Annotated in this window: 45 protein-coding genes; 19 read left to right on the forward strand and 26 right to left on the reverse strand. The window is 71.0% G+C overall.

Features of this window, described 5'->3' with window-relative positions; translation table 11 throughout:
• Window positions 1-247 precede the first annotated feature (247 nt).
• Both ACFO0C_RS33640 and ACFO0C_RS33645 read left to right on the forward strand, forming a co-directional pair.
• Window positions 248-1,222: a hypothetical protein gene (locus tag ACFO0C_RS33640; protein WP_378070791.1), complete on the forward strand. Its 975-nt coding sequence runs from the start codon at window positions 248-250 to the stop codon at window positions 1,220-1,222.
• Entirely contained in the window at window positions 1,219-3,513 is a 2,295-nt protein-coding gene (locus tag ACFO0C_RS33645; RefSeq protein ID WP_378070792.1) for a M48 family metalloprotease, read from the forward strand. Before ACFO0C_RS33640 ends, ACFO0C_RS33645 begins: the two co-directional genes overlap by 4 nt.
• 82 nt (window positions 3,514-3,595) lie before the next feature.
• On the opposite strand, the gene ACFO0C_RS33650 is transcribed toward ACFO0C_RS33645, so the two are convergent.
• The 10 genes from ACFO0C_RS33650 to kduI all read right to left on the reverse strand — a co-directional run bounded on the left by ACFO0C_RS33650 (window position 3,596) and on the right by kduI (window position 17,415).
• On the reverse strand, window positions 3,596-7,837 hold the full coding sequence (locus tag ACFO0C_RS33650; protein ID WP_378070793.1) for a LamG-like jellyroll fold domain-containing protein: 4,242 nt from the start codon (window positions 7,835-7,837) through the stop codon (window positions 3,596-3,598).
• Window positions 7,838-8,036: 199 nt separating this feature from the next.
• A complete protein-coding gene (locus ACFO0C_RS33655) occupies window positions 8,037-9,134 on the reverse strand; it encodes a sugar kinase (protein WP_378070794.1) in 1,098 nt (365 codons plus the stop codon).
• A complete protein-coding gene (gene eda, locus ACFO0C_RS33660; RefSeq protein ID WP_378070795.1) occupies window positions 9,131-9,748 on the reverse strand; it encodes a bifunctional 4-hydroxy-2-oxoglutarate aldolase/2-dehydro-3-deoxy-phosphogluconate aldolase in 618 nt (205 codons plus the stop codon). The genes ACFO0C_RS33655 and eda overlap by 4 nt, the downstream gene beginning before the upstream one ends.
• A complete protein-coding gene (locus ACFO0C_RS33665) occupies window positions 9,745-11,241 on the reverse strand; it encodes an aldehyde dehydrogenase family protein (protein ID WP_378070796.1) in 1,497 nt (498 codons plus the stop codon). The genes eda and ACFO0C_RS33665 overlap by 4 nt, the downstream gene beginning before the upstream one ends.
• Window positions 11,242-11,265: 24 nt before the next feature.
• Complete coding sequence (locus ACFO0C_RS33670; RefSeq protein WP_378070797.1) at window positions 11,266-12,240, reverse strand: ABC transporter permease; 975 nt, start codon at window positions 12,238-12,240, stop codon at window positions 11,266-11,268.
• Window positions 12,237-13,754, reverse strand: coding sequence for a sugar ABC transporter ATP-binding protein (locus ACFO0C_RS33675; protein WP_378070798.1), 1,518 nt, complete (start codon window positions 13,752-13,754; stop codon window positions 12,237-12,239). The genes ACFO0C_RS33670 and ACFO0C_RS33675 overlap by 4 nt, the downstream gene beginning before the upstream one ends.
• The gene (locus ACFO0C_RS33680) at window positions 13,751-14,752 is read right to left on the reverse strand and encodes an ABC transporter permease (RefSeq protein ID WP_378070799.1); all 1,002 of its coding nucleotides are present in this window, start codon (window positions 14,750-14,752) and stop codon (window positions 13,751-13,753) included. Before ACFO0C_RS33680 ends, ACFO0C_RS33675 begins: the two co-directional genes overlap by 4 nt.
• Window positions 14,749-15,831 (reverse strand): sugar ABC transporter substrate-binding protein, encoded by a 1,083-nt coding sequence (locus tag ACFO0C_RS33685; RefSeq protein WP_378070800.1) that lies wholly within the window; start codon window positions 15,829-15,831, stop codon window positions 14,749-14,751. Before ACFO0C_RS33685 ends, ACFO0C_RS33680 begins: the two co-directional genes overlap by 4 nt.
• Window positions 15,832-15,880: 49 nt before the next feature.
• Complete coding sequence (gene kduD, locus ACFO0C_RS33690) at window positions 15,881-16,639, reverse strand: 2-dehydro-3-deoxy-D-gluconate 5-dehydrogenase KduD (RefSeq protein WP_378070801.1); 759 nt, start codon at window positions 16,637-16,639, stop codon at window positions 15,881-15,883.
• Complete coding sequence (gene kduI, locus ACFO0C_RS33695) at window positions 16,636-17,415, reverse strand: 5-dehydro-4-deoxy-D-glucuronate isomerase (protein ID WP_378070802.1); 780 nt, start codon at window positions 17,413-17,415, stop codon at window positions 16,636-16,638. The genes kduD and kduI overlap by 4 nt, the downstream gene beginning before the upstream one ends.
• Window positions 17,416-17,584: 169 nt before the next feature.
• Between kduI and ACFO0C_RS33700 the strand changes: the two genes are divergently transcribed.
• Window positions 17,585-18,409 (forward strand): IclR family transcriptional regulator, encoded by an 825-nt coding sequence (locus ACFO0C_RS33700; RefSeq protein WP_378070803.1) that lies wholly within the window; start codon window positions 17,585-17,587, stop codon window positions 18,407-18,409.
• Window positions 18,410-18,557: 148 nt separating this feature from the next.
• Here ACFO0C_RS33700 and ACFO0C_RS33705 read toward each other — a convergent pair whose 3' ends face one another.
• Entirely contained in the window at window positions 18,558-18,782 is a 225-nt protein-coding gene (locus ACFO0C_RS33705) for a tautomerase family protein (protein ID WP_378070804.1), read from the reverse strand.
• A 143-nt stretch (window positions 18,783-18,925) separates the two neighbouring features.
• Between ACFO0C_RS33705 and ACFO0C_RS33710 the strand changes: the two genes are divergently transcribed.
• Both ACFO0C_RS33710 and ACFO0C_RS33715 read left to right on the forward strand, forming a co-directional pair.
• Complete coding sequence (locus tag ACFO0C_RS33710) at window positions 18,926-19,642, forward strand: YcnI family copper-binding membrane protein (RefSeq protein WP_378070805.1); 717 nt, start codon at window positions 18,926-18,928, stop codon at window positions 19,640-19,642.
• Complete coding sequence (locus ACFO0C_RS33715; protein ID WP_378070806.1) at window positions 19,639-21,408, forward strand: copper resistance CopC/CopD family protein; 1,770 nt, start codon at window positions 19,639-19,641, stop codon at window positions 21,406-21,408. The genes ACFO0C_RS33710 and ACFO0C_RS33715 overlap by 4 nt, the downstream gene beginning before the upstream one ends.
• A 605-nt stretch (window positions 21,409-22,013) precedes the next feature.
• On the opposite strand, the gene ACFO0C_RS33720 is transcribed toward ACFO0C_RS33715, so the two are convergent.
• Window positions 22,014-22,862, reverse strand: coding sequence for a hypothetical protein (locus ACFO0C_RS33720; RefSeq protein ID WP_378070807.1), 849 nt, complete (start codon window positions 22,860-22,862; stop codon window positions 22,014-22,016).
• Window position 22,863: 1 nt separating this feature from the next.
• Window positions 22,864-23,508 (reverse strand): hypothetical protein, encoded by a 645-nt coding sequence (locus ACFO0C_RS33725; protein ID WP_378070808.1) that lies wholly within the window; start codon window positions 23,506-23,508, stop codon window positions 22,864-22,866.
• Between the two features lie 70 nt (window positions 23,509-23,578).
• Here ACFO0C_RS33725 and ACFO0C_RS33730 point away from each other — a divergent pair, with 70 nt between their 5' ends.
• Together ACFO0C_RS33730 and ACFO0C_RS33735 are read left to right on the forward strand one after the other, a co-directional pair.
• Complete coding sequence (locus ACFO0C_RS33730; protein ID WP_378070877.1) at window positions 23,579-23,914, forward strand: ArsR/SmtB family transcription factor; 336 nt, start codon at window positions 23,579-23,581, stop codon at window positions 23,912-23,914.
• Complete coding sequence (locus ACFO0C_RS33735; RefSeq protein WP_378070809.1) at window positions 23,914-24,621, forward strand: cation transporter; 708 nt, start codon at window positions 23,914-23,916, stop codon at window positions 24,619-24,621. Before ACFO0C_RS33730 ends, ACFO0C_RS33735 begins: the two co-directional genes overlap by 1 nt.
• A gap of 56 nt (window positions 24,622-24,677) precedes the next feature.
• Here the strand turns inward: ACFO0C_RS33735 and ACFO0C_RS33740 are convergent, their stop codons facing one another.
• Window positions 24,678-25,376: an anti-sigma factor gene (locus ACFO0C_RS33740; protein ID WP_378070810.1), complete on the reverse strand. Its 699-nt coding sequence runs from the start codon at window positions 25,374-25,376 to the stop codon at window positions 24,678-24,680.
• Entirely contained in the window at window positions 25,330-25,908 is a 579-nt protein-coding gene (locus ACFO0C_RS33745; protein ID WP_378070811.1) for an RNA polymerase sigma factor, read from the reverse strand. Before ACFO0C_RS33745 ends, ACFO0C_RS33740 begins: the two co-directional genes overlap by 47 nt.
• A 152-nt stretch (window positions 25,909-26,060) precedes the next feature.
• Between ACFO0C_RS33745 and ACFO0C_RS33750 the strand changes: the two genes are divergently transcribed.
• Genes ACFO0C_RS33750 through ACFO0C_RS33760 form a run of 3 tightly spaced genes read left to right on the forward strand, consistent with a single transcriptional unit; the run spans window position 26,061 to window position 27,685 of the window.
• The gene (locus ACFO0C_RS33750; protein WP_378070812.1) at window positions 26,061-26,885 is read left to right on the forward strand and encodes a DUF4397 domain-containing protein; all 825 of its coding nucleotides are present in this window, start codon (window positions 26,061-26,063) and stop codon (window positions 26,883-26,885) included.
• Window positions 26,882-27,499 (forward strand): class F sortase, encoded by a 618-nt coding sequence (locus tag ACFO0C_RS33755; RefSeq protein WP_378070813.1) that lies wholly within the window; start codon window positions 26,882-26,884, stop codon window positions 27,497-27,499. Before ACFO0C_RS33750 ends, ACFO0C_RS33755 begins: the two co-directional genes overlap by 4 nt.
• Before the next feature lie 9 nt (window positions 27,500-27,508).
• A complete protein-coding gene (locus tag ACFO0C_RS33760; RefSeq protein WP_378070814.1) occupies window positions 27,509-27,685 on the forward strand; it encodes a hypothetical protein in 177 nt (58 codons plus the stop codon).
• Window positions 27,686-27,694: 9 nt separating this feature from the next.
• On the opposite strand, the gene ACFO0C_RS33765 is transcribed toward ACFO0C_RS33760, so the two are convergent.
• The 8 genes from ACFO0C_RS33765 to kdpF form a co-directional block, all read right to left on the reverse strand.
• Window positions 27,695-28,609 carry a methyl-accepting chemotaxis protein gene (locus ACFO0C_RS33765; RefSeq protein WP_378070815.1) on the reverse strand — a complete coding sequence of 305 codons (915 nt, stop codon included), beginning with the start codon at window positions 28,607-28,609 and terminating at the stop codon, window positions 27,695-27,697.
• On the reverse strand, window positions 28,606-29,148 hold the full coding sequence (locus ACFO0C_RS33770; protein ID WP_378070816.1) for a PAS domain-containing protein: 543 nt from the start codon (window positions 29,146-29,148) through the stop codon (window positions 28,606-28,608). Before ACFO0C_RS33770 ends, ACFO0C_RS33765 begins: the two co-directional genes overlap by 4 nt.
• 83 nt (window positions 29,149-29,231) lie before the next feature.
• Entirely contained in the window at window positions 29,232-29,909 is a 678-nt protein-coding gene (locus tag ACFO0C_RS33775) for a response regulator (protein ID WP_378070817.1), read from the reverse strand.
• A complete protein-coding gene (locus tag ACFO0C_RS33780) occupies window positions 29,906-32,389 on the reverse strand; it encodes a DUF4118 domain-containing protein (protein ID WP_378070818.1) in 2,484 nt (827 codons plus the stop codon). The genes ACFO0C_RS33775 and ACFO0C_RS33780 overlap by 4 nt, the downstream gene beginning before the upstream one ends.
• 71 nt (window positions 32,390-32,460) lie before the next feature.
• Window positions 32,461-33,291 (reverse strand): potassium-transporting ATPase subunit C, encoded by an 831-nt coding sequence (locus tag ACFO0C_RS33785; RefSeq protein ID WP_378070819.1) that lies wholly within the window; start codon window positions 33,289-33,291, stop codon window positions 32,461-32,463.
• Window positions 33,292-33,296: 5 nt separating this feature from the next.
• On the reverse strand, window positions 33,297-35,381 hold the full coding sequence (gene kdpB / locus ACFO0C_RS33790; protein WP_378070820.1) for a potassium-transporting ATPase subunit KdpB: 2,085 nt from the start codon (window positions 35,379-35,381) through the stop codon (window positions 33,297-33,299).
• Window positions 35,378-37,024 carry a potassium-transporting ATPase subunit KdpA gene (kdpA, locus tag ACFO0C_RS33795; protein ID WP_378070821.1) on the reverse strand — a complete coding sequence of 549 codons (1,647 nt, stop codon included), beginning with the start codon at window positions 37,022-37,024 and terminating at the stop codon, window positions 35,378-35,380. Before kdpA ends, kdpB begins: the two co-directional genes overlap by 4 nt.
• Window positions 37,024-37,113: a K(+)-transporting ATPase subunit F gene (gene kdpF, locus ACFO0C_RS33800; RefSeq protein WP_378070822.1), complete on the reverse strand. Its 90-nt coding sequence runs from the start codon at window positions 37,111-37,113 to the stop codon at window positions 37,024-37,026. The genes kdpA and kdpF overlap by 1 nt, the downstream gene beginning before the upstream one ends.
• Window positions 37,114-37,386: 273 nt before the next feature.
• Between kdpF and ACFO0C_RS33805 the strand changes: the two genes are divergently transcribed.
• Window positions 37,387-39,381 carry an amino acid transporter gene (locus ACFO0C_RS33805; protein WP_378070823.1) on the forward strand — a complete coding sequence of 665 codons (1,995 nt, stop codon included), beginning with the start codon at window positions 37,387-37,389 and terminating at the stop codon, window positions 39,379-39,381.
• 218 nt (window positions 39,382-39,599) lie between these two features.
• Window positions 39,600-40,301: a response regulator gene (locus ACFO0C_RS33810; RefSeq protein WP_378070824.1), complete on the forward strand. Its 702-nt coding sequence runs from the start codon at window positions 39,600-39,602 to the stop codon at window positions 40,299-40,301.
• Here the strand turns inward: ACFO0C_RS33810 and ACFO0C_RS33815 are convergent.
• A complete protein-coding gene (locus ACFO0C_RS33815) occupies window positions 40,279-41,478 on the reverse strand; it encodes a monooxygenase (RefSeq protein WP_378070825.1) in 1,200 nt (399 codons plus the stop codon). The genes ACFO0C_RS33810 and ACFO0C_RS33815 overlap by 23 nt on opposite strands.
• Before the next feature lie 249 nt (window positions 41,479-41,727).
• Here ACFO0C_RS33815 and ACFO0C_RS33820 point away from each other — a divergent pair, with 249 nt between their 5' ends.
• The gene (locus tag ACFO0C_RS33820) at window positions 41,728-43,800 is read left to right on the forward strand and encodes an MMPL family transporter (protein ID WP_378070826.1); all 2,073 of its coding nucleotides are present in this window, start codon (window positions 41,728-41,730) and stop codon (window positions 43,798-43,800) included.
• Window positions 43,801-43,964: 164 nt separating this feature from the next.
• Here ACFO0C_RS33820 and ACFO0C_RS33825 read toward each other — a convergent pair whose 3' ends face one another.
• On the reverse strand, window positions 43,965-45,398 hold the full coding sequence (locus tag ACFO0C_RS33825) for a HAMP domain-containing sensor histidine kinase (protein ID WP_378070827.1): 1,434 nt from the start codon (window positions 45,396-45,398) through the stop codon (window positions 43,965-43,967).
• A complete protein-coding gene (locus ACFO0C_RS33830) occupies window positions 45,395-46,126 on the reverse strand; it encodes a response regulator transcription factor (protein WP_449191455.1) in 732 nt (243 codons plus the stop codon). Before ACFO0C_RS33830 ends, ACFO0C_RS33825 begins: the two co-directional genes overlap by 4 nt.
• A gap of 323 nt (window positions 46,127-46,449) precedes the next feature.
• Here ACFO0C_RS33830 and ACFO0C_RS33835 point away from each other — a divergent pair, with 323 nt between their 5' ends.
• The 6 genes from ACFO0C_RS33835 to ACFO0C_RS33860 all read left to right on the forward strand — a co-directional run.
• Window positions 46,450-47,412, forward strand: a complete 963-nt coding sequence (locus ACFO0C_RS33835; protein ID WP_378070829.1) for an NAD(P)/FAD-dependent oxidoreductase — start codon at window positions 46,450-46,452, stop codon at window positions 47,410-47,412.
• Window positions 47,413-47,528: 116 nt separating this feature from the next.
• On the forward strand, window positions 47,529-48,149 hold the full coding sequence (sigK, locus tag ACFO0C_RS33840; RefSeq protein ID WP_378070830.1) for an ECF RNA polymerase sigma factor SigK: 621 nt from the start codon (window positions 47,529-47,531) through the stop codon (window positions 48,147-48,149).
• Window positions 48,146-48,871, forward strand: coding sequence for an anti-sigma factor (locus ACFO0C_RS33845; RefSeq protein WP_378070831.1), 726 nt, complete (start codon window positions 48,146-48,148; stop codon window positions 48,869-48,871). The genes sigK and ACFO0C_RS33845 overlap by 4 nt, the downstream gene beginning before the upstream one ends.
• A 70-nt stretch (window positions 48,872-48,941) precedes the next feature.
• Window positions 48,942-49,619 carry a fasciclin domain-containing protein gene (locus ACFO0C_RS33850; RefSeq protein WP_378070832.1) on the forward strand — a complete coding sequence of 226 codons (678 nt, stop codon included), beginning with the start codon at window positions 48,942-48,944 and terminating at the stop codon, window positions 49,617-49,619.
• Window positions 49,619-51,121 carry a molybdopterin-dependent oxidoreductase gene (locus tag ACFO0C_RS33855; RefSeq protein WP_378070833.1) on the forward strand — a complete coding sequence of 501 codons (1,503 nt, stop codon included), beginning with the start codon at window positions 49,619-49,621 and terminating at the stop codon, window positions 51,119-51,121. The genes ACFO0C_RS33850 and ACFO0C_RS33855 overlap by 1 nt, the downstream gene beginning before the upstream one ends.
• A 77-nt stretch (window positions 51,122-51,198) precedes the next feature.
• A partial coding sequence (locus ACFO0C_RS33860) for a serine/threonine-protein kinase (protein ID WP_378070834.1) occupies window positions 51,199-52,066 on the forward strand: 868 nt, incomplete at its 3' end.

Raw genomic sequence — 52,066 nt, forward strand, 5'->3', positions numbered from 1 at the left:
CCTCCACCACCCAGTTCCTGCTCAAGAACACCCACGCCAAAGGCAACGCCGACCTGACGTTCACCGGCTTCACCGCCGGCATGATCCCCCTGCACGGCGACTGGGACGACGTGTAGGAGCTTCCGGCCCGCACCGCCGGGGCCAGGGCGCCTGACCGTTCGGCGGGGGGACGGCCCCGCCGCACGGCCGAACACATTGGACGGTTTTCCCATGACGGCTGACGATGCCGTTCGGGAGGATGCCGCACATGTTGGTGACCCGGCTCGTCCTCGCCGCCGCGCTCCTGTTGTCCGCCGCCGCCTGTGGAGGGTCGCCACCGGATCCGCTCGAAGGCAAGTGGCGCTCGCAGCAGGGCTCGATCGCCGAGTTCGTGCGCACCGGCGACGGCACCTACACCGGCGAGATCCTGGAGAGCCGGGAGCTGAACTGCCTGCCGGCGGAGATCGAGCTCGCGGCCGTTCCCGGCGGCGGCTACTCGGGCACCGAGAACTTCTACCTCTCCAGCGGAGGCGTGTGCGGGGCGAAGATCGGCCGGGGAACGATCGTCCTCACCCCGGCCGGTGGCGAGGACACGTTCACGATCGCCTACACCCCACCGGGCGGGCCGGCGGCGATGGGTTGCGTCAACTGCGAGACCGACACGATCACCCGCATCGCCGAGGATGACGGATTCCCCTGGCTGTGGGTCCTCCTGGCCGTCGCGGTGGCGCTGGTACTGCTGCTGGTGCTGCTGCGCCGGCGGCCCGCCGCCGATCGGGCCCTGCTGCGGGAGGTCTCGCAACAGGCCGTCGCCGAGGTCGACCCCGCCCAGTCGCCCTACTTCCCACTGATCGCCGACGCCTACCTGGCCGACCCTCGTCTCGCGCTGCGCGGCCCGCGCCGGCCCGACCAGGTCGGTTCCGGGATCGGCGGTGACGATCCACTGATCATCGCGGCGGCGATCTACGTGGCCAGCGTGGTCCTCGAACACCTGATCGGCGGGGTGACCGACGGGGTGGCCGCCCGGATCCGCGGACTCTTCCGCCGGCGCCGGCGGCCCGCCGTCGAGCCGCTCACGCCCGAGCAGGCCGCGCACCTGCGACAGGTCGCCGCGGCCAAGGGGCGCGAGGCCGGGCTGCCCGACACGACGGCCGGACTGCTCGCCGACGCTGTGGTGGGCGCGTTCGCCGTACCCCGCTCGGATCCTCCGGCAGTCGAGCCGCCGCCGGACAACGAACCGTGACCACCGCGCCGGCCGCCCACCGGGTCCGGTCGGTCCTCGGCGGGGCGACCGCGCTGCCGTCGGAGACATCGGTGCGGTTCGCTGTGCTGGTGATGATGGTTCTGGCCACCACCAGCATCATCGGCTCCCGGCTGTGGCTGGACGGGCTCGCCGCGGACAGCCCCTACCAGGGCTGCGCCGCCGGGCTCGCCCGGCTCGGCGCGGCACCGACGGCGAACGGCCGGCCGTCCCTCATCTTCGGCTCGTACGCGATGTGCCTGCGTCCCGAAGCCGCCGTCGCCGTTCGGTACGCCCTCGGCGCCTGCGTGGTGCTCGTGGTCGCCGCGGCCGCCGTCTACCTGCTGATGCCGCACTGGCGGATCCGGACGCGGCGGCTGCGGCGGGTGAGCACGCACGCCCCGGCCGACCTCGTCGCACATCTGGACGGCCTGGTGCAGGCGGCCGGGCTGACCCGCACGCCGGTCTTCTGGGGCGGACCGGGACGGGGCGCGGACGGTGTCGCGTTCGGCACCCGTCGCCGCTGTCATGTGCAGATCGACGCGGGGCTGCTGGTCCGTTACACCGATCCGGGGCGGCGGGCCGAGTTCGACGCCGTGATGCTGCACGAGCTGGCCCACGTCCGCAACGGGGACGTCGGGCACACGTATCTGACGATCGCGGTCTGGCGGGCGTTCGTCGTGACGATCCTGGTGCCGTATCTGCTGCTCAGGATCGGCGATGCCGCCGCGGTGGTGCCCGTGCTCGCGCTGGCCGCCGTCATGTACATCGCCTACTACGGCATCCTGCGGATCCGTGAGCTGAACGCCGACGCGACGGCCGCCACCGTCGTGGAGCCCGCAGTGCTGCGCCGGGTCGTCGCGGGCAGCCGGCCCCGGATCCTGCCCACCCACCCGTCGGTGCGCCGGCGCCTCGACGCGCTGGACGACCCGGGCCGGCTTCCGCAGGCCGGCCCGCTGGTGCTCGCCGGGGCCGGGCTTTCGGTCGCGCTGCTCCAGGCCAATGCGGACGGGCTCGGGGTCCTGCTGCTGCTCGCCGCCACCAGTGATCTGCGCACGATGCTGCTGCTCTATCCGTGGACGTCGCTGCTGACGCACCTGACCACCGCGCTGCTGATCTCGTTCCTGGCCGCGGTCGTCTCCTGGCGTGCGGTGCTGCGTGACCGGCTGCTCCCGGGCGGGTCGCGGTGGGCCGGGCCGGCGGCGCTCGCCGCGGGGCTGACCGTGGGCGTCCTGGCCGGGGAGCCGCTGTCGTTCTTCCAGAGCGGGGCACGTGTCAGTGGCCTCTTCGACGACGCCGGGGCGACCGGGCCGGCCCGTCTCGCGGCGATCGGCGGGCTGGTGGTGCTGCTGTGGCTGGTGTTCGCCTGGCACCGTGGCATGGCCGAGACATGGCTGCCGGTGCTCCGTGGCGGTCTGCGGCCCGCGTTGTGCACGGCCGCGGTCGCCGGTGGCCTGGCGTGGTATCCGGGGTTCACGTCGTGGGCCGGGTTCCACGACAGCGCGACCGCCGTCCTGGCCGTCGACTGGCGCGACTACTTCCCCGCATGGCAGGGGTCGTGGCATCCGCCGGGTGAGGCGCTGCTGTCCACCGGATACCTGCCGCTGTTCTTCCCGGCCACCATCCCGGGTGTCGCGTTGCTGCTGGCCGTGCCGTCCGTCGTGTTCGTCCGGGCGGCGCTGCGACAGCCGGGCACCCGGTCCCGGGCCGGCCGCTCCGCCGCCGGAGGCGTGGTCGCCGCCGTCGTGTGTCTCGCGGTCCTGATCGTCCTGGCCGACCTCGTTCACACCCGGGGCGGTCCGGCCGTGAAGGAGAACATCAACGGGGCCGGTGGATTTCTGCTGCTGGCCACCGGTGGGCTGACCGCGGTCTTCGCGGCCGTCGCCGGAACCGCCGGAGCTCTCGTCGCCGGTGCGGGACGGCTGCGCGTGCCCTGCGCGCTGCTGGCCGCGACCGTGGCGACGGCGGTGATGGTCGTGCTGTCGCCGGTCCCTTTCACACTCGCCGTGTGCGGTGTCGACAACGCCGGCCTGTGCCTGCCCGGCGTCTCGATGGCGGCCGGGCTGACCACACTGCTCGGCTCGGTGCCGGGCCTGGCCCTGACCGGCGTGGCCGCGGCGCTGGTCACAGCAGTCCTGACCGGCCGGTCGGCGGCTCTGCCCCACCCACCGGCCGGGACTGTGACCCACCGGCCGAGCCGGGCCGTCGTCGCCGGATGGACGGCTGCGGTGGTGCTGCTGGGCGTGCCGGTCGCCCTCGGCAGCTGGTATGGCTACCACCTCTTCACCGGCTGACGAGCAATCGTTCGGGGCGGCGCCGTCAGAGGTGCGGGCCCCGGGACGGTGGTCCCGGGGCCCGCTGACTTCGACTCGTCCGTTATCGGCGGCCCGCGTGCAGCTGGGACACCTGCTCGGCGCTCAGCTCGGTGCCGTACAGGCGGAGGTCGTCGATCAGGCCGTCGAACCGGGGGTCGCCCCAGCTCGTACCGCCGAGGAGGTTTGCGGTGGTGGTGCCGCCGACACCGACGTCACCGATGTTGATCGGGAAGTCGGTGCGGACGGCCTGCTGGACTCCGTTGAAGTAGATCTTGCCGGTGGAGCCGTTCATCGTGAAGACCACGTGTGTCCACGCGTTGAGCGGCAGGTCCCGGCCCGCACCGAGCAGCAGACGTTCCTGCGCCGCCACCCCGGGTGCCTTGAAGGTGGCGCCGAAACCGGTGGTTCCGCCGTTCGTCGCGGACTGGAGCAGGAAGAACGTGTCCGTGCTGCTGCCGATCTGCAACAGCGGGACCCAGTTCGGCAGGGCGTCCGGGCGGGCCCAGAACGACACCGTGAACTGCTCGTCCAGGCCGGCCTCGATGTTGTCGGGCAACCGGACCTGGTTGCCCGTGGACGCGGCTCCGCCGGGCAGCGACACCGCGCTGCCGGACCGGCCCGCGGCCCACGACGTGGTGCCTTGCAGGGTGGCCGCGCCGATGGACGCCTTCGCGCCCGAGTTCGCCGCGGAGGTGCCGGTGTTCTCGTCGAACAGGTAGCGGACCGGGACGCCCTCGTTGTACAGGGCGGCCACATCGGCGCCGCTCAACGTTGAGGTGTACAGGCGTACGTCGTCCATCAGGCCGTCGAACGCCGCGTCGGGGTAACCGTTGCGGCCCAGCCAGTTGTCGGCCGTCGGGCCGATCTGGGCCATCCCGATCGTCAGGTCGGAGCGGGTCGCGATCGCCTCGCCGTTGAGGTAGAGCGTCCCGGCCGGACCCTGCCGGGTGAAGGCCACGTGGTTCCACTGGCCGGCGGTCACGTCCCGGGCCGGGGTGGCGTAGACCCGCTCCTCCGGGCCGGTCTTGGCCTTGAAGGTGGCGGCGAGCCCGGTGCTGCCGCTCGCCTGGGTCTGCATTTGGATCTGGAAGTAGCTTCCGGCGGAGCCGAGCCCGTCACCGATGTTGAGCAGGGCGGTCCAGTTGGCCTTGGTGTCGGGCCGTACCCAGAAGCCGGTGGAGAAGTTCGCCGCGTTCTGGAGCAGGTTGTCGGGCAGGTCGACGGCGTTGGCGGTGCTGCCGCCGGGCAGGTTGACCGCCTTGCCGACGACACCGCCGGCGTTCCAGCCGGTGGTGCCGGTCAGGGTGGCGGCGCCCGGACCACCGGCGGTTCCGGTGTTGGCGGCCGACGTGCCGGAGCCCTCCTCGAACTCGTACCGGGTCAGGGAGGTGGGTGGCGGTGGTGGTGCGTCGTCACCCACGACGACCAGGTCGTCGATCATCAGCCCGCCGGCGGTGCCTCGCAGGGTCAGCGTCGCGGTGCTCGACGCGGCCGTGAAGGTGCCGGAGTACGTGGCGTAGTTCGCCGTCGACGGCTGGCCGGTGGTCGCGGTGAGGGTCGCGCTCAGGTTAGCGACCGTCAGAGTTCCCGTCGCGGCGGCGGTCCCGCTCACCCGGCTGTCCCGTGCGTAGCGCAGCGAGACCCGGTAGGTGGTGCCGGGGGTGAGGGAACTGAGCGTGCGCTGGATGTTGCCCGCGGCGCCCAGGCTGAGCTGGTAGCCGGTGAGCCCCAGACCGCCCTGGCCGGAGACGGTGCCGCGGACCAGCTGGACCTGGCTGGTGACCGTCCACGGCGACATCCGGGAGTTGCCGGCGGCGACGTCGACGGTGGCCGGCGGGTTGGCGGTGCGCCACTCCGACGGCAGGCGCGGGTATTCGAACTGGTCGACGACCCGTGGGTTGAGCTGGGTCATCTTGACCGCCGGGTCGATCTTGACGATCTTCGCGACCGACGGGGTGCCGGACGTGTCCCAGACGAACAGCATGTAGGAACCGGGCGGCGCGTACGTGCCGTTGGCCGGCGCGTTGATGTTCACCGTGCCACCGGACTGGGTGAACGTCAGGTCCTGGAAGTTCTGGTCGTTGTTGAAGCCGTGCGTCACCGAGCCGTTGCGCACCAGGGTGACCCGGGAGACGGTACCGGTCGCGGTGATCGCGAAGCCGCCGTTGTAGCCGATCTTCGCGGGTGCGGTGTTGATGACCGGGCGCGGGGCGAGCTGGTCGCCGTTGAACAGGTAGGACGGTGAGTAGTACTCGACGTCGGTGTAGCTGCGCGGGCCGGGGGTGCCGCCACCGCCCATCATCACGCGGCCGTCGGGCAGGAGCAGCGCCGCGGAGTGGTAGAGCCGGGCGTGCTCGTACGGGACGGCGACCTCGCTCCAGTTGCCGGTGTCCGGATCCCAGATCTCGGCGTTGGTCACGTATCCGCCGTTGCCGTTGTTCTCCCGGCCGCCGCCGGTGACGAGCACGTCGCCGTCGGGCAGGACGGTCGAGGTGGCCCAGTGGCGCTGGTACTTCATCGGCTTGGTGGCGGTGATGACCGGGCTGGCCGTGCCGCCGGTGATGTCGACGGTGAAGCCGGCGCGGGCGCCGTCGGGGCCGCCGCCGTTGGCCCACCAGCCGCCGCCGACCTGCAGGATCTTGCCGGGGCGGTACATGGTGGCGGTGGAGGTGGCGCCGACCGGGTTGCCGTTGCCGCCCTGGTTGGCGATGGCGCTGGGCAGTGTGCCGCGCAGGGTGATCTGCCCGGTGCCGTTGTTGCCGGCCGGGTTGAGCTCGTACATCTGGGTGCCGGTGATGTTGAACAGGTTGCCGCTGCCGGGGGCGACGAACGCCCGCGGGTACCACCAGCGGTTCTCGTCGGCGCCGGGGTGGTCGGTACCGCCGTCGCCGTACGCGGCCGGGCTGCGGGCCCCGTCGAGGGTCTTCCAGCCGGAGCCGGACTGCGGGGTGTAGATCTCCGGGGTGAGCACGCCGGGTCCGCCCGGTCCGCCGCGGAGGCTGCCGCCCTGCACGACGATGTCGCCGTTGGGCATCGTGGTGCCGGTCGGGTACCAGCGGGGGTAGTTCATCGGCGCCTTGTTCTGCAGCCCGTTGTTGGTGGTGTAGCCGGTGACGCCGATGGCCGCGTCGTTGGGGCTGTTACCGCCGAGGCCGTCGTCGCCGCCGATGGTCATGGTGGAGTGGTCGTGCGGGTTCTGCACCTGCATGGCGCAGAACAGATCGGTGTAGGTGGTGTTCGGGAGGATGCCGGCCCGCAGGTTGGCGAGGGTGCGGGGGCTGGCCGGGTCCCAGATGTCGACCTCCATCTGGCCGCCCTGGGTGACCGAGGAGTTGCCGGTCCAGTCGTAGGGGGTGGTGTCGTCACCCCAGCCGCCGACGCTGCCGAACGACTGCACCTTGCCGTCGGAGGTCAGTGACATGTTGATCGGCACGAGCGGCCACGGCGTGACACCGCTCCAGGCGCCGGCCTGGTCCTTGACCGGCGGGGAGCAGTCGGCGGCGAGCAGCCCGGCCGCGTACGCCAGGCCGTTCTTCATCTGGGCCCGCATGTAGGACTCGGCGTAGGCGGTGCCCTCGTGTCCCATCGACGTGTACCAGGACCGGCCGGAGTCGATCTTCTGGCACCAGGTGACCGGGTGCAGGGTGCCCTGGCGGCCGCCGCCGTAGGACGCCTCGTCGGCGGCGATCAGGGTCCGCACGTTGGGCGCCGGGTTGACGACCCAGTCGTACCACTCGTCGCTGCGCGAGATGGTGGTGGGCACACCCTGGGTGAGCGGGTGGCCGTTGTCCCGGACGTTGACGGTGCCCGGCCGGACACCGGGGTCCTCGGGGTGGCCTTCGGAGACGGCACCGACGAGCCGGGCGTAGAACGGGTTGACGTCGTGCTCGCTCTCGCCGACCGACCAGCCGGTGTAGTGCAGGCCCATGAAACCGCCACCCCCGCGGATGTACGCCTCCAGAGCCGACCGTTGAGCGGCGTTGAACAGCACGCCGCCGGTCTGTGCGAAGACGACGGCGTCGCGGGCGGCGAGGTTCGAGGTGTTGAAGACGGCGGGGTCGTCGGTCTCCTGGATCTCGACCGGCTGGTTGTACTGGGTGCCGAGCTGGGTGGCCAGGTCACGCACGGCCTGGCGGGCCTGCACGTTCGAGGCGTGGAAGTTGGGCTTGTAGAAGAGCAGGACGTTGAGCCGGCCGTCGTCGACGGCCGCGGCGGCCTGGACCGGCGACACCGACCCGGCGACCAGGATCAGGGCGGTGACGGTGGCGACAAGGGAGCGGAAAGATCTTCGGGGCACTTTCATGCGAGGTCCCTCGGAATTCGGCTGACGTGGCAGTGAGGACGGTCACTGTCACTGGAGGGCCTGAAACTATGTCGTCCGCGTTACACCGTCAAGAACCTTGTCCTCATACATGGACTGAGTTTTTCCTGTGTCCTCATATGTGAACGCGGTACAGATAAGAGCAGGCCTGGCGGAGAGATCCGCCAGGCCTGCCCGATGATCAGCGGCGCACGCGGGCGCTGCCACCACCGGCGAGCGCCCACACCTCCTCGCGGGTCGCCATCGAGGTGTCGCCCGGCGTGGTCATCGCGAGCGCGCCGTGCGCGGCCCCGAGTTCCAGACAGGACTGCAACGCCTCACCCTCGAGCAGCCCGTAGATCAGCCCGGAGGCGAACCCGTCGCCGCCACCGACCCGGTCGAAGACGCCCAGACGGTCACGCGCCACCGACGACAGCACACCCGTCTCCGGTGACCAGGCGATCGCCTGCCAGTCGTTGTCGCTGGCGGTGTGCACCGTCCGCAGGGTCGTCGCCACCACCTTGAGCCACGGCATCTTGCCCGCCACCGTGCCGACCATCTCGGCGAAACTGTCGATCGGCAGCGCCGACAGCCGCTCGTCGACGTGCGCGACGTCGAACCCGAGGGCGGCCGTGAAGTCCTCCTCGTTGCCGATCATCACGTCGACGTGCCGGGCCAGCCCGGTGTTGACCGCCCTGGCCACCTCGGTGCCACCGATACCGGCCCACAGGCTCGGCCGGTAGTTGAGGTCGAAGGACACCACCGTGCCGTGCCGCTGTGCGGCGGCCATCGCCTCCTCGGCCACCGCGGCCGCGCTCTCCGACAGGGCCGCGAAGATCCCGCCGGTATGCAGCCAGCGGACCCCGCGACGGCCGAACAGGTCATCCCAGTCGATCGTGCCCGGCCGCAGTCCGGCGATCGCCGTGTGCGCCCGGTCGGAGACCCCGACCGCGCCGCGCACCCCGAAACCACGCTCGGTGAAGTTCAGCCCGTTGCGGACCGTACGGCCGATGCCGTCGTACTTCTCCCAGCGGATCAGCGAGGTGTCCACGCCACCCTGCATGATCAGGTTCTCGACCAGGCGGCCGATCTCGTTGTCGGCCAGCGCGGTCGCCACCGAGGCCCGCAGCCCGAACACCTTGCGCATGCCACGGGCGACGTTGTACTCGCCGCCGCCCTCCCACACCTCGAACCGGCGGGCGGCACGGACCCGGCCCTCGCCGGGGTCGAGCCGCAACATCACCTCACCGAGCGCGACGATGTCGAACTCGCACTCGGCCGCGGGACGTATCTCGATCACGATGTCACTCCTGGTAGTGCGCATCTCGCGGTGACCTCGTCCCACTTGCCGGCGGCCAGCAGGTCGGGCGCCACCATCCAGCTGCCGCCGACCGCGGCGACCGCCGGGTGGGCGAGGTAGGTGGGGGCGCTCTGTGCGGTCACTCCCCCGGTCGGGACGAACCGGACCTGCGGGAACGCCGCGGACAGCGCCTTCACGGTGGCCAGCCCGCCGCTGGCCTCGGCCGGGAAGAACTTGACAGTGTCCAGGCCGAGGTCCAGCGCCGCCATGATCTCGGTGGCGGTACTGGCGCCGGGGATCACCGCCAGGCCGAGCGCCTGGCAACGGCGGACGACGGCGGCGCTCAGACCGGGTGAGACCACGAACTTCGCGCCCGATTCGTACGCGACGTCGACCTGCGTGGCGGTCAGGACGGTGCCGGCGCCCACCACCAGGTCACCCCGGGCGGCCAGACGACGGAGGACGGCCGCCGCCTCTCGCGTACGGAAGGTGACCTCGGCGATCGGCAGGCCGCCGGCCACCAGCGCGTCGCCGAGACCGTCGGCCGACCCGGGATCGTCCAGCACCACGACCGGCACCAGCCGGTGCCCGCCGAGAACGTCGACGGCGCTCATCGCAGCTCGGCGATGACGGTCTTGAGCTCGGTGTAGTCGTCCAGGCCGAACGAACCGAGCTCCCGGCCCCAGCCGGACTGCTTGAACCCGCCCCGGGGCAGGGTGACGTCGTCGGCGTGCCAGGTGTTGAGCCACACCGTGCCGGCGCGCAGCTTGGCGCCGACCCGGTGCGCGGTGCCGATGTTCGTCGACCAGACGCCGGCGGCCAGGCCGTACACCGTGTTGTTGGCCGCCGCGACGACCTCGTCCTCGGTGTCGAACGGGATCGCCGTGACCACCGGGCCGAAGATCTCGTCGGTCTGCACCGCCATCTGCTCGGTCACGCCGGTGATCAGCGTCGGCGACACGAAGAAGCCGCGGTCACCGACGGCGTCGGCGCTGCCCGCGGTCAGCACGGCGCCGTCACGCACCGCCCCGCGGATGTAGCCCAGCACCTTCTCGTGCTGCTCCTGGGAGACCAGCGGGCCCATCTGGGTGGCCGGGTCGAAACCGTCGCCGACGGTGATCGCCCGCGCGGCCGCCGCCACCCCCTCGACGACCTGGTCGAACACGCCACGCTGGACGTAGAGGCGGGAGCCGTTGACGCAGCACTGGCCCTCGTTGAAGTAGCCGCCCAGCACCGCGCCGGCGACGGCGGCGTCCAGGTCGGCGTCGTTGAAGATGATGTTCGGGGCCTTGCCGCCGAGCTCCAGGGAGACCTTCTTCAGGTTGCCCGACGCGGCGGCGGCGATCTTCTTGCCGACCTCGGTGCTGCCGGTGAAGGCGACCTTGTCGACGCCGTGGTGGTCGACCAGCGCCGCGCCGGTGTCGCCGAAACCGGGCAGGATGTTCACCACACCGGCGGGCAGGCCGGCTTCGAGCAGCAGCTCGCCGAGGCGCAGCGCGGTCAGCGGGGTCTGCTCGGCCGGCTTGAGGATGACGGTGTTGCCCGCGGTGATCGCCGGGACGATCTTGAAGCAGGCCATCAGCAGCGGGAAGTTCCACGGCACGATGCCGGCCACCACACCGACCGGCTCGCGGCGGGTGTAGGCGTGGAACTCGCGGCCCGGCACCGACATCGGGATCGTCGTGCCTTCCATCTTGGTGGCCCAGCCCGCGAAGTAGCGGAACAGCTCGGCGGAGATCGCGACGTCACCCTCCCGGGCCGCCGACACGCGCTTGCCGTTGTCCAGGGCCTCCAGCTGGGCGAACTCGTCGGCGTGGGCGTCGATCAGGTCGCCGATGCGCCACAGCAGGTGCGAACGGTCCCGCGGCGTCATCCGCGACCAGGGCGAACCGGCCTCGAAGGCCGTACGGGCAGCCGTCACGGCACGGTCCACGTCGACCGAGGACGCGTGTGCCACCTGGACGAGCGTCTCCTCGGTCGACGGGTTGACGGTGGCGAAGGTCCGGCCGTCCTTCGCGTCCACCCAGTCACCGTCGATGAGCAGCCCCTTGGGCGAGGACAGGAACGAACGGACGGCGGGCAGGAGAGCGGAGTTCTCGTGGGGCATGATGGCCTTCCGTGGTCGGAACAACTACTTGATTGTCGAAACCTTCGACCCGTCGAGGGTCAGTGCGACGGCGACGACGATGATCGCGCCGTAGAGGATCTGTTCGTAGGCGGACGGCACCCCGACGATCGGCAGGCCGACCCGCAGCAGCGTCACGACCAGCGCGCCGGCCAGGCTGCGCCACACACTGCCGTGACCTCCGGTGATCGCGGTGCCGCCGACGACGATCGCCGCGACCGCCGGCAGCAGCAGGTTGTCGGCCATCGTCGGCCCGCCGCTGAACTGGCGCGACACCAGCATGACCGCGGCGAAACCGGCACAGGCGCCGGACAGGCAGAACACGCCGATCTTGACCAGGTCGACCGGGGTGCCGGCCAGCCGTGCCGCCGACTCGGTGTAGCCGGTGGCCGACACCCAGCTCTGCAGCGGCGTCACCTTGAGCACCAGCGCGATCAGGGCGACCAGCAGGATCGCCACCGCCGCCGACGTCGGCAGGAATCCGCCGATGTAGAGGTCGAGCCAGCTGACCGTGGAGTCGTCGACGACCCGCACGGTGCCGGCGCCGGAGACCACCAGGGCGATCGCCGACAGGATGCTCATCCCGCCCAGGGTGACGATGAACGACGGTATCCGCAGCAGGACGTGCGCCGCCCCCTGCACCGCGCCGATCGCCGCCGCGATCAGGATCACCGCCGGCGTGGCCGGGCCACCGAGGTCCGGCAGCCACAGGGCCAGCAGGACCGTGGACAGCGAGGCCAGCGCCGCGATCGAGAGATCGATACCGCCGCAGAGCACGACCAGGGTCGCCCCCGCCGCGAGCACGATCAGTGGCGCCGCGGTCCGCAGGGCCGCCGTCAGGCTCCGCTGGGTCAGGAAGTCCGGGTCGACAGCGGTCAGTGCGGCCATCAAGGTGACCAGGGCGATCAGTGGCATGAAGCCGGTGAACCGCCCGGCTCGCAGAGAGACTGTGGCCGGCCGGGTGGCCGCGGGGGTGCTCACACCATCACCTTCACCAGGTCCAGGGGGCTCGGTTTGCCGCCGTTAGGGCAGGCGACCTCGGTGGCGACCCGGCCGTCGGTCATCACCAGGATCCGGTCGGCCATGCCGATCGCCTCCTCCAGGCTGTCGGCCAGCAGCACGGTGGCGACGCCGGTGCCGGCCAGTTCACGCATCAGCCGGTACACCTCGGAGCGGGCGCCGATGTCCAGGCCGCGGGTCGGGTGGTCGAGCAGCAGCAGGCGGATGTCGCCGCCGACCAGCCAGCGGGCCAGCACCACCTTCTGCTGGTTGCCGCCGGACAGGCGCCCGATGGCGGTGTCGCGGGTGGGCGTACGGATGGAGAGTCTCTTGATCCATCCGTCGACCAGGCCGGCCTGTTTGCGGGGCGCCACGAAGGGTCCGGTGCAGCGGGCCTGCTGTTTGCTCAGGGTCATGTTGTCGGCCACCGACATCGGGCCGACCATGCCCTCGATCTTGCGTTCGGCCGGGACGTAGCCGATCCCGGCGGCGCAGGCGGCGCGGGTGCTGGACAGGTCGACCTTCCTGCCGTCCATCCGGATCTCGCCGGCGGTGGTCGGCTCGGCGCCGAACAGCGCGCGGCAGACGTCCTCGCGCCCGGACCCGTGCACGCCGACGATGGCCACGATCTCACCGGACGCGACGTCCAGGTCGATGTCGTGAAACGTGCTGCCGGACAGCCCGCGGATCGACAGCCGGGGCTGCTCGGCGGTGACCGGCACGGCGGCGTTCTCGTGATAGTGGTCGTCGGAACCGGTCGAGCCGATCATCATCCGGTGCAGCTCGCCCGGGACGGCGCCGGCCGTGGCGACCTCACCGACCGACTGGCCGCCGCGCAGCACGGCGACCCGGTCGCACACGTCGAGCACCTCGTCGAGGCGGTGCGAGACGAAGACGACCGACGCGAACTCGCGCAGCCGCCGGATCTGCGCGAACAGCGTCTCGATCTCCTTGGACTCCAGCACCGACGTCGGCTCGTCCAGGATGATCACCGGCGGGTGCTGGCTGCGTTCCTCGATGCGCAGCACCTTCGCGATCTCGACCATCTGCCGGTCGGCGAAGGACAGCGAATCGGTACGGGCCAGCGGGTCGATGTGCGAGCCGATCTTGTCGAGTTGCTCCTGGGCCAGCCGGCGCATCGCGTCCCAGCGGTAGATGCCGCGCCGGACCGCCGGGCCCTCGCTGCCGAGGACGATGTTCTCCGCGGCGGTCAGGTTGGGCACCAGCGACTGCTCCTGGAAGACCATCCCGATGCCGTGGTTCGCCGCCTCCACGACGCTGCGCAGCCGGACCGCCTCGCCGCGGACGTAGATCTCCCCGGCATCCGGGGTGACCAGCCCGACGAGTGCCTTGAGCAGCGTCGACTTGCCCGCGCCGTTCTCGCCGGCCAGGCCGAGGACCTCGTGCTGGTGGACCACCAGGTCGACGCCGTCGAGCGCCTTCACCCCCGGATAGTGCTTGACGAGGCCACGGACCTCCAGTGCCGGGACGCTCATTTGACCACCTGGTTCCTTCGTCGCTGCGGGATGACCGCGGCAGCCACCGCGGCCACGACGATCAGGCCCTCGACACCGCCCTGCCAGTAGGGGCTGACGCCGACCTGCACCAGGCCGTTGGTGAGCACCATGACGAGCAGGACACCGACGGCGGAGTGCAGGACACCGCCGCGGCCGCCGGTGAGCAGGGTGCCGCCGACCACGGCGGCGGTGATCGCCGAGAAGTCGTAACCGTCACCGGCCTGCACGAGACCGGCGCCCAGCTGGCTGGTCACCATCACCCCACCCAGCCCGTAGAAGGCACCGGCAAGGGCGAAGACCCCGATCTTGTACGGCTTGACGCGCACCCCGGAGAGGGTGAGGACCTCTTCGGCACCGCCGATCGCGTAGGCGTACCGCCCGAGCCGGGTGTAACGCTGGACCAGCCAGCCGATCAGGATGCACGCGACGGCGATCCACGTCAGGTAGGAGAAGCCCAGCAGCCGTTCGATCGCCCAGCTCTCCAGCATGGTGTCGGTGATGTTGGGCTGCACGCCGGCGAACATCAGCGTCGCGACGCCGAGCCCGATCGCCGACACCCCCAGCGTGGCCATGAACGACGGCACCTTCAGCAGGACCAGGGCCAGGCCGCTCAGGCAGCCGAACGCGCAGCCCAGCAGGACGGCGATCAGGATGCCCAGCAGACCGAAGTCGTTGTCGTTGCGGTTGTTGGCGACCAGCAGTGACACGGTCAGGGCCGAGGCGCCCATCACCCCGGCCGCCGACAGGTCGATCGACCCCATCATCAGCACGAACGTGATGCCGCAGGTGACGACGGCGAGCACCGCTGCCGCGTCCACGATGTTCCGGACGTTGTCGGCGCTGCGGAACTGCGGGCTCAGGGCCGCGAAGATCAGGAAGATGACGATCAGCGCGAGCGGTGGGCCGGCGTCCCGGAGCGACGCGCCTCGCCGAGAAGGACGGCGAGGCGCTACGGCGACCTCGGTGGCGACGGTCATGTCAGGGGGCCGGCCACGCGGTTGAAGACGTTGCCGCACTCGAAGTCGGCCGGGTTCGCCTTGGGCTGTGCGAACTCGGCGGCGTTGTCCTTGGTGACGAGGAACTGCCGGGCGAAGAACGCGCGGTTGCCGGCGGCGATGTCGGCCACCTTCAGCTTGCCGGTGGCGACGCAGTAGCCGATGGCCAGGCCGATGCCGCCCTGCCAGGTGCCGTCGCTGGAGACGGTGGCGGTCATGTCACCCTTCTGGACGGCGCTGACCGCGTCCGGGACCGCGTCGATACCGACGACCGCGACCTTGCCGGACCTGCCCGCCTGCTGGAGGGCCTCCAGCGCGCCGAGCGCCATGTCGTCGTTGGCGGCCCAGATGCCCTTGACGTTGTCGCCGTGCTTGGTGAGCAGCGTCTTGGTGACGGTGAGCGCCTCGGCCCGGGAGAAGTTGGCGGCCTGCTGGTCGAGCAGCTTGACGCCGGGGTTCTTGGCCAGCGACGCCTCCAGGCCGGCGAACCGGTCCTTGGCGGCCGCGGTGTCCAGGACACCCTGCAGCGCGATGATGCCACCGTTGCCGCCGATCGCGGTGGAGAGCGCGTCACCGATCTGCTGGCCGGACTCGATGCCGTTGTAGGTGATGTGGCTCAGCCAGGTCTTGTGGTCGGCCGGTTTCAGGTCGGCCGGCTTGTTCCACTGGGTGACCAGGTAGGCACCGGCCTGGTCGGCGCCCTTGACGATCGGCGCGGTGTCCGAGTCGCCGTTCGGGAGCACGTTCATCACCAGGCACTTGGTGTTGCCGGCGAGGATCTGGCTGATCTGCTCCTGCTGCTTGGTGGAGTCGCCGTCGTAGGTGAGCCGCTCCTGCTTGAGGCCGACCGACTGGGCGAAGACGTCGCCGCCGGCCAGCCAGGACGCCTCGTACGGGTTGGACTCGTTACGGACCTGGCCGACCAGGCGGACCTCGGACGACTCGCAGCTCTCCGAGCCGGCCGCGGCGGTGCCCCCGCCGGACTCCTCGCTGCAGCCGGTGAGGACGGCGGCCAGGAGGCTGAGGCTGACTATCGCGGCAGGACGAGGGGTGATTCTCATGGTTTCTCTTTTCGCCGAACGGAGGGAACGGAAGGAACGGAGAGGAAGGTCAGCGGGCCATCCAGCCGCCGTCGACGACCAGGACGTGGCCGTTGACGTAGTCGGCTGCGGCGGAACTCAGGAAGACGGCCGCTCCGGCGATGTCCGACGCGTCTCCCCAGCGGCCGGCGGGGATGCGTTCGAGGATGGCGCGGGACCGGTCCGGGTCCGCGCGCAACGCCGTGGTGTTGTCGGTGGCGATGTAACCGGGGGCGATGGCGTTGACCTGCACACCGAGCGGGCCCCACTCGTTGGCCAGGGCCTTGGTCACACCGGCGACACCGTGTTTGCTGGCGGCGTACGACGCGACGCGGATGCCGCCCTGGAAGGAGAGCAGACTGGCGACGCTGACGATCTTGCCGTGTCCGCGGCGGGTCATCGGACGCCCGAACTCCTGGCAGAGGAAGAACAGCCCGTTCAGGTTGACGTCGACGACGCGGTCCCACGACTGCCGGGTCACGTCGGCGGAGTCCTGGCGGTCGATGATGCCGGCATTGTTGACCAGGATGTCCACGTCGTGGTCGCGGTTGACCTGATCGGCGGCGTGCGCGATGGCGTCGTGGTCGGCGACGTCGAGGTCGACGATCTCGACGTCGCGGCCGAGGGCGGCGATCCGGTCCCGGGTGGAGGTCTGGCTCGCGGCCCGGCCGAGCAGGATCAGGTCGGCGCCGGCCTCGGCGAGACCGAGCGCGATGGCCTGGCCGAGGCCACGGCCGGCACCGGTCACCACGGCGCGGCGGCCGGTCAGGTCGAACGGCGACCGGGTCACAGGTCCTCCAGTGCCACCGGCGTCAGATCGGTGTACTCGTTGTTCTCGCCGCCCATCGCCCAGATGAAGGCGTAGGAGCCGGTGCCGACGCCGGAGTGGATCGACCACGGCGGCGAGATGACCGCCTCGCGGTTGCCCATCACCAGGTGGCGGGCGGCGCCCGGGCGGCCCATGAAGTGGAAGACCCGGTCCTTCTCGTCGAGGTCGACGTAGAGATAGACCTCGGTACGCCGGTCGTGCAGGTGCGGCGGGCAGGTGTTCCACACCGAGCCGTCGGCGATCACGGTGACGCCGAACTGCAGGACCGCGGTCTGCAGCTCCTGGCCCCAGGCGTACCGGTAGAGGCTGCGTTCGTTGGCGCCCTCCGGCGAGCCCAGCTTGACCGGCTCGACCGCCGCGTGACTGAGCGGGACGGTCGGGTACGTGGCGTGCGCCGGAGCGGACACGAAGTAGAACGCGGCGTCGGGCCCTTCGAAAACGACTTCGCTGCCGCGGCCGACGAACAGGCCGTCGAGGTGGCGGAGCTCGAACTTCTCGTTGTCGACGAGCACGTGGCCGGGCTCGCCCACGTTGACGATGCCGAGTTCGCGGCGGGCCAGGTGGGTGCGGGTGCCGAGCACGTCCCAGGCGGGCAGTTCGAGCCGGCCGGCGCCGGGGACCGCGCCGCCGACGACCAGCCGGTCGTCGTGGGTGTAGACCCCGCGGACCTCGCCGGTGCGGAACAGGTCCTGCGCGAGGAAGTCCTTCCGGAGATCCGCGTTCGTCGCCGTCTCCACGCCGTGAGGCGATGCCGAATACCTGACCTCGATCAAAACTCGCTCCTCGTTCGTGAACCGCGTTCAGCTATGTGAACTGAGATCGACCATACCTATGGCGCCGATCACAGGTCAAGGGGCTGAATTTTGTCCACCTATGTGAACCGTGGTGTAAGGTTGTGCGACTCGAATGAAACGTGCCACAAGTGATGAGGAGGTCTCGGTGGACCCGGAGAAGACAAGCAGCGGCACTTCCGCCACCTCGCAGGTCAAGTCCGCCGCCAGGGTCCTCGACGTCCTCGACGACATCGCGGCCAACGGCCCCGGCACCCAGCTCCAGCTGGCCAAACGCCTCGGTATTCCGAAGAGCAGCCTGCACGCGCTCCTGCGCACCATGTGCGCCCGCGGCTGGCTGGACACCGACCAGACCGGCAGCATCTACCGGCTCGGGGTGCACACCCTGACGGTCAGCTCCGCCTACCTCGACGGCGACCCGGTGCTGTCCCGGGCCAGGGCCGTGATGGACGAGATCGCCGCCGCCACCGAGGAGACCGTCCACCTCGGCCGGCTCGAGGGCGCCGAGATCATCTACACCGCCAAGCGCGAGTCCAAGCACCCGCTGCGGATGTATTCGGCGGTCGGGCGGCGGCTGCCCGCCTACAGCACGGCACTGGGCCGGGCCATGCTCGCCGAGCTGCCCGAGAGCGACCGGGGCGGCCTGGTTCCGCACGAGATCAAGGCCTTCACCTCCCAGACGATCACCGACCGGGATGCGCTGCTGGCGATAATCGACAAGGCTGCCCAGGTCGGCTACGCGGAGGAGAGCGAGGAGTCCTGCCTGGGGGTGCGGTGCTTCGGTGTCGCGCTGCCGTTCTCCCGCCGGTCGATCGACGCGATCAGTGTCGCGGTCCCGATGAGCCGCCTCGACCAGGGCCGCGAGGACCTGATCATCGAGACGCTGCTGAGCGTGAAGGCCCGGCTGTCGGCGATGCGCGACAACCGCCTGGTCCGCTGACGCCCTTCCGTGCCTTACCCGCCGGCGTTTTCCGCCGGCTTGCGCTTTCCGCCGGCTTGCGCCTTCCGCCGGCATACGCTTTCCGCCTGCTTACGACGATGGGGTCAGGTCGCCGACCGGCAATCCTGACCCCATCGCTCTCGCCGTGTCAGCCCTTCTTGAGCGCCGCCACCACGCCGGCCCGGCTCTCGTCCTCGCTGGCCAGCACACCGCCGTTGGCCACGTCGTCCGCGGTGATCTCGGTGAACACCATGCGGACGTCCTGCCGGCGGGCGCCGAGGATCTCGACGGCCTGGTCGGCGACCGCCCGGGCGAACGCCTTGCGCTGCTCGATGGTCCGGCCGGCGAGTAGTTCGACGGTGATGTTCGGCATGTAGGCCAACTCCTATCGCTCACATCAGGGATCTCAGTTCACTTATGTGAACCGAGGCTACCTTTTCGACCCCCAAGCCGCAATGTATGCGCCTCCAGTTCACATCCTTGACATGAGTTCGGCAGGTTGCTCCAATGTGCGGCATGCGGCGCGATGACAACGAACCCGGCGCGAATCTCTGGTCACGGCACATCGCCCGGGCCGGCGCGGCCGCGCTGGCCGTCGGCATCGTCGGGCTCGCCTCCCCGGCGAGCGCCCACGTCACCGTCACGTCCTCGACGACAGCGGCCGGCGCACACGCCGTCCTCCAGTTCAGCGTCGCCCACGGCTGCGAGGATTCGCCCACCACCGGGATCACCATCCAGATCCCCGCCCAGATCACCTCGGTCACCCCGACCCGCCACCCGTTGTGGCAGGTCACAAAGCAGATCGAGAAGATCGATCCGCCGGTGGCGGACGCCCACGGCAACCAGGTCACCGAGCGGGTCACCACCGTCACCTACCGCACCGGCACCCCACTCCCGGACGGCTACCGTGACGTCCTCGAACTCGCGGTCCAACTGCCCGGGACCGCCGGGACCGACCTGTTGTTCCCCACCATCCAGACCTGCCAGACCGGCGAGTCGGCCTGGATCGAGGTACCCCAGGCCGGGCAGGCCATCCAGGAGCTGGAACGGCCCGCACCACGGCTCGTCGTCTCCGCACCGATGGACGACACGCTCCACCACATGGCCGCCACGACCCCGCGGACACCCGCTCCCACACCGGGCGACGGCGTCACACTCGCCGCGCTGCTGGCCGGCCTCGTCGGCACGGCACTCGGTGCCGTGTCGCTCTTCCAGCAGCACCGCCGGCCATGATCAGGCGGCTCGGCACCGTCGCGCTGCTGTTCGTGGCCCTGCTGCTCGGCTCCGCCCAGCCGGTCCGCGCGCACGCCACCCTGGTCGGAACCGATCCGGCCCAGGGCGCCGTGCTGGCGACCGCGCCGAACCGGATCCTGCTGACGTTCGACGAGACGGTGCGTGGCGTACCGGACGGGGTCCAGATCTTCGACGCCCGGGGCGAACTCGTCGAGGCACGAACGACGGTCACCGGCGCCGCACTCACGGTCGACCTGGCCGGACAGCTCGGCACCGGCACGACCGTGCTCACCTGGCGGGTCGTCTCCGACGACGGACACCCGATCAGCGGGGCGCTCACCTTCTCGGTGGGCGCCGCCACCACCCCGGCCGTCACCACGCTGACCGCCGGCGCGAGCACCGTCCCGGACGTCCCCTGGCCACTGACCGCGGCCCGCTGGGTGGGCTACACCGCCCTACTCCTGGCCGCCGGCCTCGTCGTGTTCACCGCTTTCCTCCTACCCGGCACCACCGGAACCGGCCTCCCACGACGCCGCCCGACCAACACACCGCCCGCCGGAACCGGCCTCCCACGACGCTGCCCGGCCGACACACCGCCCGCCGGAACCGGCCTCCCACGACGCCGCCCGACCGACACACCGCCCGCCGACCTACCGCCGACCGCCGGATCCAGCAGCCCGCGACGCCGCCTGACCACCGCGCTTCGTGCCGCCGCGGCCGTCGCCGTCGGGGCGTGGGTCATCGCGGTGCCGATCACAGCGGTCTACCTGCTCGGCGGCGGGCCGGAACTGCTCGCCCGGGGCGCGACCTGGTCCTCGGTGCCGCCGACGGAATACGCCGTCGGCGCAGCGGTAGCCGTCGGGCTGGTGGCGGCAGTCGCCCTGCTCGGACGGCGACGGCCCGTGGGCGCGGTGCTGTTCGCGGCGATCGCCGCCACGGCACCCGCACTGACCGGGCACACCCGCGCGACGAACCCCGCAGCCCTCGCCATCGGCGCCGACGTGCTGCACCTGCTCGCCGGCAGCGTATGGCTCGGCGGCCTCGCCGGCCTGGCACTGACCCTGCCCGGTCTGGCCGGCCGGGATGCCGCCGCGACCCTCGCCCGGTTCTCCACCACCGCCGCCGCGGTACTGGCCGCGCTGGTGGCCACCGGCGCACTGCTCACCTGGCGGATCCTCGGGTCATGGAGCGCGCTGACCGGCACCGGCTACGGACGTCTGCTCCTGACCAAGATCGCCATCGCCGTCATCGCCGTCGCCATCGCGGCGTGGAACAGATGGTCGCTCCTCCCCCGCATCCAGAAGACGACCCGCCGGACCGAACACACCCGGCCGGTCGTACGCGCCGTCACGGCCGAGGCCGCGATGCTGCTGGCGGCCCTGCTCGTCACCGGATTCCTCGTCGACACGAGCCCCGGGACCAAAACCGAACCCGCAGCGACGGCGGCCGATCGCGGGCCACGCACCACCACCCTGGGCGACATCCAGGTGCAGGCCGACCTGTCTCCCCTGACCCGCGGCCCGAACACCGTCACGTTGCGGATGACCTCCACGACCGGCGAGCCGGCCGAGGGCGTCGCACCACCGGTCGTACGCCTGACCTCCGACCGTGCCTCCCTCGGCGCTGTCCCGCTCACCCAGGTATCGCCGGGCTTCTACACCGCGCAGGTGACGATCCCGGCGCCCGGCATCTGGCGGATGCAGGTGTCACTGCGGGTCACCGAGTTCACCAACCCCGTCGCCGAGCTGGATTTCGAGGTCAGTTAGCGCGCCCGACGGATCAAGCGCGGCCTCTGTCCCGTCCCCACGCAGCCGGCCACGCTCAGGCCACGTCTCTCCAGCCACGCTCCGGCCACGCTTCTCCAGCCACGTTCTCTAGCCGGCGGATGCGATCCGGTGCTGGTCCTTCCGGCGATCAGCTGGCCCCTCTCGGTCTGGCCGCACATCGGCGCTCCCGGCCGCATGGGCACACGCGGGATCAACGCACCACCGGTCGTCAGCGTTGATCAGCGCATACATTCGCCGATCGTGCGACCTCACCATCACGATAGCGAGGATGAACGATCGCAAACCATTGATCGCGATCGTTCATCCTCGTCAGAGCAACGGTGAGGTCACACGATCGGCGTTGCGTGTGCTCTCGTCGTTGCGACCGAGCCAAGCCCATACCGCCACCCGGCCAGAACGGAAAGGGCTAAAACGGAGTGGAAGCCTCACGAAGTGAACGCCGTGACGGGAGAAGGCCGTGACGGCAGAAGGCCGGAACGAGTGGAGCCGCGACCAACTCGACGGGTGAGGGACCGCCTGGGACCAACGAACGCGAAGGTTGTGCGCGCGACGGGCCTTCACCGATACCCGGAGCAGCCCGGGCGTCAGGTGCGATCCGGTGGGGCGAGCAGGTCGTCGATCGCGGCATGGAAGTCGTTCAACGTGTGGATGCGGCCGGCCCGGTCCCGGTATCGGCGGAACGCCCGGCTGAAGTGATCGGCCAGCCGCTCGACCTGCGGGATCGCCTCAGGAGCCTTGACCGTGAGGTGATTGCTGATGCCGGCGCCGCTCTCACGGATCACCGCCATGTCGACGAAGATCTCGCCCGGCTCCAGGACGGCGGCCAGCTCCGGACGCTCGTCCCGGCTGAGCGCGGCCACCAGCACGCCCCGCCGCCCCGGATCGCGGAGGCCGAAGACCGTCAGTTCGGAGGCGTTGTCACCGGCGAGCACACGATCGATGTCGACGAGCTGGCGGAAACGGTTCACCTCGAACAGGCCGGCGAACCCGATGTGGTCCCGATCCCACGTGTCCGGTCCCGAGCGCAGAAGTTTGCTGGTCCGGGCGGGGACGAACCCGTAGTCGGCAAGGCCCCGGTCCGCCAGTTCGATGTCGACCTGGTACTCCCAGCGGACCATCAGCATGTCTTCGCGGTCGACACCCAGACAGCTCGCCACCTCGTCCCGGAGGAAGCTGGGGATCACATGTCGGCTCCGGCCCTCGGCCAACGCCCAGGTCAGCGCACGCCAGACCGCCAGCGGCTCGCCGTCCTGGTTGTTGATCGCGTGCCGGTGCCACGGATTCAGGTCCGGATCGTCCGGGTAGTTGCCCCGTTCTGCCAGACCCGGCCACACCCGGCCGGTCAGATCGGATTCTCCGACGGTGACCGTGTAGGAATGCAGGCCATCCCGGTGTCCGTGCTCGAAGGTGAGAAAACGCTCGGTATCCGTCACGTCAGAAACCTCCGCTCCCCAGGCGTCCCAGCGGGTCGGCGGTGTCGCGGTGGCTGGCATAGGCGCACAGCTCGCTCCAGAACGGCACCGTGCCGACCGGCCACGTCGCGGATCGGATGGCCGCCGTTCGCGCTTCGTCGTCGCCGAGATCAGCCAACGACACCGCGTACAGATACACCCTCGTCTGGATAACGCTGAACACCGGTGAGTCGTCGGAGGCCGCGACATAGAGGTGGCCCATGAGCGGGATCAGCCGGGGAACCCGCGCCAGCTCTCGCTCCGCGACGGCCATCCGCTCCGGGAGCGTCTCCGGGCGCGGGCCCCAGGCGTGCCACCAGAAGTCGTTGTCCTCATCCTCGACGTCGAACAGCACGCCGTCGGCCGGGATGTCGATCAGGAGCCGGGTACGCTCCACATCGCGCAGCCTCCAGTCCGGAATCGTCGACGGTGACTGGTGGATCCCGGGCTGCGGTGCGACCGGCCGCCGTATCGGATGGATCAGGGTGAGCACCTCGCGCAACAACGGCGGGAAGGTCAGCTCGAAGGTCTCCTCGGCGCGGTGCAGCTCAGTATCGGACAGCCCCGGCTCCGCGGCCCGATGCGGCCATGCCGACAGCCACTCCGCGATCCTGCGCGCGATCTCCACACCGTGAGGTTACGGAGTTCCCTCCGGCGGTGACTTCGCCTGGCGACAGTACAGGTTTAGCTGTATCGTCCTGGGTGTGGAGATCCTGACGCACGGGTCGGTGCTGGCCCGTTTCGGTCACGCGCTGTCAGACCCGACACGCGCCCGGCTGCTGCTAGCCCTGCGTGACGGCCCCGGCTATCCGGCGGAGCTCGCCGACCTGCTCGGCTGCACCCGGCAGAAGCTGTCCAACCACCTGACCTGCCTGCGGGGTTGCGGTCTGGTCGTCGCCGTGCCCGAGGGGCGCCGGGTCCGCTACGAACTCGCCGATCCACGGCTCGCCCACGCCCTCGGTGACCTGCTCGGGCTGGTCCTGGCCGTCGACCCGGCGGTCTGCGCCGACTCCGCCGAGAAAGGCTGCTGCTGATGAGCGGCCCGCTGATCCGGATCGCCCCGGCCGGGCCCGCGCCACAGCGTCGTGCCGTGCTGACCCGCCGCATCCGCTGGCTGGTGGCCGCGACCATCACCTACAACGTCATCGAGGCGGTCGTCGCGATCACCGCCGGCACGATCGCGTCGTCGACCGCGCTGATCGGGTTCGGTCTCGACTCGATCATCGAGGTGTCCTCGGCCGCAGCGGTGGCCTGGCAGTTCTCCGGCACCGATCCCGAGCGCCGGGAGCGGGCGGCGCTGCGCGTCATCGCGGTGTCGTTCTTCGCGCTGGCCGCCTACGTCACCGTCGAATCCGTGCGGGCGCTGGCCGTTGGTGCGGAGGCGGAGCACTCCACGATCGGTCTCGTCCTGGCCGCCGTGTCGCTCGCGCTGATGCCCGGGCTCTCCTACGCGCAGCGGCGCGCCGGGCGTGAACTCGGTTCCCGGTCGGCGGTCGCCGACTCGAAACAGACGCTGCTCTGCACGTACCTCTCCGCGGTGTTGCTCGTCGGTCTTGCCGTGAACAGCCTCTTCGGGTGGTCGTGGGCCGACCCGGTCGCCGCCCTTGTCATCGCCGCGGTCGCGGTCAAGGAGGGCCGGGAGGCATGGCTCGGCGATGCCTGCTGCAATGGATCGCCGGGGGTACGACCGGTGTCCGCGCCCTGTCGATGCGATGCGCGGTCCGGCGGTTGCCGCTGCTGATGCCGGGAACCGGATGCGGGGTGGTGGCCCGGTGGCGCCATCACCCCGCATCGGTTCTATTTCGTCAGCGTTCCGCGCAGCAGGCTGCGGCCGGAGTGCGTCGCGTCGCCGTCGTGCGGTTCGTCGCTGACGTCGACCAGCCGGTACCGGTTGAGGTCGGTACCGGCCGGGACCGGTAGCACCACGTCCGGCCGGTCGGCCAGGTTGCCGAGGGCGATCATCCTGGTCGGATCGTCCGGGTCGATGAGCCACACCTCGTGGAATCCGGTGGTCAGCGGCAGGTTACGGACGTCGATGCGCAGCATCCGGTCGGACAGCACACTGACTTTCCCGCCCGCGTCCGCCGGCACCGTCGGCAACGGCGCGAGCGTCGCACGTGCCGTCACCTGCTCGGCCGGGGCCCGGTCGATCGCCACCGTCCCGGCCACCGCCAGCACCGCTGCCGCCGCGGCGGTGATCAGCGGCGCGATCCAGCGGGACCGCCTCGGGCGGGCCCGGGCACGCCGGTCGGCGAGGTCGGTCACCGGCGGTGCCGGCCGCGTGATCGCCGCCTCGATGGCGTGCCAGACCTGCTCCGGCGGCGGCGGCAGGTCGCGCAGTTCGTGTCCTTCGGCGCCCAGCTCGGCGACGGTACGCAAGGAGTCCAGGTCGAGCCGGCAGCCGGTGCAGTGCGCCAGGTGCTCCGACTCGATCGCGTCCTCATGTTCCTCAGAGAGCGCGAGAAGGACCAGCCGATCGGGATCCAAATGCTGCACCGTCCACCTCCCAACGACGTCGCAGGTTCGCCATTCCACGCCGGATATGGCTCTTGACCGTACCGACGGGAAGTCCGGTCACGGCCGCTATCTGGGGATGAGTGAGATCGTCGAAGAAGGCCAGCTCCAAGGTTTTCCGCTGGTCGGCGGGCAGCCGGCCCAGCTCGTCGGCCACGACTATCCGGTCGACGATCCGTTCCGGGGTCTCCGGTGTGTCCGGTTCGGTGAGTTGTGTGCGTACCGTCTCGGTGACCCGGTCGTCGCGTGCCGCCGACCGCAACCGGTCGACTGCCTTGCGCCGCGCGATCCCCAGCAACCAGCTCAGGATCGTGCCACGCCCCGGGTCGAACGTGTCCCGGCCCGCCCAGGCCGCCACGAACGTCACCTGGGTGACGTCCTCGGCATCGGCCCGGTTGCCCAGCATGCGCTGAGCCAGATACAGCACGGATGCGCCGTGCTGGTCGTAGGCCGCCCGTAAAGCGTTCTCGTCGCCGGCGCGTAACCGCTCGGCGAGTTCGTCGTCGGAACTCATCGACCTCCTTTCTCCGCCTGTCCTTCTTGCTACTTCGCTCGGCGGGCGCCGTTCGGATGCACGAGATTGCTCACATCCGGATCCGCATCCATCCCCGGTGGCCACGTCGAAGGAACGGGCGTACCCGAAACGATGATCCTCGAGGAGTTTCGATGCGCATCCCCCACCTTCACCGCGCTGCCGCACTCGGCGCCGTCACCATGATCGCCCTCGGCGCCGGCGGAGCCGTCACCGCCGGTCCCGCCTTCGCGAAGGCGAACTCGCAGGTCTCGGTCGTGCACGGAATCCCGGGCCAGCCGGTGGACGTCTACGTCAACGGTGAGAAGACCATCGCGGACTTCGCGCCGGGCAAGGTCGCCGGCCCGCTGAGCCTGCCGGCCGGGCAGTACGACATCGCGCTCACCAAGCCCGGCGACGCGATCGGCGACGCGCTGCTGACCGTCGACGACGCCGACGTGCCCGGCGACGCGAACCTCAGCCTGGTCGCCCACCTGAGCGCGGACGGCAAACCGACGCTGACACCGTTCGTCAACGACACCGCCAAGCTGGCCGCCGGCAAGGCCCGGCTGATCGTGCGGCACACCGCCGCCGCCCCGGCGGTCGACATCCGCGCCGGAGGCCGGCCGGTCTTCGAGGGCGTGACCAACGGCAAGGAGGGCAAGGCCGACGTCGACGCCGGAACCGTCTCGGCCGACGTGGTGCTGGCCGGTGGCGACACCGTGGTCCTCGGCCCGGCCGACCTCGACCTGGCCGAAGGCACCGCGACCGTCGTGTACGCGGTCGGCTCGGCCGACGACAAGACCCTCGGCCTGGTGACGCAGACGATCGACGGGCTGCACTCGGCGCCGGGCTCGGTGCCCAGCGGTTCCGGTGGTGCGGCCGACAGCGGTGTGAGCACGGTCTGGTACGGCGTCGGCGCTCTCGGGATCCTGCTGGCCCTGTTCGGCCTCACCCGAGTGATCACCAGCCGTCGATGAGCATCCGCAGGGCCGTGCTCATCACTGTTCTGGGCACGGCCCTGACCACGGCTTCGACGGTGGCGGCCTGCCGATCTTCAACAAGCGACGATTTCGGTACGCCGCCGGCGGCCTCGTCCGCACCGACGCCCGTCGTCGCCGGAACCGTGCCCTCGACGGCACCCACGGTGGCGCCGGCTCGGCTGCGGATCCCCGCCGTCGGCCTGGACGCCGTGGTGGAGGCGGTCGGCGTCGACACCGGGACCGGCGAGTTCGCGGTGCCCGCGGATGTCGATCGGGTCGGCTGGTACCGGTTCGGTCCCGGCTACAACGCGTCGGCCGGCTCGATCGTCATCGCCGGGCACGTCGACGCGGCCGACCAGGGGAAGGGCGCGTTCTTCCGGCTCGGCGAACTGGAGTCCGGCGACGAGGTCACCCTGGTCGGGCCCGGTGGCCGCGAACGGACGTTCGAGGTGACCGCCCGCAAGCGTTACCGCAAGACGGCCGTCCCGCTGGACGAGTACTTCGCCCGGGACGGTGTCGTACGGCTCACCCTGATCACCTGCGGCGGGCCGTTCGACACCCGGACCCGCCACTACCGCGACAACGTGGTCGTCACAGCGGTTACGGCGTAGTCCGGGTGGATGCGGGCCTGGTTCGCCGACTGCCGCGGACGGCTGCGGTGGCCCGGGAGCGCGGTCGTGTCCCGGCTCGTCGTGGCCGGTGGCATCGTCGCCGGGATGACCGGCCCGCTGCTCGACGGCGGGCTGGACCGCGCCCGCCGGTGGGCCGAGACGCTTGCCTCCGCGACCGGGCCGTAGGCGGCCGGCTCACTGCCGGGCCGTGGTGACGAACCGGTTGACCTCGCCGCGCAGCACCTCGGCCAGTTGGGCGAGCCCGGCCTGGTCCTGGTCGCCGCCGCCGTCGACGGCGTTGGCGATCCCGTCGACGAGGCGGCTCATCTCCCGGATGCTGGCGGTCACCTCCTCCAGCACCCGCACCGCGTCGGCCGCCGACTGCTGCACCGTGTTGACCTGTGCCAGGATCTCCTCGCTGGAGCCGCTGGTCTCGGTGGCCAGCGTCTTCACCTCGTTGGCGACCACGCTGAACCCGCGACCGGCCTCGCCGGCCCGCGCCGCTTCGATGGTCGCGTTGAGCGCCAGCAGCCGGGTCTGCGCGGCCACCCGGTTGATCAGGTCGACGGCCCTGCGGATCTGATCCGAGGAGCTGCGCAGCTGCGTCACCGTGCTCAGGCCCTGCTCGGCGCCACCGACCGCCGCCCGCGCGAAGTCCGCCAGGCCGTTCGCCGACGCGCCCATCTCGGTGGCCGCCGTCGCCACCTGCTCGGACACCGTCAGCACCGCCGACTCCAGCGAGTCGGCCAGCGCCAGCCGGGCGTGTGCGGCCTGTTCCACCCGGTCGGCGGCCTCGCTCATCTGCGCCCCGGAGTGCGAGATCTGCGCGGCCGCGTTCCGGTACGCCCCGCGCATGCCCCGGGTCAGGAACCGCCGGTGGTACCGGCCCTCGGCGGCCGCGGCCAGCGCCGCACCGGACTCCCGGACGAACGCGTCGGTCACGTCGAGCAGGCTGTTGACCGCGTCGCGGGCCCGTTCGGCGTGCGGCCCGTCCCCGATCCGCGGCACCCGGTGCTCGAAGTCGCCGGCCGCCGCCTCCTCGCACACCAGCGCGATCAGCTCCAGCGGGTCCGGTCCCGGTGCCTGCGGTTCACCGCCTCGCCGGCTCACACCGCGATCGCATTCGTCAGTTCCCACACGAACTGGTCGTACGTCTGCCCGCGGGAGCCGAGCGTCTCCTGCAGCATCGCCCAGGACGCGTCGAGTCCCTCCTTGGAGCCGGGATGCCGCCGTTCCTCGGCGCGCAGCCGCCCGTACAGCTCCTGCGCCGCGTCGACCGCCGCCCTCTCCGGCCGGCGCCGGCTGGAGTGGTAGCCGACCACCTGGCCGCGCGCGTCCAGCGACGGCGTCACGTGCGCCAGCACCCAGTAGTGGGCGCCGTCGGCCGCGAGATTCACCACGTAGGCGAACAGTTCCTGGCGCGCCTGCAGGCTGTCCCACAGCAGCTTGAAGACCGCCCGGGGCATCTCCGGATGCCGGATCAGGCTGTGCGGTCTGCCGATCGCTTCCGCTTCGCTCAGCGCGGACACCCGCAGGAAGACCTTGTTGGCGTACGTGAGGACGCCCTTGGTATCGGTCTTGGTGACGATGATCTCGTCCTCGTCGAACGTCCGCTCGACGCCGGACGGCACAACGGCCGACGCTCTCATCCCGCCATGGTCGCCGCCCGGATGGCCCGGCCAGGCCGTTTCACCGAGAAAAGAGGACAAGGTCCCGAGATCCGGTGCCGGTTTCACGGCCGGAACCGGTAGCCCATGCCGGGTTCGGTGATCAGGTGGCGGGGCCGGGCCGGGTCGGTTTCGAGTTTGCGGCGCAGCCGGGCCATGTACTGGCGCAGGTAGCTGCTCTCGTTGCGGTACTCGGGTCCCCACACCTCGCGCAGCAGGGCCTGCTGGCTGACGAGTTTGCCGGGGTGGCGCAGCAGATGGTCGAGCAGCTGCCACTCGGTGGGGGTGAGCCGCACGTCGGCGCCGGGGCCGGTGACCTCGCGGGCGGCGAGGTCGACGGTGTACTCGCCGATGAGGACCCGTGGGCCGGTGTCGTCGGCCGGCTGGGCCCGGCGGGTGACGGCCCGGATCCGGGCGAGGAGTTCGTCGATGCCGAAGGGTTTGGTGATGTAGTCGTCGGCGCCGGCGTCGAGGGCTTCGACCTTGTCGAGGCTGCCGGCCCGCCCGGAGAGCACGATGATCGGCACGGTGGTCCAGCCACGCAGGCCACGGACCACCTCGGTGCCGTCCATGTCGGGCAGGCCGAGGTCGAGGACGACGAGGTCGGGGTGGTGCCGGGCGGCGTGGTGCAGGGCCGAGGTGGCGTCGGGTGCGGTGTCGACGGTGTATCCGCGGGCCTTGAGGTTGATGCGCAGGGCCCGCACGATCTGCGGTTCGTCGTCGACGACGAGGACGCGGGTCACGCCGGGCCGCCCGCGGGCAGGGCGAGGATCATGGTGAGTCCGCCTCCGGGGGTCTCGTCGGGGGTGAGGGTGCCGCCCATGGCCTCGGTGAGTCCGCGTGACAGGGCCAGGCCGAGGCCCACCCCGGTGTGGTTGTCGCGGTCGCCGAGGCGCTGGAAGGGCAGGAAGACGTCGTCCCACCGGTCGTGCGGGATGCCGGGGCCCTGGTCGATGACACGGAGTTCGACGGTGTCGCCGTGGCTGCTGCCGGTGATGACGGGTGGATGTCCGGGCGGGCTGTAGCGCAGGGCGTTGCTGATCAGGTTGACCAGGACCCGTTCGAGGAGTCCGGGGTCGGCGCGCAGGGTGGGCAGGTCGTCGGGGACGTGCACGCTGATCTGCCGGCCTGCGGGGCCGATGTCGTCGAGGGCGAGCGGGAGGACTTCTTCGGCGCCGATGTCGATGACGGCGATGCCGAGGGCACCGGTTTGCAGGCGGCTCATGTCGAGGAGGTTGGCCACCAGCCGGTCGAGGCGGCCCAGCGATTCGTCGGTGGTGGCCAGGAGTTCCTCGCGGTCCTCGTCGTCGAGTTCGATGTCGCGGCTGCGCAGGCCGGCGACGGCTGCGGTGGCGGCGGCCAACGGCGTACGCAGGTCGTGGCTGACCGCGGCGAGCAGGGCGGTGCGCAGCTTGTTGGCCTCGGCGAGGGGTTTGGCGGTGGCGGCCTCGGTGGCGAGGCGTTCCTGTTTGAGCGCGACGGCGGCTTGGGCGGCGAAGGCTTCGACGATGCGCCGGTCGGCGGCCTCCAGGGCGTGCCCGCGCAGCAGGACGGTCAGGTCGTCGCCGGCTTTGACCTCGTCGTCGGCGTCGGCGGGCCGCGTGCAGGCCGGGTGGCCGACGGCGGCGACGACGGTGCCGTCGTCGAGCAGGGTGACCGAGTCGAGGGCGAAGGTCTCGCGGAGCCGGTCGAGCAGGGCGATCAGGGGGCGTTCGCCGCGCAGGACGCTGCCGGCGACGGTGGCCAGGGTCTGTGCGTCGGCGGAGGCCCGTGCCGCCTGGCGGGTCTTGCGGGCGGCGGTGTCGACGACCCAGCTGACGGCGACGGCGACGGTCACGAAGATCGCCAGGGCGAGGAGGTTCTCGACCTCGGCGATGGTGAACCGGCCGTACGGCGGGGTGAAGAACCAGTTCAGCAGCAGGGACCCGCCGACGGCGGCGAGCAGGGCCGGCCAGAGTCCGCCGATCAGGGCGACGCCGACGACCGCGACGAGGCACAGCAGGATGTCGTTGGTGAGCGACAGGTGCGGGCCGGCTTTGAGTCCCGCGACCAGCAGTGGCAGGCCGATCAGTGCGGTGAGGAACCCGGCGGTACGGCGGCCGCGGGAGAGGGCCTCCGGGATCGGGCCCCGTCGGCGGCCCTGACCGGCGCGTTCGTGGGTGACCAGGTGCACGTCGATGGAGCCGGACCGGGCGATCGTGGTGACGCCGACGCCGGCGGAGAACAGTTGCGCGAAGCGGCCGCGGCTGGAGGCACCGAGCACGATCTGGGTGGCGTTGGCGCCGCGGGCGAAGTCGAGCAGCGCCTGTGGGATGTCGGTGCCGATGACCTGGTGGTAGCTGCCGCCGAGGCTCTCCACCAGGACGCGCTGGCGGGCGAGGGCGGCCGGGTCGGCACCGGCCAGGCCGTCGCTGCGGGCCACGTGCACGGCCATGAGATCGGCGCCTTTGGTACGGGCGGCGATGCGCGACGCCCGGCGGATGAGGGTGTCGCCCTCCCGTCCGCCGGTCAGGGCGACCACGACCCGTTCCCGGGTCTCCCAGGTGGAGTCGATGGCGTGGTCGGCGCGGTACTTGTCGAGCTGGTCCTCGACCGTGTCTGCGAGCCACAGCAGGGCGAGTTCCCGCAGGGCGGTGAGGTTGCCGGTACGGAAGTAGTTGCCGAGGGCGGCGTCGATCTTCTCGGGGCGGTAGATGTTGCCGTGTGCCATCCGGCGGCGCAGCGCCTCGGGCGTCATGTCGACGAGTTCGACCTGCTCGGCGGCACGGACGATCGCGTCGGGCACGGTCTCGCGTTGTTCGGCGCCGGTGATTCGGGCGACGACGTCGTTGAGTGACTCCAGGTGCTGGATGTTGACGGTGGTGAGCACGCTGATGCCGGCGTCGAGGAGTTCCTCGACGTCCTGCCAGCGTTTGGCGTTGCGGGAGCCGGGGACGTTGGTGTGGGCCAGCTCGTCGACGACGGCGATCTCGGGGCGGCGCCGCAGGACGGCGTCGAGGTCCATCTCGGTGAACGCGGCCCCGCGGTAGGTCATCTCGCGGCGGGGTATCAGTTCGAGGTCACCGAGCATGGCGGCGGTGTGCTTGCGCCCGTGGGTCTCGACCAGGGCGACCACCACGTCGGTGCCGCGTTCGGCACGGCGGTGGGCTTCTTCGAGCATGGTGTACGTCTTGCCGACACCCGGTGCCGCGCCGAGGTGGATCCGCAGTTCACCGCGAGGCATGTAGGACCACTCTTCCGCTCGTGGGGAGCCGGCCGGCCCGGGAGCACGGGTCCCGGGCCGGCCGCGTCCGGTCACCTGCCGTCCAGCGCCAGGTTGAGTTCGAGGACGTTGACGCCCGGCTCGCCGAGGAAGCCTAGGGCACGTCCGGTGGTGTGTTCGGCGATCAGCGCACGCACCCGGCCCGGGTCGAGGCCCCGTTCCCGGGCGATCCGGGGAACCTGCAGGTCGGCGTAGGCGGGACTGATGTCCGGGTCGAGGCCGCTGCCGCTGGCGGTGACCGCGTCGGCCGGCACCACCGGATCGGCGGGTGCGTCCCCGCGGACCGGGGTGATCACCGCGCCGAGGGCCCGGTAGTCCTGCCCGGTCTGCGCGGGTTCCACGGTGACGCCCTGGTAGGTGGCCAGGAACGGGGTGCCGGTCTGGTTGACCGAGACGACCCGGGTGACCGGCCCGGTGAACCCGTGCTCGCGGAAGACCGCGAGGACCGCGCCGACGCCGTCGGTGGTGCAGTAGGGCCGGCGGCCGTCGACACCTTCGAGCTCGCCGACGGCGAGGCTGCGGGCGCAGACCTGGGTGAGCAGGCTCGCCCGGCCGGGTGTGTCGACGACGTCCTCCGGGCCGAGGTTGCTGGCCGCGGTCGCGGTGGGGTCGTAGCCGTCACCGGCCGCCGACGGGCGGGACTGGAAATATCCGGGGACCGGATCGCCGTCGGCGCCGGTGAAGGACTGGCCGATCAGGGTGCTGCCGACCGGTGTCATCGACCCGGTGGCCTTGTCGGACAGTCCGGGGATCCGGCCGGCGCCGACGAGCAGCAGCGGGTAGGCCAGGCCGAGGACGACGGTGAGGACGAGCAGCGCACGCAGCGCGGCGAGATGCTGGGCGAGCCAGGCGGGAAGTCGCATTCTGATCAGATCCCGGGGATGAACTGGAGGAGCAGGTCGATGAGTTTGATGCCGAGGAACGGGGCGATCACGCCGCCGAGCCCGTAGATCAGCAGGTTGCGGCCGAGCAGCTGACTCGCCGACGAGGGCCGGTACCGGACGCCGCGCAGGGCCAGCGGGATCAGGAAGACGATCACGATGGCGTTGAACACGACGGCGGACAGGATCGCCGAGCCGGGCGAGTGCAGCCGCATGACGTTGAGGGTGTCCAGGCCCGGGTAGACGGCCGCGAACATGGCCGGGATGATCGCGAAGTACTTGGCGACGTCGTTGGCGATGGAGAACGTCGTCAGCGCGCCGCGGGTGATCAGAAGCTGCTTGCCGATCTCGACGATCTCGATGAGTTTCGTCGGGTCGGAGTCGAGGTCGACCATGTTCCCGGCCTCTTTGGCGGCCGAGGTCCCGGTGTTCATGGCGACGCCGACGTCGGCCTGTGCGAGGGCGGGCGCGTCGTTCGTACCGTCCCCGGTCATGGCGACCAGCCGGCCGCCCTGCTGTTCGCGCCGGATGAGGGCGAGTTTGTCCTCCGGGGTGGCCTCGGCGAGGAAGTCGTCGACGCCGGCCTCGGCGGCGATCGCTGCGGCCGTCCGCGGGTTGTCGCCGGTGATCATGATGGTGCGGATGCCCATCCGCCGCATCTCGGCGAACCGCTCGCGCATCCCCGGCTTGACCACGTCCTTGAGGTGGATCACCCCGAGTACCTGATCGTTGTCGGCCACCACCAGGGGTGTGCCGCCGGAGCCGCTGATCGCGTCGACGATCTCGCCGACCTGCTCGGGCGGATGCCCGCCGTTGGCCCGGACCCATTTGATCACCGAGGCGGCGGCGCCCTTGCGGATCCTCCGGTCGCCCAGATCGACGCCGCTCATCCGGGTCTGCGCGGTGAACGGCACGAACGTCGCGTCGCTCATCCGGCCCGGTTCGCGTTCCGGCAGCCCGTACTCGGTCCCGGCCAGCGCCACCACCGACCGTCCCTCGGGCGTCTCGTCGGCGAGACTGGCGAGCTGTGCGGCCTCGGCGAGAGCCGGACGATCCACACCATCCAGCGGTACGAACTCCGCCGCCTGCCGATTCCCGAAAGTGATCGTCCCCGTCTTGTCCAGCAGGAGCGTGCTGACGTCGCCGGCCGCCTCGACCGCCCGGCCGCTCATCGCCAGGACGTTGCGCTGCACCAGCCGGTCCATGCCCGCGATGCCGATCGCCGACAGCAGCGCACCGATCGTCGTCGGGATGAGGCAGACCAGCAGCGACACGAGCACGATGCCGGTGACGCCGTTGCCGTCGATCGCCGCGGTGTCCGGCGCCGCCGCCTGGAACGCCTTCGAGTAGATCGCCAGCGGCTGCAGCGTGACGACGGCCAGCAGGAAGATGATCGTCAGCGCGGCGAGCAGGATGTTGAGCGCGATCTCGTTCGGGGTCTTCTGCCGGTTCGCGCCCTCGACCAGGGCGATCATCCGGTCGACGAAGCTCTCGCCGGGCTTCTGGGTGATCCGCACGACGATCCGGTCGGACAGCACCTTCGTGCCGCCGGTGACCGCCGACCGGTCGCCGCCGGACTCGCGGATCACCGGCGCCGACTCACCGGTGATGGCCGACTCGTCGACGCTGGCGATGCCCTCGACGACGTCACCGTCGCCCGGGATGATCTGCCCTGCCTCGACCACGACGACGTCGCCGCGCTGGAGTGCGGTCGCCGGCAGGTCCCGGCCGTCCTCGAGGTGCGCGACGGTGTCCTGTTTCGCCGACCGCAGGGCGGCGGCCTGTGCTTTGCCGCGGCCCTCGGCGACGGCTTCGGCCAGGTTCGCGAAGAGGACGGTCAGCCACAGCCAGATCGTGACCGCCCAGGCGAACAGGCTCGGGTCGGCGATCGACAGGACGGTGGTGAAGACGGCGCCGACCTCGACGATGAACATCACCGGGTTGCACCACATGACGCGCGGGTCGAGTTTGCGCACGGCGCCGGGCAGTGCCGAGCCGAACTGGCGGCGGTCGGCGAGACCGGCCCGGATCGGTGCGGTGGCCTGCGGTCTGTCGAGAAGTGGGGTGGTCATGCGAGGCCCTCCGCGAGGGGTCCGAGAGCGAGTGCGGGCAGGAAGGTGAGGGCGACCAGGACCACTGTCACGCCGGCGACCATGCCGACGAACAGGGGCCGGTGGGTGGGCAGGGTGCCCGCGGAGGCGGGGACCGGCTGCTGGCCGGCGAGTGATCCGGCGAGCGCGAGGACGAGGACCACCGGCAGGAACCGGCCGAGCAGCATGGCCAGTCCGAGTGCGGTGTCCCACCAGGGCGTGTTCACCGTGATGCCGGCGAACGCGGAGCCGTTGTTGTTGCCGGCGCTGGTGAACGCGTACAACACCTCGGAGAGTCCGTGCGGACCGGCGTTGAGCGCGGTGGCGGCGTTGCCCGTCGCGAACGCCGCGGCCGTTCCGGTGAGCACGATCAGCGGCGTGACCAGGAAGTAGAGCGATGCCAGCTTGATCTCGCGGGCGCGGATCTTCTTGCCGAGGTACTCCGGGGTGCGCCCGACCATCAGCCCGGCCACGAAGACCGTGATGATCGCCAGGATCAGCATGCCGTAGAGGCCGGAGCCGACACCGCCGGGTGCGACCTCGCCGAGCATCATGTTGACCATCGGCATCATGCCGCCGAGCGCGGTGTACGAGTCGTGGAACGAGTTGACCGCTCCGGTCGAGGTCAGCGTCGTCGCTGCCGCGAAGGTGGCCGAGTTCGCGACGCCGAAACGGGTCTCCTTGCCCTCCATCGCCGCGCCGACCGCCTGCGGGACCGTGCCGGCGCCGTGCGTCTCGAAACCGACGGTCAGGGCGATGCTGCCGAGCGCGAGGATCGCCATGACCGCGGCGATCGCGTAGCCCTGCCGGTTCTGTCCGACCATCCGGCCGAAGACGCGGGGCAGGCTGAACGGGATCAGCAGGATCAGGACGACCTGGAGCCAGTTCGTCCAGGCCGACGGGTTCTCGAATGGGTGGGCCGAGTTGGCGTTGTAGAAGCCGCCACCGTTGGTACCCAGTTCCTTGATGGCCTCCTGGGAGGCGACCGGGCCGCCGGTGATGTGCTGCGCACCGCCGGTCAGGGTGGTCACGTCCACTCCCCCGGACAGGTTCTGCACCACTCCGCCGACCATCAGAACCAGCGCGAACAGCACCGACAACGGCAGCAGGATCCGCAGCGTGACACGGGTCAGGTCGACCCAGAAGTTGCCCAGTGTCTCGGCCCGGCCGGCGGCGAACCCGCGGATCAGCGCCACCGCCACGGCGATGCCGACGCTCGCCGAGACGAAGTTCTGCACCGCGAGGCCGGCCATCTGCACCAGGTGGCCCATCGTGGACTCACCGGAGTAGGCCTGCCAGTTCGTGTTGGTCACGAAGCTGACCGCGGTGTTCCACGCGATGTGGCTGTCGACGGCGGGCAGCCCGAGCGACAGCCACAGCCGGTCCTGCAGCCGCAGGAAGGCGTAGAGGAAGAGGATCGAGACGGCGGAGAACGCGAGGACGCTGCGGGCGTAGACACCCCAGGTCTGTCCGGTGGCCGCGTCGACGCCGACCAGCCGGTAGACGCCGCGTTCCACCAGGCTGTGCCGGGTCCCGGTCACCACCCGGTACATGTGGTCGCCGAAGGGCCGGTAGGCGGCCGCGACGGCGGCGACCAGGGTCAGTACGAAGAGCCAGCCGGACATCAGAATTTCTCCGGGAAGAGCAGGGCGGCCACCAGGAAGGCGGCCAGGAGCACGGCCAGGATCAGGCCGATGGTGTTGACGGCGTTCATCCGCGTTCGACCGCCTTGATCAGCACGGTCAGCGCTGCGAACAGCACCGCCGTGAGCAGGACGAACAGAAGATCAGCCACGGAGGACTCCCAGGGTGGTTCGGATGTTGCTCCGCCAGGAAAGCTCGCCGTGGCGCGGCTGGAAACGGTTGTTCACGCGATCCGTACGCCGCCCGCGGTTTTGTTAACGCTTTTTTGACGCCCATCGACGGGCACCCCTCGGTGGCCTCCCCGATCATGGGAGGGACCACCGGAACCATCAGAGAAGTGAGCCATGGCGACCACCGACGACACGCCGTCCGCCTACGCGATCCCCGCGGTCGTGGACACCCCGGCCCAGCGCCCGCAGCGCGGCGGAACCCTGGCGACATGGCTGCTCAAGCACCGGGTCCAGCCGGTCGGCCCGGCCGCCGGCGAGGCACACGCCGAACAGCACGCCTGGTGGAAGGTGATGTGCCTGACCGGCGTCGACTACTTCTCCAGCCTCGCCTACGTGCCCGCGATCGCGGCCGCAGCCGCCGGCGCCGTGTCGCCGCTGGCCACCCTGCTGATCGTTGCGCTGACCCTGCTCGGCATGCTGCCGATGTACCGGCGGGTCGCCAAGGAGAGCCCGCACGGCGCAGGTTCGGTGGCCATGCTCGAACGGCTGCTGCCGTTCTGGCGCGGCAAGGTCTTCGTGCTCGTCCTGCTCGGCTTCGTGGCCACCTCGTGGATCATCACGATCACGCTGTCGGCGGCCGACGCGAGCCTGCACGTGCTGGAGAACCCGCACGCCCCGCAGTTCCTGCACGGCCACGCCGTCACGCTGACCGTCATCCTGCTCCTGCTTCTGGGCGGGGTGTTCCTGCTCGGTTTCAGCGAGGCCGTCAGCGTCGCGATCCCCCTGGTCGCGGTGTTCCTCGGCCTCAACGCGATCATCATCGCCGCCGGTGTGGCCGAGATCGTCACGACGCCGGGCGCCTGGTCGGCGTGGACCACGGCGCTCACCGAGGGCGGTGGCGGCGCCGGGGGCCTGCTCGTGCCCGCGGTGCTCGCCTTCCCGATGCTGGTGCTGGGCCTGTCCGGGTTCGAGACCGGTGTCAGCATGATGCCGCTGGTCGCCGCGACCGGCAGCGACGAGCGGGAGCGGCTGCGCTCGCGCATCCACAACACCCGCAAGCTGCTCACCGGTGCCGCGCTGGTGATGAGCGTCTACCTGCTCGCCAGCAGTCTGGTCACCACCGTGCTGATCCCCGCCGAGGAGTTCGCCGAGGGCGGTGCCGCCAACGGCCGGGCCCTGGCCTGGCTGGCCCACGAACACCTCGGTGAGGTCTTCGGCACCGTCTACGACATCAGCACCGTGCTCATCCTGTGGTTCGCCGGGGCGTCGGCGATGGCCGGGCTGGTCAACATCGTTCCCCGCTATCTGCCCGGTTACGGCATGGCTCCGGAGTGGGGCCGTGCGGTCCGGCCGGTCGTGCTCGTCTACACCGTCATCAGTGTGGTCCTCACCATCGCCTTCGACGCCGACGTCGACGCCCAGGCCGGCGCCTACGCCACCGGCATTCTGGCGATGATGGTCTCCGGTGCGTTCGCCGTCACCGTCACCGCCTTCCGGGCCGGGCAGCCGCTGGCCGGCAGCGGTTTCGGGCTGCTGACCGCGATCCTGTCCTACGCCCTGGTCGAGAACGTCATCGACAAGCCCGACGGCCTGGCCATCTCGGCCATGTTCATCGCCGGCATCATCGTCGTCTCGCTGATCTCCCGTGTGTCGCGGACCACCGAGCTGCGTGCCGACCGCATCGAGTTCGACGACGCCGCCCGCCGCTTCATCACCGACACCATCGCCTACGACGGCCGGATCAACCTGATCGCCAACCGTCGCCAGGCCGGCGACGCCGCCGAGTACGCCGCCAAGGAACGCGAGCAGCGCGGCGACAATCCGGTGCCCGGCACCGCCGACGTGATCTTCCTGGAGATCGACGTCGTCGATCCGTCCGCGTTCAGTGACACCCTCACCGTCCACGGTGTCGAGGTCGACGGCCACCGGATCCTGCGGGCGGACGCACCCGCCGCACCGAACGCCATCGCCGCGATCCTGCTGGCCCTGCGCGACACCACCGGGGTACGCCCGCACTGCCACTTCGCCTGGGCCGAGGGCAGTCCGCTGGTCCACATGGTCCGCTACTTCCTGCTCGGCCGCGGCGACACGGCCCCCGTGGCTCGCGAGATCATCCGGGAACACGAGCCCGACCCGGACCGCCGTCCCGGCATCCACGTCGGGGCCTGAGCGGTCACCCCGTCAGCAGGCGGTCCTCCGTACCTTCCAGGTGCTTGGAACCCGCGCGGTCCGCCACCGTGGAGGCGCCTGAAGAGAGCGGCATGAGCCCGGTACGGCTGCCGGGCGCGTCCGTCCGAGCGCCGTTTCTAACGGTCGTTTCAGGTTCGCTCGGTATGAACTGGGCATCGCCGGGTGACGCGGGTCTCGACGCTGAAGGGCAGCCATTCGTGATTTCTGTGGTCGTGGTGGACGCCCAGCCGCTGCAGCGTCTCGGGTTTCGTGTGCTGCTGGAGTGCACCCCCGACACCGAGATGGTCGGCGAGGCGGGCACCGGCGCCGAGGCCGTCCGGCAGATCACCGAGCTGCGCCCCGACGTGGTGCTGATGGACATCCGTATGCCGGGCGTCGACGGGATCGAGGCGACCCGGCGCATCGTCGCGGCCGGTGGGCGCTCACGGATCCTGGTGCTGACGACGTTGGACGGGGAACGGCACGCGTTCGCCGCGCTGCGGGCCGGGGCGAGTGGTTTCCTGCTCAAGGACATCGGCCCGGAGGAGCTGCTCGCCGGTATCCGGGCCGTCGCCGCCGGGGACGCGGTGATCGCGCCGGCGGTGACTCGCCGGCTGCTCGACGCGTTCGCCGACCGGCTCGACGACGATCCCTGTGGACCCGTGCGCAGGGATCCCCGGCTGCGCGTCCTGACCGACCGCGAACGAGAGGTTCTCGTCGCGATCGGTCAGGGCCTCACCAACGGTGAGATCGCGCAACGGTTCACGCTGTCGGAGTCGACGGTGAAGACCCACGTCGGGCGGGTTCTCGCCAAGATCGGCGCACGGGACCGGATCCAGGCCGTCATCCTCGCCTACGACCTGAGACTCACCCGGCCGGTTCAGCACTTGCTCAGTACTAGCGGGGGGCGACCGTCATGATGCCGATGCACATCTCGTCGCTGGTGCCGTCGCCCCACACCACGTAGCGCGGCGGCAGCTTCTTCAGTTGCGGCACCTGTTTGCGCAGGCCCGCGTCGTGCGTGCACGTCACCCTCAGCGTGTCTCCCGGACCGACGTCCACCGGCGCCGGCAGTCGTACCAGCCGCTGGTTGTCGAAGTCGAACTGCGGCACGTCCAGCAGGATCGCGGCCTTCGGTGTCCCCGGGTTGAGCTCGACCTTCAAGGCTCGCCCGAGCATGTGCATGTGGCCGAAACCGGCGAACAGCGTCATCGGCGCCTCCACCTCGTGGTCGCAGGTCTGGACGTCACCGGGCTTCGGCGCGCTCTGGCCGCATTCCTCCACCTGACGGTCCGCCATTTCACCGACATCCGCTCCGAACCGCTTGGTCACGTCCGCGATCGAGGCCGCCCGGTCACAGAGCGGACCCGACTCGTCGGCGGAGCAGGGCAGGTCGGTCGGCGCGTCGACCGACAACGTCTCGAGTTCGCGGGTCTTCGGTGTGCCGTCCGTCAGGCGCAGCCGCACCGCTGAGCGGTCCGGCCCGGCCGGTTTGCCGTCGGTCGCCAGCAGGTTGTAGTGGATCTGCAGGACGAGCAGGCCGCCCGGTTCCAGCTTGAAGCCGGCGTCGTGGTCGAGCAGCGTCTCCGTGGCGCCCGGAGCCCACGTGTCCACCCACGCCGCCTCCCCCTCTTCGACCTCGGCACCCTTCACACCGGTCCCCCCGAAGCACTGCCAGCCGACGCCAGGGGTCTTCTCGTCCTGCTCACGCACTGCGGCAGCGCCGGCCGGCGGCACCGCGTACACGATGGCGTGGTGCGCGATGGCGACGTTCTCCGGTGTGAACTGGGTCCCGGTCAGGAACGCCGCCTTGCTCAGGGCCGGGTCGATCATCTGGCACCGGTACTCGTCCGTGCCGCCGCCCTCCGGCGGCACGGGCGTATAGGCCTCGGCCATCCTCAGGTCGACGAACCGTTCGCCGGCGCGCAGCGGCTGTGGTGGGGCCGACGATCCGCCCGCGTGAGCGCTGTGCGGGCCGGCCGGGGCCGGCGCCGCATTCTTGTCGGCGTCCGACCCGCAGGCGGCGACGGCGAGCGCCGTCACCAGCGCCGTGGCGGCCGCCCCGAATGTCCGCAGTGGGTTATCAGGTTTCGTCATGACTCGAAAGCTAGGTCCGATTCCGTGCTGTTTCGTCGTACCGCGGTCCTCATTCCCGTGAGACGGGCGGTACCGCGGTACCACTGGCCGGAGCGCCGTATTAATGGTCGTCTCAGATTCACTCGATACGAATTCGGCCTCGGACAAGCGATGCAACGCGTATGTAGGAGGCTTTCGATGTCAGTCGACGCAGCATCACCCAGGAAAACGCCGCCGGGTCGGTTGGCCGGCCGGTGGGTGCCATGGCTGGTGATCGGCTTGTGGCTGGCGCTGGCGGCGGTCATGGTGCCGTTGAGCGGAAAGTTGAGCTCGGTCACCACCGACAAGGCCGTCGACACCCTGCCGGCCGGCGCCGAGTCCACCAAGGTGGCCGTGCTGGAGGACAGTCTCCCCGGCGGTGAGGACAACACGTTCCTCTTCGTGTACCACCGCGCCGGCGGCATGACCGACGCCGACCGCACGACGGTCGAGCGCCACTACGACACCCTTGCCAAGCGGTACCCGCCGCAGACGACGGCCGGCGAGGACGACGACGGCTCGGCGACAAGGCTCTCCACCGAGGGCAAGGCGATGATGTTCACCCTCGACGTGAGCACGGCCTACGGCGCACCGGAGGCCATCGTCGGCCCGTTGCGTGACGCCGCGAAGGACCGCCCTGCCGGCCTGGAACTCGACGTGACCGGCCCGGCCGCGATCGACGGCGACATGGACGCCGTCTTCGACGGCATCGACCTGCAGGTCTTCCTCACCACGGTCCTCGTCGTCACGGTCCTGCTCATCCTCACCTACCGCAGCCCGGTGTTGTGGCTCGTCCCGCTGGTGGCCGTGGGCGCGGCCGCACTGACCGCGATGGCGACCGTCTACCTGCTCGTCAAGGGCTTCGGCATCGTGGTCAACGACCAGAACTCGGCGCTGCTGACGATCCTGGTGTTCGGCGTCGGCACGGACTACGCGCTGTTGCTCATCGCTCGTTATCGGGAGACGCTGCACCACTACGAGAACGTCCAGGTCGCGATGGTCCACGCGCTGCGTGGCGCGGCGCCGGCCATTGTCGCGTCCGCGGCCACCGTGGTCGCCGGCCTGCTCTGCCTGCTCGTCGCGGACCTGAACAGCACCAGCGGGCTGGGCCCGATCGGTGCCGCCGGCATCCTGTGCGCGCTGGTGGCCATGCTGACGCTGTTCCCGGCGGTGCTCGTGGTGCTCGGCAGGCGGGTCTTCTGGCCGGCCATCCCGCGGTTCAGCACGACCGTGCAGGACGAGCCGGGGCGGTGGGGGCGGCTCGGTACCGCCGTCAGCCGCCGACGGTGGGTGGCCACTCTCGGCTCGCTCGGAGTCCTCGGCGTGCTCGCCATGGGTCTGACGGGTAACACCGGCGCCCTGCGGGAGCAGGACCAGTTCCTGTCCGCGCCGGAGTCGGTCACCGGGTTCACCGTTCTGCGCCAGCACTTCCCGGAACTCGGCGGCCAGCCGATGACGATCTATACGCGGCCGGCGTACCAGGAGCAGGTGGTCGACATCGTCGAGCGCACTCCGGGCGTGGCCGAGGCGGTCCCGGGCCAGACGGTCGGAGGCTGGGCCGACATCTCCGTGTTTCCGGCCGACGCGCCGGACACCGCCGCGGAGTACGACACGATCAAGCGGGTGCGCACCGCCGTGCACGCGGTGAGCGGGGCGGAGGCGATCGTCGGCGGGCCGAGCGCGGAGAACCTCGACACCGAGGTGACCACCAGCCGCGACGAGAAACGGGTGATCCCGCTGGTGCTCGCCGTCGTCCTGATCGTCCTCGGGCTGCTGTTGCGGGCGATCGTGGCCCCGCTGGTCCTGATGGCGACGGTGATCGTCTCGTTCGCGGCGGCCTTCGGCGGCAGCGTGTTCGTCTTCGACACGATCCTCGGGTTCAAAGGTGTCGACTATTCGGTGCCGCTGCTGGCATTCCTGTTCCTGGTGGCGCTCGGCGTCGACTACAACATCTTCCTGGCCAGCCGGGCTCGGGAGGAGACCGCGCGTCTCGGCACCCGAGAGGGCATGCTGAAGGCCCTGTCGGCCACCGGTGGCGTCATCACCTCGGCAGGGCTGGTCCTGGCGGCCACGTTCGCGGTCCTCACCACACTTCCGCTGGTGATGCTGGTCGAGGTCGGGTTCCTGGTCGCCTTCGGCGTGCTGCTCGACGCCCTGCTGGTCCGGTCGGTGCTGGTGCCCGCCCTCACCCTCCTTATCGGCCGGCGGATCTGGTGGCCGAGCCGGTTGTCGCGTCCGGCGGCAGGGCCGGCGATCGATCGGCACACGCTCGCCGAGGAGCAGGAGCCCGCGCTGCAACGGTGAGCGCGGTGGTACGGACACGGGACGGGCGGGCTGCCCGTCCCGTGTCGTTTCGCGGGCCTGACTGCCGCCGCCGTCTGGTCCTGCGCAACGCGCCGGGCCGCGGCACCGCGGTGTCGTGCCCGAAGGTGGCCGTCTTTGTCTGGCGCGGCACCGCGGGGACGGGGTCAGTGCGCCGCGGTGTGCTCCCCGGCGGCGCGCGGGGCCGCGGCCGGAAGGTCGACCCTCAGCAGCGCGCCCCCTCGTGTGGAACGGGCGACAGCGGTCCGGCCGCCGTGGGCGTCGACGACCCGCTGCACGATCGACAGCCCCAGACCGGATCCCGGCAGCCCCCGGGCGCTGTCAGCACGGTAGAACCGGTCGAACACCCGCGGTACGTCGACCGCGTTGATGCCCGGCCCGGCGTCGTCGACCTCGATCACCGCCGTCGCGCCCTCGGCCCGGAGCCGGACCTGGACCGGCTGGTCCTCGGGGGACCACTTGCCGGCGTTGTCGATGAGGTTGAGCACCGCCCGCTGAAGCGCAGCGGGACGCCCGCTCACCCACACGGAGGTCACGTCGAGCGCTACCTCGATGTCAGGCGCGCGGGAACGCGCCCGGGCTGCGGCGGCCACCATCACGTCGGCGAGGTCGAGCAGCTCGGTGCTCTCGTCGCTGACGTCACCGCGCGCCACCTCGGTCAGCTCGGCGGCAAGGGTGCTCAACTCGGCCACCTGGGCGCCGAGATCGTTGAGCAACCGGGTACGGCTCTCCGCCGGGAGTGCGGTGTCCAGAGTGCCCCGCCGATCGAGCCGGATCAGCAGCTCGATGTTGAGACGCAGGCTGGTGAGCGGGGTTTTGAGCTCGTGGGCGGCGTCCTCGGCGAGCAGCCGCTGGGCCTGCCGGGAGTCCCGGAGTGCGGCGAGCATCCCGTTGATCGACTGGATCAGCCTGCGGATCTCCCCACCGCCCTCGTCCGGAATGTCGGCGTCGAGAACCCGGGTGTGCGCGACACGTACCGCTGCGGCGGTCAGCCGGTCGATCGGTGCCAGCCCGGCCCGCGCCACGGTCCGCCCGACAAGGGCGCCGCCGACCACGCAGAACAGCCCGATCAGCAACATCCCGAACCCGAACTGGTTGATCGGACTGTCGTCGGCGACGCGGGCCACCTGGACCGCGCCGTCGCCCGCCCGCAGCGTATGGATGAGGTAGCCGTCGTCGTCGCTGTCGTTCGACTCCATCAGGTCGGCCGCCGCACCCCGCGCTACGCGCCTGGCGTCTTCGCTGACGGGCGGCAGCGCGGGCTGGCCGACCGGCGTCCGGGTCGAGCCGTCGGGCAGGATGACCCGTACCAGCCGGCCGGACCCGGGATACGGCGGTAGCTGGACCTGCGCCACACCGGCGTGCTCCGCGTTCGTCGCCAGGATTCGGGAGTCGGCGCGCAGCTGATCCTCGGCCGTGTCCCGCAGCTCCCCGTCCATCAACTCGCTGGCCACCTGGAAGGCCACGAAGACGCTGACCGCGATGGCTGTCGCCGCGATCACCGTCAGCCTGGTCCGCAGGGACCGGCCGCGCCACCATCGGGTCAGCCGGAGCGGCTCCCGGCCGGCGGGCCTGCTCACGGAGGAGTCTCCCGCAACGTGTATCCCAGGCCGCGCAGCGTGTAGATCAAACGCGGCTCACCCTCGGCCTCCATCTTGCGGCGCAGGTAGCTCACGTACACCTGGAGGTTGTTGGCGGTGGTGCTCATGTCGAAACCCCAGATCGCCTCGAACAGCGCGTCGCGGGTCAAGACCCGGGTCGCGTTGCGCACGAGAACCTCCAGCAGGGAGAACTCGGTCCGGGTCAAACGCAGCGGCCGCCCGCCACGCCACGCCTCGAACCTGTCGGGATCGACCCGGACGTCGGCGAACGACAGGATCTGCGACTCCCCGTCGGCCGGCGTGCGCCGGCGCAGCAGGGCCCGCACCCGGGCCAGCAACTCCTCGGTGGCGAACGGTTTGGGCAGGTAGTCATCGGCGCCGGCATCAAGCCCCGCGACCCGGTCGGAGACCTGGTCGCGGGCGGTCAGCATCAGCACCGGCAGATCCCGGCCCGCGGCCCGCAACCGCCGGCAGGCCTCCAACCCGCCGAGGCGAGGCATCATCACATCGAGGATCAGCAGATCCAGCGCGTCACCGCCCGCCCCACCGACTCTGTCGAGCACGGCGAGACCGTTGGCGACGGTGACCGTGTCGTAACCCTCGACCTGAAGCACCCGCTCCAGCGACTCACGGATCGCCCCGTCATCATCCGCGATCAGGATCCGCACGCCGGCACGCCCCCTTCCAGTCGATGCTTTGCCGCTCATCCTTCCCGATCAACCTGAAGCCAGGATTAGAACCGTCGCCTCTGTGGTGGCCGCGGGCCGTGCTCTCAAGGTTTTCCGAGCCGCCGGCACGCCAGACGCGCTATCAGGCCCGTCAACGCTGAGGGCAAGCCGCCGGTTTCACGGGCTGATGCGAATCGGTTGCTGCCCGGACTCGGCTCCAGGCGTTTCCCGCCAAAGACGCCGGGTATGCCGCCATCCCTGGACCGGGGAACGCCAACTGCGGCTCCGCATCGGATCCCTGGCGGACAGCACGCGTTCATCGTCCGGGTGGCGAGTCGCAGACAGTCGGATAAGGGGATCGCATGCGCAGTGACTACGACGTCATCGTGATCGGCGGTGGCGCCGCCGGGCTCAGCGGTGCCCTGACGTTGGCCCGGGCACGACGGTCAGTCGTGGTCGTCGATGCCGGGGCGCCACGCAACGCGGCCGCCCACCGTGTGCATGGCCTGTTGGGGTTGGACGGCATCGCGCCGGCTGAATTGCTCGAACGCGGCCGCAACGAGGTCCGGGCGTACGGTGGTGAGGTCGTTCGCGGCGAGGTGGACGCGGTCACCGCGGCCGCCGGGGGGTTCGACGTCCGGCTCACCGACGGCCGTCGGGCTGCGGCGCGTCGGGTCCTCGTCGCCAGCGGACTCGTGGATGAGCTGCCGGAGGTCGCGGGCGTGCGGGAGCGGTGGGGACGCGACGTCATCCACTGCCCGTACTGCCACGGCTGGGAGATCAGCGGCATGCCCGTCGGGGTGCTGGCGACCGAGGCGGTCTCGGCGGTCGAAGAGGCGCTGCTGTTTCGGCAGTGGAGCGACGACATCGTCCTGTTCACCCACACCGGTCCGGCACCCACCGCGCAGGACACTGAGCGGCTCAACGCCCGCGGCGTCCGGGTCCAGGCGGGCGAAGTGTCGGCGTTGGAGGTCGCCGGCGACCAGCTCGCCGGGGTGCGGATGGGTGACGGCACCGTCGTCGGCCGGGCCGTCTTGGTGGTGTCACCCCGCCTGGTCGTGGCGGCGCGGTTCCTGCGGCCGTTGGGCCTGACGCCGTGCGAGGAGGAGTTCGGTACGGGCGAGTGCTTCCGGGTGGATGCCACCGGCCAGAGCGCGGTCGCAGGGGTATGGATGGCGGGCAACGTCGCGGACACGGCTGCCCAGGTGGGGACTGCGGCCGCCGCGGGAGCGACGGCCGCCGCGCACATCAACACCGACCTCGTGGAGGAAGACACCGCGCGTGCGGTCCACGCTGCGCGGCGTGTCCACGACAAGGTGTCCTGATCCAGGCGCGTACGGGAACCGCAGCCGGGGACGTTTCCCGCGGTCAGACCCATCCGATGATCCCTCGGCTCCGAATCACTGCGACGGCATCGGGCGCGACGAGGGATGGTTTGTCGATGGTGGGACGCGGCATGGGCCGCCGGGCGGAGCATCTGACCCCGGTTCCGGGTCAGGGATCAACGGGGCCGGTGGATGCGAACGACCTGTTGCAGGCGGTCGGCCGCGGCGACGAGGAAGCGTTCGCCCGGCTCTACGATCTGGTGACGCCTCGGGTGTACGGGCTGATCCGGCGGGTGTTACGGGATCCGGCGCAGGCCGAGGAGGTGGCCCAGGAGGTGCTGATCGAGGTGTGGCGCACCGCGGCCCGCTTCGATCGGGCCAATGGGTCGGCGAGCTCGTGGGTCTTCACGATCGCCCATCGGCGGGCCGTCGATCGGGTCCGGGCCGAGCAGGCGTCGGCCGACCGGGCGGTGCGGGCGGGGGCGGCGGCGATCGAGACCCCGTACGACGAGGTCGCCGATGAGGTCGCCGGGCGACTGGAGCGCCAGCAGGTGCGGCACTGCCTGGACGATCTGACCGAGCTGCAGCGGCAGGTGGTCACCATGGCCTACTACCAGGGGCAGTCGTACCCACAGGTCGCGGAGTTGCTGAAGACGCCGCTGGGCACGGTGAAGACGCGGATGCGCGACGGTTTGATCCGGTTGCGTGACTGCCTGGGTGCGGAGGTGACGGCGTGACCGCGGACATTCACTCGCTGGTCGGCGCGTACGTGCTGGACGCGGTGGACGATCGGGAACGGGCCGCCGTCGACCGTCACCTGCGGGAGTGTGACGCCTGCCGGACGGAGGCCGCCGAGTTGCGGGAGGCCACCGCGCGGCTGGCCGACGGCGCCTGGTCGGTGCCGCCGCCGCGGCTGCGCGACAACGTCCTGGCCGCGGTCGCCACCACCCGCCAGTTGCCGCTGGAGATTCCCCACCGGTCGCGGCGGCCGGTGCGGTCGCGGTGGGTCGCCGCGGCCGCCGCGGTGGTCGCCGCCGTCGGGGCGGGCACGACCGTCTTCGTCGTTCAGGAGCAGCGGGTACGCACGGAGCGCACCGTGGCCGAGGCGGCGCGCGCGCAGGAGGCACAGGTCCGCGGCATCCTGGCCGCTCCCGATGTGGTGTTGCGGGACCAGCCGCTGGCCGACGGCGGCAAGGTGACCGTGGCGTTCTCCCGGCTGCGGGACTCCGGCGTGATCATGATGGCCGCGGACGCCGCACCTGCGGACGGCCGGGTGTTCCAGCTGTGGACGGTCCGGGCCGGGACTCCGGTGTCCGAACAGGTGCTGGCCGTCGGCCAGACCACGGCCGTGAAGGTCGTCGCGGGCATGTCGTCGGCGGCGGTCGTCGGTGTCTCGGTGGAGCCGGCCGGTGGGTCGCCGGCGCCGACGCGTCTGGTGGCCGATGTGAAAACAGTCTGAGGTTCCACCAATCCGGCGCACGGTTCGCTCCGAATCACGGGTGAAGGTCCCGAAATGAGAGGAACGCATCATGCGCGCAACGAAGTTCACTGCCCTGGCTGCCACGACGGTCTTCGCGATCTCCCTGGCGGCCTGCGGCGGTGAATCCGGCGACAGCAGCGGCGACACCGGCGCCGCGGCCCCGATGCCGACCACCGCGGCGACCAGCACGGCCCCGAGCATGGCTCCCAGCATGGGAACCAGCATGGGAACCAGCATGGGAACCAGCATGGTCAACTTCGGACCGGGCTGTGCCGCGGTGCCGGCCGACCCGGCCAATGCGGGCAGTTTCGAGGCGATGGGCAAGGTTCCGGTGGCCACCGCGGCCTCCGGTAACCCGCTGCTGTCCACGCTGGTCACGGCGGTGAAGAAGGCCGGCCTGGTGGACTCGCTGAACTCCGCCGACGGCATCACCGTGTTCGCGCCGACCAACGACGCGTTCGCCGAGATCCCCAAGGCCGACCTGGACAAGGTGCTGGCCGACAAGAAGACGCTGACCAGCGTCCTGACCTACCACGTGGTGCCGGGCAAGCTGACCCCGCAGGATCTGGCCGGCACCCACAAGACGCTGCAGGGTGCCGAGGTGACGGTCACCGGCAGCGGTGAGAAGTTCGAGGTCGGTGGCACCGCGTCGGTGATCTGCGGCAACGTGCAGACGGCGAACGCCAACGTCTACATCATCGACTCCGTGCTGATGCCGAAGAGCTGATGGGACACCGTCTGCGCGGGGCGATCTGCGGGATCGTCGCGGCGGGCACCGGGGTCGCGGTCGCGGAACTTCTCGCGGCCGCGGCCCGGCCCGCGGCGCGACCGCTGGTCGCGGTGGGTGGGGCGGTCATCGACGCCACACCGACCACGATCAAGGAATTGGCGGTACGGGAACTGGGCACCAGTGACAAGCCGGTGCTGCTGGCCGTGATCGCCGTAGTGCTGATCACGCTCGCCGCGGTCACCGGTGTCGTGGCGACCCGGCGGCGGGCGGCGATCCCGGCCGGCGCCGGACTGCTGGGGCTGGCCGGTGCGGTGGCGGCGCTGTCCCGGCCGGCCGCGTCCGTGGTCGACGCGGTTCCTTCGCTGCTCGGGGCGGTGGTGGCCGGACTGGCGCTGTGGTGGCTGCTCCGCGACCGCCGGGGTGCGGCTCCGGCCGTACCCGAGAAGGTTGTTGATCGTCGTCTTGTTCTTCGGCTGTCGCTGCTGGCAGCCGGCGCCGGGATGGCAGAGGCCGGCGCCCTGACCGTTTCAGGTCAGCGTCAGAACGCTGCGGGACGGTCCCGGGAGGCGCTCAGGCTGCCGGCCGCAGCCGATCCGGCCGCGCCACTGCCGTCCGGGGCCGGGCCGGAGTTCACCACGCCGAACGGTGCGTTCTACCGGGTCGACACCGCCTTGACCGTGCCGCGGATCGACCCGGCCACCTGGTCACTGCGCGTGCACGGGATGGTCGACCGGGAACTCGAACTGTCGCTGGCCGATCTGCTGCGCCGGCCGCTGATCGAACGCGACATCACCCTCAACTGTGTGTCCAACGAGGTGGGCGGCCCCTACATCGGCACCGCCCGGTGGCTCGGGGTGCCCCTCACGGCGCTGCTGAAAGAGGCCGGAGTGCAGGCCGGGGCGGATCAGATCGTCGCCCGGTCGGTCGAGGGGATGACGATCGGCACCCCGGTCGCGACCGCCCTCGACGGCCGCGACACGATGCTCGCGGTCGGGATGAACGGCGAGCCGCTACCTCTGGACCACGGCTTCCCGGTGCGGATGCTGACGCCCGGCCTGTACGGGTACGCGGGCGCCTGCAAATGGGTGACCGAGCTGGAGTTGACCACTTTCGATCGCTTCGACGCCTACTGGGTCGAACGGGGCTGGGGCCGGCAGGGCACGGTGAAGACCGCGTCACGCATCGACAGACCGCAACCGTTCGCCCGCCTGACAGCCGGAACGGTGACCGTCGCGGGTGTCGCCTGGGCCCAGCGGCGCGGCATCGACGCCGTCGAGATCAGCGTCGACGGCGGCCCGTGGAAGCCGGCCGAACTGCTGCCCACCGCCTCGACCGACACCTGGACCCAGTGGCGTTTCCGCTGGCCGGCCGGCAGCGGACCGCACTCGCTGGCGGTCCGGGCCACCGATCGCGCCGGTGCGGTCCAGCCCGAGACGCGGGCCACGCCGTTCCCGGACGGCGCGACCGGATGGCACACGATCTCGGTGACCGTCGCCTGAGTGACCAATCCGCGGCCCGTACGGCTTCGAATCCCTGCACGACGGGGTGGTCGATCGGCAGGGAGACGGGTGACGGCGTGGAACCGGACAACGACAACGCTACCGGGGAGCGGGCACGCGATCTGGTGGTGGCCGACCGGTACCGGCTGATCGCCCTGGCCGGGGCCGGGGGCATGGGCCGGGTGTGGCGCGCTCACGACGATCTGCTGGATCGGGAGGTGGCGGTCAAGGAGGTGCTGGCGCCGGACGGCCTGCCGTACATGGATCGCACCGAGATCCTGCGCAACACGGTCCGGGAGGCCCGGGCCGCGGCCCGTCTCGATCATCCCAACGTCATCCGGGTCTTCGACGTGGTCCGCGCGGCCGGCCGGTCCTGGATCGTCATGGAGTACGTGTCGTCCCGGTCGTTGTACGACATCGTGACCCGCGACGGGCCGCTGGCCCACCGGCATGCGGCCCGGATCGGGTTGACGCTGCTGGACGCGCTGGACGCCGCGCACCGCGCCGGTGTGCTGCATCGTGACGTCAAACCGTCCAACGTGCTGATCGCCGAGGACGGCCGGGTGGTGCTCACCGACTTCGGGCTGGCCACCATGGTCGCCGTCCCGGCCGGGCGGGATGAGCCGCTGCTGGGTTCCCCGCGTTACATCGCCCCGGAACGGCTGCGTGACGGCGTGTCCAGCCGGGAGGCCGATCTGTGGTCGCTGGGCGCCACCCTCTACCTGTCGGTGGAGGGCCGCCCGCCGTACGCCCGGCCCAAGGTCGCCGATTCTCTGACGGCCCTGCTGAGCGAGGCCCCTGATCCGCCGCAGCGCCCGGGCCCGCTGCACACCGTCATCGCCGGACTGCTGGTCGCCGACCCGCAGCAGCGGCTGACCGCGGACGCCGCCCGGTCGGCGCTGCGGGACCTGACCCGGCGGGCCCTCGGCGGCCACGCGGTGCCGG

Source organism: Actinoplanes subglobosus (genome assembly GCF_042650585.1).
Lineage (GTDB): Bacteria > Actinomycetota > Actinomycetes > Mycobacteriales > Micromonosporaceae > Actinoplanes > Actinoplanes subglobosus.

Excerpts from the sequence above, each read along its gene's own strand:
- ACFO0C_RS33715 (WP_378070806.1), top strand. The coding sequence starts at position 19,639 with ATGATCAGGCGGCTCGGCACCGTCGCGCTGCTGTTCGTGGCCCTGCTG.
- ACFO0C_RS33675 (WP_378070798.1), bottom strand. The coding sequence starts at position 13,754 with ATGAGCGTCCCGGCACTGGAGGTCCGTGGCCTCGTCAAGCACTATCCG.
- ACFO0C_RS33705 (WP_378070804.1), bottom strand. The coding sequence starts at position 18,782 with ATGCCGAACATCACCGTCGAACTACTCGCCGGCCGGACCATCGAGCAG.
- ACFO0C_RS33710 (WP_378070805.1), top strand. The coding sequence starts at position 18,926 with ATGCGGCGCGATGACAACGAACCCGGCGCGAATCTCTGGTCACGGCAC.
- ACFO0C_RS33735 (WP_378070809.1), top strand. The coding sequence starts at position 23,914 with ATGAGCGGCCCGCTGATCCGGATCGCCCCGGCCGGGCCCGCGCCACAG.
- ACFO0C_RS33650 (WP_378070793.1), bottom strand. The coding sequence starts at position 7,837 with ATGAAAGTGCCCCGAAGATCTTTCCGCTCCCTTGTCGCCACCGTCACC.
- ACFO0C_RS33805 (WP_378070823.1), top strand. The coding sequence starts at position 37,387 with ATGGCGACCACCGACGACACGCCGTCCGCCTACGCGATCCCCGCGGTC.
- ACFO0C_RS33850 (WP_378070832.1), top strand. The coding sequence starts at position 48,942 with ATGCGCGCAACGAAGTTCACTGCCCTGGCTGCCACGACGGTCTTCGCG.
- ACFO0C_RS33815 (WP_378070825.1), bottom strand. The coding sequence starts at position 41,478 with ATGACGAAACCTGATAACCCACTGCGGACATTCGGGGCGGCCGCCACG.
- sigK (WP_378070830.1), top strand. The coding sequence starts at position 47,529 with ATGGTGGGACGCGGCATGGGCCGCCGGGCGGAGCATCTGACCCCGGTT.
- ACFO0C_RS33760 (WP_378070814.1), top strand. The coding sequence starts at position 27,509 with ATGCGGGCCTGGTTCGCCGACTGCCGCGGACGGCTGCGGTGGCCCGGG.
- ACFO0C_RS33680 (WP_378070799.1), bottom strand. The coding sequence starts at position 14,752 with ATGACCGTCGCCACCGAGGTCGCCGTAGCGCCTCGCCGTCCTTCTCGG.
- ACFO0C_RS33750 (WP_378070812.1), top strand. The coding sequence starts at position 26,061 with ATGCGCATCCCCCACCTTCACCGCGCTGCCGCACTCGGCGCCGTCACC.
- ACFO0C_RS33855 (WP_378070833.1), top strand. The coding sequence starts at position 49,619 with ATGGGACACCGTCTGCGCGGGGCGATCTGCGGGATCGTCGCGGCGGGC.
- ACFO0C_RS33640 (WP_378070791.1), top strand. The coding sequence starts at position 248 with ATGTTGGTGACCCGGCTCGTCCTCGCCGCCGCGCTCCTGTTGTCCGCC.
- kdpA (WP_378070821.1), bottom strand. The coding sequence starts at position 37,024 with ATGTCCGGCTGGCTCTTCGTACTGACCCTGGTCGCCGCCGTCGCGGCC.
- kdpB (WP_378070820.1), bottom strand. The coding sequence starts at position 35,381 with ATGACCACCCCACTTCTCGACAGACCGCAGGCCACCGCACCGATCCGG.
- ACFO0C_RS33755 (WP_378070813.1), top strand. The coding sequence starts at position 26,882 with ATGAGCATCCGCAGGGCCGTGCTCATCACTGTTCTGGGCACGGCCCTG.
- ACFO0C_RS33785 (WP_378070819.1), bottom strand. The coding sequence starts at position 33,291 with ATGCGACTTCCCGCCTGGCTCGCCCAGCATCTCGCCGCGCTGCGTGCG.
- ACFO0C_RS33830 (WP_449191455.1), bottom strand. The coding sequence starts at position 46,126 with ATGAGCGGCAAAGCATCGACTGGAAGGGGGCGTGCCGGCGTGCGGATC.
- ACFO0C_RS33700 (WP_378070803.1), top strand. The coding sequence starts at position 17,585 with ATGAAACGTGCCACAAGTGATGAGGAGGTCTCGGTGGACCCGGAGAAG.
- kdpF (WP_378070822.1), bottom strand. The coding sequence starts at position 37,113 with ATGAACGCCGTCAACACCATCGGCCTGATCCTGGCCGTGCTCCTGGCC.
- ACFO0C_RS33770 (WP_378070816.1), bottom strand. The coding sequence starts at position 29,148 with ATGAGAGCGTCGGCCGTTGTGCCGTCCGGCGTCGAGCGGACGTTCGAC.
- ACFO0C_RS33665 (WP_378070796.1), bottom strand. The coding sequence starts at position 11,241 with ATGCCCCACGAGAACTCCGCTCTCCTGCCCGCCGTCCGTTCGTTCCTG.
- ACFO0C_RS33835 (WP_378070829.1), top strand. The coding sequence starts at position 46,450 with ATGCGCAGTGACTACGACGTCATCGTGATCGGCGGTGGCGCCGCCGGG.
- ACFO0C_RS33780 (WP_378070818.1), bottom strand. The coding sequence starts at position 32,389 with ATGCCTCGCGGTGAACTGCGGATCCACCTCGGCGCGGCACCGGGTGTC.
- ACFO0C_RS33745 (WP_378070811.1), bottom strand. The coding sequence starts at position 25,908 with ATGAGTTCCGACGACGAACTCGCCGAGCGGTTACGCGCCGGCGACGAG.
- ACFO0C_RS33685 (WP_378070800.1), bottom strand. The coding sequence starts at position 15,831 with ATGAGAATCACCCCTCGTCCTGCCGCGATAGTCAGCCTCAGCCTCCTG.
- eda (WP_378070795.1), bottom strand. The coding sequence starts at position 9,748 with ATGAGCGCCGTCGACGTTCTCGGCGGGCACCGGCTGGTGCCGGTCGTG.